The sequence below is a fragment of the Gaetbulibacter sp. NE genome, assembly GCF_025548475.1.
Lineage (GTDB): Bacteria > Bacteroidota > Bacteroidia > Flavobacteriales > Flavobacteriaceae > Gaetbulibacter_B > Gaetbulibacter_B jejuensis.
This window is the reverse complement of sequence record NZ_JAOQHY010000009.1, coordinates 57,672-115,342: the sequence shown is the minus strand read 5'-3', so window position 1 is coordinate 115,342 and position 57,671 is coordinate 57,672. Positions and strand designations below refer to the sequence as shown.

Below are 57,671 nucleotides of genomic sequence, written 5' to 3'. Positions count from 1 at the left end.
ACCAAATTTCAATTCATAATGCAGTTACAGTCCGTTCATCATATTGCCATAATCTGTTCAAATTACGAAATGTCAAAAGCATTTTATACAGACATTCTTGGTTTTAGCATAAAAAATGAAGTTTATCGTAAAGACCGAGATTCTTACAAGTTAGATTTAGCATTAAATAATCAATATATAATAGAGTTGTTTTCGTTTCCTAATCCGCCAAAACGCGTATCGCAACCAGAAGCGGCAGGTTTACGACATATTGCTTTTAGTGTAAATAATTTAGAAGAAAGTTTACAATACTTAGATTCAAAAAAAATTACGCATGAAGGTGTTAGAATAGATCCATTTACCAATAAGAAATTTACATTTTTTAATGATCCAGACAATCTACCTATTGAATTATATGAGTTGTAAATTTTATATTGATAGTAGTTCTTAAAATAATGAGAAATAAAAAAAAGCCTTACAGAAATGTAAGGCTTTTATTTTTAAAGACATTAAAAGAATTAGTGTCCTTTAACTGCTTCTTTTGCTTTGTCTGCTGCATCGTTTACAGCGTCTTTAGCACCTTCTTTAACTGAATCAGCTGCTTCTTCTACTGCGTCAACAGCATCATCAATAGCTTCTTCTGTTGCATCAGCTGCATCGTCCATAGCTTCTCCAGCCTCTTCAACAGCTTCTTCAACTGCGTCACCTGTAGCTTCAGCTGCGTTTTCTATTGCATCTCCAGCTTCATCTGCTTTCTCTTTTGTTTCTCTACATGCTGTGAATGACAATCCAAGTGCCAAAACAAGTAATAATAATTTTTTCATTGTTTAAAATAGTTTTAAGTGTTAAATATGTTACACGAAATTAATAACTTATAATGAATAATCAATGAAAAATTTTAACAAATATTAACATTTTTATTAAGATTATTCAAAATATTAGTCTATTTACGTATGTAATTGATTATTTGGATTACAGCACCTTTATTTTTTTTAATAAAGTTGAAATTTAGTGTGCCTTGTTGTAGTCTTTTGTCTTTATTTTCTATTAGCAACTGTAATTTATCTTCTAATTCATTGAAATTTTTGATAGAAATCAACCCTCCATTGTCAATCATTTCATATGCTTCTGGGAAATTTTTATAGTTACTTCCAATGATTATTGGGACACCAAAAACCGCAGGTTCTAAAATGTTATGAAGGCCAGTGTTGCCCATTGCACCTCCAACATAAGCAATATTAGCATAAGCATAAATTTTACTTAATAGTCCGATAGTGTCTATCACAAATACTGAATAGTTAGAAAGTAATTTGCCCTCTTTTTGTGAGAATAAAACGGTTTCAACATTTAGTTTTTTAGTAATACTTTGAATTTGAGCAGCTTTGATATTATGAGGTGCAATAATATATTTAACATCGAGGTTTTGATTGTTATTTATGAACTTAATGAGTAACTCTTCATCTTCTGGCCATGAGCTGCCAATAACTACGCAGAGTTTGTCTTGTTTAAAGTTTGATATAAAGTCTAAAGTGTTATCTTGATTAAGTTGATTGCTAACACGATCAAAGCGAGTATCACCTGCAACGGTTACATTTTTTAAACCAAGAGTGTTTGCTAGAGTTTTTGAACTTTTATTTTGAACAAAAATGTGTTCAAATGTATGTAAAGCCTTTTTAGTTTTTGAACCATAAAACTTAAAGTAAGATTGGTTTTTTCTAAATGTAGCCGAAATTAAAATAGCTCTTAATTTACGTTTGTTTAGAGCATTCAACATATTCGGCCAAATGTCGTATTTTACAAAAATGGTCAGTTCAGGTTTTATTAAATTTATAAACCGTTTTGCATTACTTTTTGTGTCTAAAGGTAAGTACACAACAAGATCAGCAACGTCGGTGTTTTTTCTTATTTCATAACCTGAAGGAGAAAAAAAAGATAATACGATTTTATGGTTGGGGTAAAGTGTTCTTAGTTCTTTAAAAACTGGTAAGCCTTGTTCAAATTCACCTAACGAAGCACAATGAAACCAAAGTGTATTGTCTTCTTTTTTAAGGTGTTGGTTTAGTTTTTTAAATGTTTCATTTCGACCTTTAACACCTAGCCTTATTTTTTCATTAAATAAAGCTACAATTTGTAATATAAAACCTAAAAAATAAATACCAAGATTGTATAATATTCCCACGTAAATTATGTTTTTGCTAAAATACATTACTTTACACTAAATTCATTGGCTGTCGTTATTGAATTTTGTAAATTCGCTACTCGTCAAATGTTTTTTTGACACTTTCTACAACTCATTACAAATTTCGAATGAAAAAAATACAAATGGTTGACCTTAAGGGTCAATATGAAAAAATTAAAACTACAGTAGATCAATCTATATTAGAAGTTTTAGATTCTACAGCATATATTAATGGGCCAAAGGTTCATGAGTTTCAAAGTAATTTAGAAAATTATTTAGGCGTAAAACATGTAATTCCTTGTGCTAATGGAACAGATGCTTTGCAAATTGCAATGATGGGATTAGGATTACAACCAGGAGATGAGGTTATAACAGCTGATTTTACATTTGCGGCAACAGTTGAGGTTATTGCGTTATTGCAGTTGACACCTGTTTTGGTAGATGTTGATGAGAAAAATTTTAATATCGATATTGAAGCTATTAAAAAAGCGATTACTCCTAAAACCAAAGCTATTGTTCCTGTGCATTTGTTTGGACAATGTGCAAATATGGAAGCGATTATGGAAATTGCTCAAGAACATAACCTTTATGTAATAGAAGATAATGCTCAAGCTATTGGTGCAACTTATACTTACAGTAATGGTAAAAAAGCCAAGGTTGGTACAATAGGTCATGTGGCTTCAACTTCATTTTTTCCATCTAAAAATTTAGGGTGTTATGGAGATGGAGGTGCAATTTTCACTAATGATGATGATTTAGCGCATACTATTAGAGGAATTGTAAATCATGGTATGTATGAGCGTTACCATCATGATGTTGTAGGTGTTAACTCGCGTTTAGACTCTGTTCAAGCTGCAGTTTTAAATGCTAAACTACCAAACTTAGATACATATAATTCTGCAAGAATAAAGGCAGCTAATGCTTATGACAAAGCATTTGAAGGTCAAGAAAAAATTGTTACTCCTCATAGAGATGGAGCAGAAGATAATCACGTGTTTCATCAATATACATTGAGAGTTTTAGATACTGATAGAGACGCTTTGGTTAAACATTTGAATGAAAACGGAATTCCATGTGGTGTGTATTATCCAATTCCGTTGCATTTACAAAAAGCGTATAAGGATTCTAGATATAATGAAGCCGATTTTAAAGTTACCAATCAATTGGTGAAAGAAGTGATTTCGTTACCAATGCACACCGAGCTTGATGATGAACAAATAAGCTTTATTACAAATACAGTTATAAATTTCATAAACAACAATTAATGAAAGTATTAGTTACAGGAGGACTAGGATTTATAGGCTCACATACTGTCGTTGAATTACAAAACAAAGGTTTTGAAGTCGTAATAATTGATGATCTTTCAAATTCCTCAATAGATGTGCTTGAAGGCATTACAGCAATTACAGGTAAAACACCAATCTTTGAAAAACTAGATTTAAAAGATAAATTAAAAGTTGAAACATTTTTTAATGCTCACAAAGATATTGTAGGTGTAATTCATTTTGCAGCAAGTAAAGCGGTAGGCGAAAGTGTTGAGAAACCTCTGTTGTATTATGAAAACAACTTAAATACGCTTATTTACATGCTTAAGTCGGTTTTAGGTTTACAAGCATCTAACTTTATTTTTAGTTCTTCATGTACAGTATACGGACAAGCTGATACTATGCCAATACTTGAAAATGCACCAGTAAAACCAGCTGAATCTCCTTACGGAAACACAAAGCAAATAGGAGAGGAGATTATTAAAGATACCTGTAAGGTTAATGATGGTCTTAATGCAATTTCCTTGCGATATTTTAATCCAGTTGGAGCGCACGAGAGTGCTAAAATAGGAGAATTACCTCTTGGTGTTCCTCAAAATTTAGTGCCTTTTATTACTCAAACAGCTGCTGGACTTAGAGAGCAACTTTCGGTATTTGGAGATGACTATCCAACGCCTGATGGTACCTGTATACGAGACTATATTCATGTGGTTGATTTGGCAAAAGCTCATGTTATTGCGTTGCAACGCTTAATTGATAAAACCAATGCTTCTAACTACGAAGTCTTTAACATAGGAACAGGTAAAGGCAGTTCAGTGCTAGAAGTTATTAAGTCTTTTGAAAAGGTGTCTGGAGAAAAGCTTAATTACAAGATTGCTCCAAGGCGTGCAGGTGATATTACAAAAGCTTATGCTGACACGTCAAAGTCTAATAATGAATTGGGTTGGAAAGCTGAACTAACTTTAGACGATGCTATGCGTTCTGCATGGAATTGGGAAAAAAAGATAAGAAACCTGTAATACGTGTGTTGTTATTGCTGTAAGATTTAACAGTAACTAAGTCAGTGTATTAACAATTTTTTAAGAGCATTTCATTATTAAATTGAATAACTTTAAAAAGGCTAATTCAATCTAATGAAATTTCATTTAAAAATAAAAAGGTTGCTTTTATCTATTGGTTTTACTTTGTTTATAACCAATTGTTTTTCAATGACTGCTATTGATGTTGCACAATTAAGTGACTCCTATAATTTAAAGTATGGAGTTTTAGACTTTTTATATTTCTACGTTGCACTTATTGGTTTTTATGTTGCCATAATCCTCAATTTTACAAAGAATACTGATAGAGTTAGTACAAGTTTAATGAGTGGTTTTATTCTTGTACATGCTTTTTTTATATTGGATTTTGTGCTTTATAATACCAATTATCAGCTTAAATATGCACATACTTATTTAATGTCTGCTTCTGTAGCTTTACTTTATGGTCCATTATTGTACTTTTACTTTAAAAGAATTAATAATCAACATAAGTTTAAAGCATTAGATGCTTTACACCTCTTACCTACAGTGGTATTACTTTTCTTCTTATTCCCATTGTATAGTTTGCCTTTAGAAGAAAAAATGAAAATACAATTAGGGACAAGTAGTGTTTACACTGAAAGTTCGTTTTTTTATATAGTTTTTATCCCAAAGTTAGTGTCGTTAATTATCTACGGATTTTTGATAAGTAAAAATCATTTAAAGAGTACAAAGTCTAAACTATACAAGAATTTAGAAGCAATCGTTTTTTGGAAGAAGGGAGTGTATAGAATGCATGTACTTTTTGTAGTGTCTTATTTTATATATGGTATATCAATTAGTGGCCTGTTTTTTAATGCATATAGTTTTATTTATCAAATTGTAGTGGTAGCTATGGCTTTAATGGTGCTTTATATTTCCTATATGGCTCAAGTGCAACCTAAAGTATTTAGTAAAGAAATAATTTTAAAGAATACTGAGTTTTTTTCAAAGTATCAAAAATCAGGATTAACAAAATCGTTGTCCAATGAATTGAAGCAAAATTTGATTACGCTTATGGTAGATCATAAAATATTTATGGATAACAGTCTAAACCTAGAAAGCCTTTCTGAGAAACTCGAAACATCTCGCCATAATACATCTCAGATTATAAATGAGCATTTTAATATGAACTTTTTTGAGCTAGTTAATAAATTTAGAGTTGAAGAAGCTATCCAAATGCTTAAGCTAAGCGATAAGAATACTCAAATTATTGATGTTGCTTATGCTGTTGGTTATAATAATAAGGTTACATTTAATAAAGCATTCAAGAAAGAAACTTCTCTAACACCTTCACAGTTTTTGAAATCAGTAAATGAAAAATGAGTAAACTATTATAGGCTTTACCTTTTTTTAACGACAAAATAGCTTCATTTATGATGCAATTGCAAAGGTAGTTTGTCTGCATCAAACTAAAACTAAATCCTATAGTTTCATTAAGCTTTGTATTCATATTGTGAAAAAAATAGATTTGAATTAGCCTTTAAAAATATTTATCACCTACCTTTTTGCAGTTGTATTTTTAATTATTTCAATAGTAATATAGTTATCAACGTCTCAAGGAAAAAGTATCAACTTAACCCTGACTTCTGTTAGTTAGGAATGAGTTAAGTTCTTTTATTGAGCATGTCTAACTCAATACAAGTTTTAGGTAAAATCTGAAAGATTAAGTAATTTCCTTGAGGCTTTTTATGAAAGACCAGTATTTTTTGAATTTTCAATAGATGCTGGTTTTTCCTACAAATATCATAACGATATACGCATTAAATTATCATATTCGTATTTAATAAATTGATTAACAATGATTTAACCTCAATTATTTTGAATTGGGATATAAGATGCCTTTCTTTGCCTTGAATGATAAATGAATAAAATGAAATTGATAAGTATAAAAAGACAGACAAAACCCGAAGCACGATTCACTCCAAAAATGGGTTTATTACAAACAAATGTAACGTATATTAAAAAGCAATTTTTAAGTATTCCGTTTAAAACCCTTCACAAATATAGAGAGACATACTATGGTGAAGTAAAAGATTGCGAAGACTGTATTTTAGCTAAATAAAAAAAAGCCTCTTAATAGAGGCTTTTACTTTTTTATTCTACTGTTGTTTTTTTCTTAGTAAAAAAACTTCCCAAAAGTAATAATATCATCCCAGATGTAACTGATACATCGGCAAGATTGAAGATTCCGGTTCTAAATACTCCACCAAAATCTAAATGAAGAAAATCTATTACTTTACCATAAGCAATACGGTCAAAAATATTAGCAATTCCACCTCCAGCAATACAACTTAGACCAATAATTGCTAATTTATCTAAATGTTTGTTTTTGAAAATATAAAAAACAAGATAGCTTAATACTAAAACGGGTAATAGTATTAAAAGTATAATACGTAATGTGTCGTTTAGTTCGCTACCCATTCCTAAAAAGGCGCCTGAGTTTTTTACATATTGAAGAATAAAAGTGTTACCAAAAACTTCAATGGTTTCACCTAAATTCATTTTACTATCAACTATCAATTTAGATATTTGATCTACAGCAATGTTTACTACAATAAGTAGTATTATAGCTAAATTTCTAGATAGTTTCATAAGTTATGAGTTAGTCTCAAAAGTTGCTGAAACCGTTTCAGCTTCTCTATTTATTTTTTTAACTAAACCTTGTAATACTTTTCCAGGTCCAACTTCAGTAAATAAGGTTGCACCATCAGTAATCATTTGTTGTACCGATTGTGTCCATCTTACAGGAGCTGTTAATTGAGAGATTAAATTGGTTTTAATGGCAGCTTCATCAATTACTGCACTTGCTGTAACGTTTTGGTATATTGGGCAGTTTGGTTTTCCAAACATTGTATTTTCAATAGCAGCAGCAAGTTCTTCTCTTGCTGGTTCCATTAAAGGTGAGTGAAATGCTCCACCTACAGGCAGTACTAATGCACGACGAGCTCCTTCTTCTTTTAAAGTTTCACAAGCTTTGTTAATAGCCTCAACTTCTCCAGAGATTACTAATTGTCCTGGACAGTTATAATTAGCAGCAACTACAACACCTTCGGTCATTGCACATACTTTTTCAACTACATCATCATCCAATCCTAATACTGCAGCCATTGTGCTTGGTTGTAATTCGCAAGCTTTTTGCATTGCCAAAGCACGTTGCGATACCAGTTTTAAACCATCTTTAAAAGTTAAAGTGCCATTTGCTACCAAGGCCGAAAACTCTCCTAAAGAGTGTCCTGCAACCATATCAGGTTTAAAACTATCACCTAAGGTTTTAGCTAAAATTACTGAGTGTAAAAATATTGCAGGTTGAGTAACTTTTGTTTCTTTAAGGTCTTCTGCAGAACCTTCAAACATTATATCAGTTATAGAGAATCCTAGAATATCATTGGCTTGTTCAAAAAGTTCTTGAGCAAGAGGTGAATTTTCATATAAGTCTAATCCCATTCCAGTAAATTGGGCACCTTGACCAGGAAAAATGTATGCTTTCATGTATTAAAGTTTTATGTTGCAAAAATAGGAATAATATCTTTAAAAGATATTAGCATTAATTTTTGAGATAGGTATACTTTTTTACTGTCTTACATAGGTTATAAAAGAAAACGCATGATTGTGCTTTTCATCTTTTTCATGGCGTTCTCTATCTATTTCTTTCCAAGTGGTAGTATCTATTTCTGGAAAAAATGTATCAGCACTTTCAAAAGTCTCATGTACTCTTGTAAGTTCAATTTTATCAACAAGATTAATGGATTGTTTGTAAATTTCTCCGCCACCAATTATAAACGGTTGTGTGTCACTTTTAGCAGCATCAATAGCGTCTTCTAAAGAATTAACTACAATTACTCCGTCTGGCACTTTGTAGTTGTCTTGTCTTGTAATTACAATATGTGTTCTGTTAGGAAGCGGTTTAGGAAAACTTTCAAAAGTCTTACGACCCATTATAATATGATGACCAGAGGTTAAACTTTTAAAACGTTTAAGGTCGTTGCTTAAATGCCAAATAAGGTCATTGTCTTTACCAATAGCATTATCTTCACCTGCAGCAACAATTATGGTAAGTTGACTAGCCTTGTTGCTTTTTTTAAGTTTTTGAACTTCATTATATGCTTGGGTTTTTGCCATATGTGTTTCTTCTTTCAAAAAACCTTGTTTTAGTTGTTCAATACGCTCTTGTTGTTTAGCAACCAGTTTGTCCAATTGCTGTTGTTCCCAAGCTGTTCCCATAAATTTTTGGGTTACAAACACATTAAAAAGATGATATATAAAAAGAAACAACCAAATAAGTATTGCGTATACAAACCAGTCTATACCAAAAAAGGTAGTGTCTTTTCCAATACCTAAAACAGTATTTGCAACAATTAAAAACACAGCTCCAATTAAAAACACAACAAAGTGAGCATATAAGCGCTTTTTTTGTTTAATGCGTTTTTGAGCGTTTTGTATAAGCTCCAATTGTTCTTTATCTATTTGAGGTTTTTGTTTTTTCTTTCCGAACATAATCATGAAATAATTGAAAGGTAAATTTACGTCTTTTTTATAATATAGTTTTTAAGATTTTATAGGTCTGTTTTTTTAAAATAATAGAGTTTAATTGATGTAAAAAGTCACGAAATCGTTGTAACATAAGTGCAGGTGATTGAGTTATTTGAAAGTGCAAACGTTGTAGTGGTAAACACTCTGAAAATCAATCGATAGCAATGTTGAGTATCTGCCAAAAAAGAGCATGTTTTTTTTCTTACTTTAAATTAAAATGAACTCATTTTTAACGAAATGATAAATCGTGTCTCAAATGCAAAGAATTGTTTGTAGCTAGGATTTTCTTTTATAGCTTTGAAATAGAATTAAATACATTTAATTATGGCTATTAAAAAACAATACTTAAAAAGCAAACCAGTATGTAAAGTCACTTTTTCTGTACCTGCTGAAGAAGCTAAAAAAGTAACAGTAGTAGGAACCTTTAACGAGTGGAAAGAGAAAAAAGATTTTCAGCTTAAAAAGTTAAAGAACGGGACTTTTAAAGGTACTGTAGATTTAGAAAAAGACAACTCTTATGAATTTAGATATATTGTAGATGGTACATATACCAACGACGAAGCTGCAGATGCCTATGCATGGAATGACTATGCAGGAGCTGAAAACAGCGTTTTAAATTTATAATTTTGAAAAAACAGATTAGAAGAAAAGCTTTCAAAAATTGAAAGCTTTTTTTGTTTTGTATAGTTTTATCTATTACTAAGATAAACAGGTATTGAATAAGGAATAATAACAGGTTTCCCTTTAATTTTACCAGGAGTCATTTTTGGTAAACCATTAATAACCCTTACAGCCTCTTTTTCAAGTTTTGGGTGAGGACCTCTTGCTTTAGCTTCTATAATTTCCCCTTCTTTATTTAATTTGAAAATAATATAAACGGTATAATCACTTGCTGGCAGGTCAAGGCTTTTAAATACATCAAGATTGTAGTTTTTAGTGATGAATTTTGAAATTTTATCTGACATGCATTTTTTTAGTTTTTTATTACTTCGTTTTCGCTCACAACCAGGATAAATAGGAATTTCATCAAGCACTATAATTTCAGATTCGTTTTCGCTCTCAGGTTTAGTGATTGAATCTTGAGCATTGCTTAGACTAGTAAGAAATAAAAAGCAAGTAAAAAAGACTAGTGTTTTAAGCATGTTTATACAGCAACAGCACCTTTAATATGTGGGTGTGGATTATAATCCACTAAAGTGAAATCGTCAAAAGTAAAGCTAAAAATATCCTTTACTTCAGGATTCAAAATCATTTTTGGTAATGGTCTTGGGTCTCTAGAAAGTTGCAATTCTAGTTGCTCGTAGTGGTTGCTGTAAATATGAGCATCACCAAAAGTGTGTATAAATTCTCCAGCTTCATAACCACACACTTGAGCCATCATCATGGTAAACAATGCATAAGACGCAATATTGAAAGGAACGCCTAAAAATATGTCAGCACTACGTTGATAAAGTTGACAAGATAGCTTTCCGTTTGCTACGTAAAATTGAAAAAACGCATGGCAAGGAGGTAATGCAGCTTTACCGTTTGCAACATTTTCACTAAAGCTTTTAGAAGTGTCAGGTAGCACTGAAGGATTCCAAGCTGAAACTAACATTCTTCGGCTATTTGGGTTGGTTTTAAGTGTTTCAACCACTTCCTTTATTTGGTCAATTTCGTCACTATTCCAATTGCGCCATTGATGACCGTAAACAGGTCCTAAGTCTCCATTTTCGTCAGCCCATTCGTTCCAAATACGAACGCCATTTTCGGTTAAATAGTTAATGTTTGTATCACCTTTTAAAAACCACAGTAACTCATGAATTATTGACTTAAGATGTAGTTTTTTTGTTGTTACCATTGGGAAACCTTCACTTAAATCAAAACGCATTTGATAACCAAAAACACTTTTTGTTCCTGTTCCTGTTCTATCTCCTTTTTCGTTTCCGTGTTCTAAAACGTGTTTTACTAAATCTAAATACTGCTTCATAATCTATTCCTGCGAAAGCAGGAATCTGTTTTTTAAGTTAGACATTTGCTGAAGAAATTTCAGTGCATACGAAATTAATAAAAAAGAAATGCTGTTTTTATATTTGATAAACGATAGATATGAAAAAGTTATTAACGAAGATAAAGCACTTGTTTGTACACTTCGATTCGATGCTTATTAAAAGATTTCTGCTTTTGCAGAAATTGTTTAACCTATAATCATACCAGCAATAGTTGCTGAAATCAATGATGCAATTGTACCTCCAATTAAAGCTTTCATCCCAAATTTAGATAAGGTTTTACGCTGTCCTGGAGCTAAAGAACCAATACCTCCAATTTGAATACCAATAGATGCAAAATTAGCAAAACCACATAGCATGTAAGTTGCCATGATTATTGATTTTTCGTATGTTAAATGAATTGAGTTTCCTGCGTTTTTAAGGTCTGCTAATTGAATGTATCCAACAAATTCACTTGCAGCTAATTTAATACCTAGCAACTGTCCCATAAGTGCCATGTCTTCTTTGGCAACACCAATTAACCACATTAAAGGAGAGAAAATATAGCCCAAGATAAACTCTAATGATAAACTCTCATATCTAGTATTTTCAACAATCCAAGAGTTTAAACCAGTAAAATATCCTATTTTTCCAAATCCATAGTTAATCATAGCTATAAACGCTACAAACACCAAAAGCATAGCGCCAACATTAACGGCAAGTTTTAAACCTTCGGTAGTTCCATTAGCAATAGCGTCTAGTATATTTGAACCAATTTTATCTTGAGATACAGAAACATCTGTATTTACCTCTTCAGTTTGTGGGTAGAGTATTTTTGAAATAACAATAGCTCCTGGAGCAGCCATTACTGATGCCGCTAAAAGGTGTTTTGCGTAAAATAGTCTTAATTCAGGATCATCACCACCAAGAAAACCAATGTAAGCTGCAAGTACAGCTCCAGCAACGGTAGCCATACCACCAATCATGACAAGTAGCATTTCGGACTTGTTCATTTTTTCTAAGTAGGCTTTAATTAATAAAGGTGCTTCGGTTTGTCCTAAAAAGATATTTCCAGCAACACTTAAACTTTCAGCTCCTGAAATTCTTAAGGCTTTTGAAAGTAACCAAGCCATAGCCTTAACAACTTTTTGAATAATTCCTAAGTAAAATAAAACCGATGTAAGTGCCGAAAAGAAAATAATTGTTGGTAGTACTTGGAACGCAAAAATAAACCCAAAGGTATCCATATCAACCACTAAGCCTTCAAATAGAAACTTACTTCCTGCTCTTGTGAAATCTAATATTTGAACAAATATTTTTCCAATAAAGTCAAAAATAGTTTGGACAAATTCCACTTTTAATACTCCAACAGCAATTAGTAGTTGAAAAGCTAGACCAATACAAACGATTCTCCAGTTAATAGCTTTTTTATTACTACTGAATAAAAAAGCAATAAAAACCAAACTTATCATACCTAATACACCTCTCCAAAGACTAGTGAAAGAAAACCCTTGACTAGGAATAATTGTGCTTTCAGGTGTAGCGTCTTCAGTTGTAGTAACAGTATTTTCAGTATCTACTACTTCAGTAATTTCATTAATTGAATTTATAGAGTCTGTTACAATTTCTGTAACTTGTTCAATAGTATCTAATTGAGTAGTTGTTTCTGGATTTTGTGATACGGTTAGGGTTGTAAAAAGAAAAAATAGGGCAACAAAAAACAAAAACTGCTTTCTCATAATTTAAAATAGGTATTACTCTCGTTTTGAGATTTCGTCACGAATATTTGCTGCTTTTTCATAATCTTCATTATTTACAGCTTCGTCTAAAAGTGAATGTAATTCTTCAATAGATTTATCTTTGTAGCTTTCATGAACGCTAGCTTCAATTTCTTCAGCAACTAATTCATCCATTAAGATACTATCTTCTTCTTCGTCTTTTTTAGGATTTACTTTTAAGTAAATACCTGCTTTGTCTAAAATATTTTTGTAAGTAAAAATAGGAGCGTTAAAACGCAAAGCTAAAGCGATGGCATCACTGGTTCTTGCATCAATTATTTCCTCTATTTTATCACGTTCACAAATTAAACTTGAATAAAACACACCATCTACCAATTTGTGGATGATAACTTGTTTAACAACAATATCAAATCGGTCAGCAAAATTTTTAAAAAGGTCGTGTGTTAAGGGTCTAGGAGGTCGTATTTCTTTTTCTAAAGCAATGGCAATTGATTGTGCTTCAAAAGCACCAATAACTATTGGAAGTTTTCGGTCACCATCTACTTCGTTTAAAATCAAAGCGTAAGCGCCATTTTGAGTTTGGCTGTACGATATGCCCTTTATGTTAAGACGAACTAAGCTCATAAATTTAAAAACACAAAGAACTGTTTAAATTAGGACTTTACCAAACTGAAATTAACAGATTTGGAGATTTAGACCAAATTCAAACAGTCCTTTAACAATACAATTTATAAAAAATTATTTATTGCTGAGCTTTAAATTCCTTTAATTTCTCTATTAGTTTAGGTACAACTTCAAAGGCGTCACCCACAATTCCGTAATCAGCAGCTTTAAAGAAAGGTGCTTCAGGATCTGTGTTGATAACTACTTTTACTTTTGATGCGTTGATACCTGCTAAATGCTGAATAGCTCCAGAAATTCCAACTGCAATATATAAGTTTGATGCTACTGGTTTTCCTGTTTGTCCTACGTGCTCACTGTGTGGTCTCCAACCTAAATCACTTACAGGTTTAGAGCATGCTGTAGCAGCACCAAGAACATCTGCTAATTCTTCTATCATTCCCCAGTTTTCTGGACCTTTTAATCCACGTCCACCAGATACTACAACTTCAGCATCTGCAATAGTAACTTGACCTGTAACTTTATCTACAGCATCAACTTGTACTTTTATTTCTGGAATTGAAGCTGAAAAATCTTCAGCAGCTGCACTTGCAGTATTTTCTTTTAATCCGAAAGCATTTTTTGAAACTGCTACTAATTTAACATCAGAGTTAATTGTAGTCATGTTAAATGCTTTGTTTGTAAACGCAGTACGTTTTACTGTAAATGGCGACGTGCTAGAAGGTGCTTCAACCACGTTTGATGCAAAACCTGCATTTAAATCTACTGCTAAAAGAGGTGCTAAATACTTGCTGTCTGCACTTGAGCTTACAATAACAACTTTGGCATCTTCTTTTTCTGTAGCTTGTTTTATAATGCTTGCATAGGCATTGGCATTAAATTTATCTAAATTAGCATCGTTAACTTTTAATACTTTGTCAACACCATAGTTTCCTAAAGCTGATGTGTCATCGGCATTTATAGTAACTGCAGTTACTGTTGTTCCCATTTGGTCTGCAACAGCTTTTGCATAAGAAGCAACCTCAAACGCTACTTTTTTAAATTTTCCTTGTTCTGATTCTGTATATACTAAAACTGACATCTTTTCTTTTTTGTACGTTAATTAAATGACTTTTGCTTCGTTGTGAAGTAGGTTTACTAATTCACCAACATTATCTGCATCTACTAAAGTAACAGCACCTTTTGGAGCTGGTTTTTCAAACTTAACTGAAGCTGTTTCAGCTGATGCATCAACAGGTTCTACAACGTTAAGAGGTTTTTTACGAGCCATCATAATACCTCTCATATTAGGAATACGTAAGTCACTTTCTTCAACAAGTCCTTTTTGACCACCAATTACTAATGGTAAAGTTGTAGACACAGTTTCTTTTCCTCCATCAATTTCTCTTACTGCTTTTGCCGAAGTTCCATCAACCTCAAGGCTAATACAGTTGTTTACAAAATTTGCGCTAGTTAATCCAGCTAACATTCCTGGAACCATGCCTCCATTGTAATCAATAGATTCACGACCAGCAATTACTAAATCGTAACCACCATTTTTTACAACATTTGCCAATTGCTTTGCGACTGCAAAACCGTCTGTAGCTTCAGTGTTAACTCTTATAGCTGTATCTGCTCCAATAGCTAAAGCCTTACGAAGTGTAGGCTCAGTTTCAGGACCACCAACATTTACAACATCTACGCTAGCACCTTGTTTTTCTTTAAACCACATAGCACGAGTTAATCCAAATTCGTCATTAGGATTGATTACGAATTGTACACCATTTGTGTCAAATTTTGTGTCGCCATCCGTAAAATTAATTTTTGAAGTCGTATCAGGTACATGACTAATACATACTAATATTTTCATATCGTTATTATTATGTTTTACACTAAAAAATTTTTGAGGTTACGAAGTTAATTATTTTAATTTGAATATTTACTATGCATGCATAATATTTTTTTCTTTTTAAAGATAATTTCAAGATCGATTGATGAAATTTTGAAAAAAGATGTACAAATTTTAAGAATTCTTTAAAACAAAATACGATTTGAGTGTTTTAAAATAGCATCAATTTAAAAATGAAGACCCAATAAGAAACAATGTATTATTATAAGGTGTATTTTTTATGAAATATTCCTATTTTTGCTTTCCGATTTAAAGAGATAATACATGAAAACTATTCAATTTAGAGAAGCAGTTTGTGAAGCCATGAGCGAAGAAATGCGTCGTGATGAAAGCATTTACTTAATGGGTGAAGAAGTTGCTGAATATAATGGTGCATATAAAGCATCAAAAGGTATGTTGGACGAGTTTGGTCCTAAACGTGTTATTGACACACCAATTGCTGAGCTTGGTTTTGCAGGAATTGCAGTAGGCTCAACAATGACTGGTAATAGACCAATTGTAGAGTATATGACATTCAATTTCTCTTTAGTTGGTATTGACCAAATTATAAACAACGCAGCAAAAATCAGACAAATGTCAGGTGGACAATTTAAGTGTCCAATTGTATTTCGTGGACCTACAGCTTCTGCAGGACAGCTAGCTGCAACACACTCTCAAGCTTTTGAAAGCTGGTTTGCAAACACACCAGGTTTAAAAGTTGTTGTGCCTTCAAACCCTTATGATGCAAAAGGATTATTAAAATCTGCTATTCGCGATGACGATCCAGTAATTTTTATGGAAAGTGAGCAAATGTATGGTGATAAAGGCGAAGTTCCTGAAGGCGAATATTTAATTCCGTTAGGAGTTGCAGATATTAAACGCGAAGGAACTGATGTTACTATCGTTTCTTTCGGGAAAATCATCAAAGAAGCTTACAAAGCTGCTGATGAATTAGAAAAAGAAGGAATTTCTTGTGAAATTATCGATTTACGTACTGTACGTCCAATGGATAGAGCAGCAATTATAACTTCTGTAAAGAAAACAAACAGACTAGTAATTCTTGAAGAAGCATGGCCTTTTGGTAATGTGTCTACTGAAATTACATATTTAGTACAGTCTGAAGCGTTTGATTATTTAGATGCTCCAATTGTAAAAATTAACACAGCCGATACACCTGCTCCTTACTCTCCAGTACTTCTGGAAGAATGGTTACCTAACAGTAACGATGTAATAAAAGCAGTAAAAAAGGTAATGTATAAATAAATCGCATTTTTTTGCGTTATATAAACTTCATTGGCAGTATTGTTGATGAAGTTTTTTGCTTATGAAGATAAAATTAATAGCCCTATTTTTTTGCTTAGGAATTGCTAACGTATTGGCACAGACCAAAGTTAGCGGTCATGTAGTAGACGAAAACAACGATCCAGTTGCTTTCGCCAATGTGCTTTTTAAAGGATCTACCGAAGGTACAATCACTAACGAAAATGGTAAATTTTATCTTGAATCTGAAACTACTTGGGATGCTCTCATCGTTTCTTTTTTAGGTTACGAAACTTTAGAGTTGCCACTTGCCAAAAGAGTAAACTACGAGCTCAATTTGGTTTTAAAAGAAGAAGCCGATGCACTTGATGAGGTTGTAATTGTTACAGGAAAGCAATCTAAAAAAGCCGAAGAAAATCCTGCCATTGCCATTTTAAAGAAAATATGGGAACACAAACGTAAAAACGGACTCAATCAGTTTAAGCAATACGAGTACGATAAATACGAAAAGGTTGAGTTTGACTTAAACACTATTGATAGTGCACTTATAAAAAGCAAGCTGTTTAGAGGTATGGAGTTTGTTTTTGAAGAAGTAGATACCTCAAGAGTAACAGGAAAAACCTACTTGCCAATATTTATTAATGAAGCCGTAAGTAGAGTATATGGCGATAATGTGCTAGACAAGGAGAAAGAAGACTTAAAAGGAAATAAAAATTCTGGTTTTAGCAACAATCAGGTGATTATCGATTTTGTAGACGACCTGTATTCCGATTATAACATTTACGACAACTACCTTAAGTTTTTTGATAAAAGCTTTGTAAGCCCAATTTCTAAAACAGGAATAAATACCTACAACTACGTGCTTTCTGATAGTTCGTTTATTGATAACAAATGGTGTTACAACATTATTTACTATCCACGTAGAAAAAACGAACTTACTTTTAAAGGTGATTTTTGGGTTGCAGATACTACCTATGCTATCAAAGAAATTAATCTGCAAGCCTCTAAAAGTGCTAACATAAACTGGGTAAAAGAAATTTATATAGAACAAGAGTTTGAAGTCCTTAACGACTCGTTGTTTTTGATAAAGCGCGATTATTTTATGTCAGATTTTGCGCTGAACAAAAAAGAAAAATCTCGTGGAATTTACGGTAAGCGTACCACCTTGTATGATAATTACGAGTTTGATAAACCAAAAAACGAAAAGTTTTATAGCGAAGAGGTTTACAACTACAATGAAGACGTTTACAATCGTGATGATTCCTTTTGGGAAGAAAACCGACTAGAGTCGCTCAACAAAGACGAAAAAGGTGTTTACAAAATGTTAGACACTTTAAAAACCGTAAAAAAGTTTAAACGACTTTACAATATTGGTAGCGTGTTAGCTTCAGGTTACATTGAGTTTCCGAGTATTAATTTTGATTATGGACCTATCTTTTCAACGTTTGGATATAATGAAGTAGAAGGTGTAAGGGTAAGAACAGGAGGACGTACCTATTTTGGACCAAACGACCTTTGGAGGCTCGAAGGGTTTTTGGCTTACGGTTTTAGAGACGATAAGTTTAAATACGGTATCTCAGGAAAATGGTTGGTAGATAAAAAGAATCGTATTATTCTCTCTGGTGGAAACCGAAGAGATGTAGAGCAAATAGGAGCGAGTTTAACCAATTCAACCGATGTTTTAGGACGTAGTTTTGCCTCATCAGCTGTGGTTGGTACAAGTCCTAACGATAAACTTTCTAGTATTAATTTAACTACGCTTTCACTGGAAATTGAGCCAGTAAAAAACCTTGTGTTTAGGCTAGGAGCTAACTATAGAACTTTAGAGTCGGCTTCAGAAACTTTTAGTCTCGATTATTTTGATGAAGAATCTCCTACAGGAATTTCATCTGAAATAAGACAATACGAAAGCACGCTTTCGGTATCATATTTTCCAAAACGAAAAATGACAGGTTTTGGTGTAGAACGCAGAAATGCTAATGATAATTATGCAAGCTTGTTTGCTCAATTAAGCAAAGGAGATCGTACTGTTTTTGGTAGCGATTTTGACTATACCAAATTGCAGTTTTCATACATACAACCATGGCAAGTTGGTGGTTTTGGTCGCTTAACCACAACTATCGAAGCAGGTAAAACCTTTGGCGAAGTTCCGCTTGGGTTGTTAAGTGTAGTTCCTGGTAACCAATCGTATTTTTCTATTTACAACACCTTTTCGCAGTTAGATTTTTATGAGTTTGTAACTGATACCTATTCGTCATTGCATTTAGAGCATAATTTTAACGGTCGATTATTTTCGCGTATACCATTTCTTAAAAAGTATAACCTAAGAGCTATTGTTGGCATACGTGGAGTTTGGGGAGAAATTTCACAAGAAAACCGTAACCTTAATGCTTCAGGTTTAATCTACAACGCACCAAGTGATGAGGTGTATTACGAATACAGTGTTGGAGTAGGTAATATTTTTAAAATACTACGTATAGACTTCAATTTTAGAGGGAATTATCTCGATACACCTGACGCACGAAAGTTTGGTGTTACAGGAAGTTTTGGGTTTTATTTTTAGGAGGTTCGTTTAACGGTTTGGCTATGAGCAGGTGGGCTTTAAAAGCTACTTACCTGTCAGCCGAGACCATAGTTTTTTAAAAGTATTATCATTTCGTTTAGCACTGTTCGCCCGCTTGCTTATAGGCTTTGTTGTGCACTGGCTTTTTTCATTTTTTTCTTTTAGCATTCCATTCTCTTGGACTTCAAGATGTTTGTTGTTGTCGAGGAATTCTTGAAATGAACCGCCTTTTATTTCCTTCGTTACAAGGTCGAGTTCGAAGTCAGACCAAGGTTGGTTGGAATTTGTCGGGTCATAAGTTTGTCCACTTATTTTGTTGTCAACGAGTTTTAAGTCTTTGATACCGTCCCAAGAAATTCGGTCGCTTTTCCAAATTTCACCTGTTTGATTGTCGAGCACCAAAATGTGAATGTCGTCTGAACAAATCAGGCTTCCGTCTTCCTTTTGGATAACGTCTTTGATTGTCAGTCCGAAAGTTATTTTGGGTATCTGTTCGTCAGGACTCATAATGTATCCTTGTCCACCTGCGAATACGACAAAAATGTTATGTTCTGGAAAGTCGAAGATGTTGTAATAGTTAGTCCAACCTGGTCTGAAATTGGCGACCCATTCTTCTCCGTCTGACTTCTTGAATTTTACGACATATCCTTCCGAGTAAAATGGTTCTTCGTCAGCCGAAATTGGAATGTACATCGGTCCGTATGGTGGAAGTCCATTTAAAATCTCATATCGTTTTTCTGTCGTCATTTAGTTTCTTGGTGTCGTTCTTTTAGCTTGTGCACAATTATAAGATATGGATTAATCCAAATAATTCATATCCACTGTTAAATTACGGTTATTTTTTTGATAAAGTCAAGGGTAATTAATTGCCATAACTCAAACATTACATTATATTTGCAGCCCGAAAAACAAATATAAAATATGACAGCAGCAGGAAAATTGACCTTTGATGTACTAATAGAAATCCCTAAAGGAAGTAGAAATAAATACGAATACGATTTTGAACTAAAAAAAATTAGATTTGATCGTATGTTGTTTTCATCAATGATGTATCCTGGAGATTATGGGTTTATTCCTGAAACTTTAGCTTTAGATCAAGATCCTCTAGACGTTTTAGTATTAGGAACAGAGCCAACATTTCCAATGTGTGTTATGGAAGTAAAACCAATAGGTGTGTTTCACATGACAGATGAAAAAGGACCAGATGAAAAATTAATATGTGTGCCAATTTCTGACCCAATCTGGAATAAATACAACGATATTGAAGATTTAAACCCACATAGAATTAAAGAAATTGAACACTTTTTTCAGGTTTACAAAGACTTAGAAGAAAAGAAAGTTGACGTAGGTGGTTGGGGAAATGCTAAAGAAGCATACGAAATCCTTAACAAATGTGTGGAGCGCTACGAAAGCAGTGAGCACAAAGCAAACGGTAACTTTACAATATAAAATAGCTTGTAACATAGCAATTTAGAGCCCTTACACTGCAGAAGTGTAAGGGCTTTTTAATATTAATCCATTTTGTTACATTTGTTAAGATACAAACTAATCAAATTAATAAAATATGGAATCAAATATGATTTTTGTGCCAATGATATTGGCAATTGTAGGATTACTGTTCATGTTCGTAAAGATGTCTTGGGTTAAAAAACAAGCACCTGGAAACGAAAGAATGCAAGGCATTTCAAAATCAATTAAAGAAGGTGCACTAGCCTTTTTAAATGCCGAATACAGATTGTTAGCAATATTTGTTGTTATTGCATCTGTAGCTCTTGGAGCAATATCTTACTTTGTTGATACTACACATTGGATTATAATAGTAGCTTTTATTATAGGAGCTATTTTTTCAGCTCTTGCAGGAAACATTGGTATGCGAGTTGCAACCGAAGCCAACGCACGTACTGCCGAAGCTGCAAAAACAAGCTTACCACAAGCGCTTAAAGTGTCGTTTGGTGGTGGAACAGTAATGGGACTAGGTGTTGCTGGTTTAGCAGTACTAGGACTTAGTTTACTGTTTTTTGTTTTTATGAAAATGTTTATTGTTGGCGAAGCTTCTTTTTATGACGAAATGACTATTGCTCTAGAGGCATTAGCAGGTTTTTCATTAGGAGCCGAATCTATTGCACTATTTGCACGTGTAGGTGGTGGAATTTACACTAAAGCAGCTGATGTTGGTGCAGATTTAGTTGGTAAAGTTGAAGCTGGTATTCCTGAAGATGACCCTCGTAATCCTGCAACTATTGCAGATAACGTAGGAGATAACGTTGGTGATGTAGCTGGTATGGGAGCCGATTTGTTTGGTAGTTATGTAGCAACAGTATTAGCTGCTATGGTATTGGGTAATTACTTAATTAAAGACATGTCAGTAAATACACCTTTTACTGACGACTTTAATAATATGGGACCAATCTTGTTGCCAATTGTTATTGCAGGTGTAGGTATTTTAGCTTCAATTATAGGAACGTTTTTAGTGAAAATTTCTGGTAATAATGCTAAAGAAGCTCAAGTTCAAAAAGCATTAGACACAGGAAACTGGGTAGCTATCATTATAACTTTAGCAGCTAGTTTTGGTTTAATTAAATATATGTTACCTGAAACTATGAGCATGAAGTTCTTTGGTGAAGGTTATGTAGACGTATCATCAATGAATGTATTTTGGTCAGCATGTATAGGATTAGCTGTTGGAGCATTAATTTCGGTAGTTACAGCTTATTTTACATCATTAGGTAAAAAGCCAGTTTTAGATATAGTACAAAACAGTTCAACAGGAGCAGCAACAAACATTATTGCTGGTTTAGCTGTAGGGATGAAATCTACATTTGCATCAGTAATTTTATTTGCAGCTGCAATTTATGGATCGTATGAATTAGCAGGATTTTATGGTGTTGCTTTAGCAGCATCTGCTATGATGGCTACTACAGCTATGCAGTTAGCTATTGATGCTTTTGGACCAATTGCAGATAACGCAGGTGGTGTTGCTGAAATGAGCGAACTAGATCCTGAAGTGCGTGAGCGTACAGATATTTTAGACTCAGTAGGAAATACAACTGCAGCTGTTGGTAAAGGATTTGCTATTGCTTCTGCTGCATTAACTGCATTAGCATTATTTGCTGCGTATGTAACGTTTACAGGAATTGATGGAATAAACATCTTTAAAGCTGATGTATTGGCAATGTTATTTGTTGGAGGAATGATTCCTGTAATCTTCTCAGCTTTAGCAATGCAATCAGTAGGAAAAGCTGCAATGGAAATGGTGCATGAAGTGCGTCGTCAGTTTAAAGAAATTCCAGGAATTATGGAAGGAACAGGAACTCCTGAGTATGCAAAGTGTGTTGATATTTCTACACAAGCAGCATTAAAAGAAATGATTTTACCAGGTTTAATTACCATTATTACTCCTATACTAATTGGTTTAATTTTTGGAGCTGAACCATTAGGAGGTTATATGGCAGGAGTATGTGTAAGTGGTGTAATGTGGGCAATCTTCCAAAACAATGCTGGAGGAGCTTGGGATAACGCTAAAAAATCGTTTGAAGCTGGAGTTGAAATTAATGGTGAAATGACTTATAAAGGAAGTGATGCGCATAAAGCTGCTGTAACTGGTGATACTGTTGGAGATCCTTTTAAAGATACATCAGGACCATCAATGAATATTTTAATTAAGCTAACATGTTTAGTAGGATTGGTTATTGCTCCAATTTTAGGTGGTCATACTGCTGAAACTGGTTTAGCAGGTAACGATGATATTACTAAAGAAATTACCGTTGAAATTAATGATGAAGGAACCACAGGAACTGCTGTAGCTGTTTTAACTAAAACAACAACTGTTAATGGAGAAACCACTACTGAAGAAAAAATTATTGAAGGTACTCTTGAAGAAGTTGAAGCTAAAGTAGAAGCAATGAACAATGATAAGACTGTTGATGATGTTGAGGTTAAAATTAAGAAAACAGTTACTGAAGAAATTGAAAAACAAAGCTAGTTTTCAAAAGTTATACTACAAAAAAGCCACATCAATTTGATGTGGCTTTTTTGTTTGTCTTTTATTCTTTAAAATAAACCGTTTATTTCGGCATCTATTTTATTAATTATAAAACCAAGGTCTTCAGGGTTAGCAACAAAGTCTAGGTTATCTACATCAATGATAAGTAGTTTTCCTTTGTCGTAACCATGTATCCAAGCTTCGTAGCGCTCATTTAATCTACTTAAATAATCAATACTGATTGAGTTTTCATAATCGCGTCCACGTTTATGAATTTGTGATACTAAGTTTGGGATAGTGCTTCTAAGGTAAATTAACAAATCAGGACCTTGAACAAGAGATTCCATTAAATCAAAAAGTGAACGATAGTTCTCAAAATCTCTATTGGTCATCAATCCCATAGCATGAAGGTTAGGCGCAAAAATATGAGCATCTTCATAAATGGTTCTGTCCTGTATAATGTCTTTTCCGCTTTGGCGAATTTGTAATACTTGTCTAAATCTGGAATTTAAAAAATAAACCTGCAGGTTAAAACTCCAACGCTCCATCTGGTTGTAAAAATCATCTAAATACGGATTGTCTACTACGTCTTCTAATTGTGGTTCCCAGTTAAAATGTTTGGCTAATAATTTGGTGAGAGTTGTTTTACCTGCACCAATGTTTCCTGCTACTGCAACATGCATGTTTATTTAATTTTTAGTTGGAATTTACTTAGGATTTTGCTGTCGTAAATATACAAGGTTTCATTGGCCAATAAAAACTGATTTATTAACAATTTTGACCTTTGAATTGGTACAACATCTTGACTATTACTTGCTAAAAAGTAGAGTTGATTATCAGTTTTTAAAACCACATTTTCATTATTTAAAGCCATTTCAGTGAAGCCTTTATTTTCCATTTTAGAAATAAGACTTCCTAAATAATTGTACTTGTACAAGTACTTTTCGGTAAGCATCCAGCAATAGTTGTAGTTGCTTTTTAGATCGAGTACATTAGATTGTACAGGAAGCGATCTTACCTTAACCTTGTTCATTTTATAGTCATAAAGTTCAAGTTGTTGTAAATCTTGATTAAAAACCCAAAGCGAATTGTCAAAACCAGTAGTAATATGTGATACATTTTTATAAGGTTGCATCATATTAAAATCTATTTTGAAAATTTCGGCTAAACGATTATCAAGAATAACCACTGTATTGAAACTCTTGTAAAACAGATTAATTTTTAATGGATTAAAAGCATTAGCAGAAGTAATGTTTCCTAATTGAACATTGCTGTAGTTTATTGATTTATTATTTGAAGTTTTATAAAACGTATTGTTTTTAATATGGTAAAGCGTTTCAAAATCGTCAATACTAATAATCGTTTCCTTTTCAAGTTTTAAGCTATTTATAAGCTTTATCTGTATACTATCTTGAGCATAACCAGAATATATAAAAAATAAAAAAATGTAGCTAATCTGTTTCATTGTGAATTGAAAAGTACAAAAATCAAACCACTTTTAACAAATTAATTTATACCCAAAGCCTCTTACGTTTATGATTTGGATAGTGTCGTCTTTAGATAGTTTTTTTCGAAGTTTAGTGATAAAAACATCCATGCTTCTTGCAGAGAAAAAATCGTCATTTCCCCAAAGTTTATTCAAGATGATTGACCTGTCTAAAACCTGGTTTTTGTTTTTAATTAAATGAAATAGTAAATGCGCTTCTCTATGTGTGAGTTGTAATTTTTCTTCAGCGTTAAATTGAAGTGTTTGCTTTGGGAAATCAAACGTATAATCTCCAATTTTTAATACTTCTGAAGTTTTTTGAACTTGTGTTCTGTTAAGCAAATTGTTAATTCTTACAATAAGCTCTTCCATGCTAAACGGTTTTTTTAGGTAATCATTTCCGCCTATGGTAAAACCCTCAACAACATCTTGTGTTTGCGATTTGGCAGTTAAAAAAATAATAGGAATTGTATCATCAATTGCTCTAATGTCTTTAGCTAATGTAAATCCATCTTTTTTGGGCATCATAACGTCCAAGACTAAAATTTCTGGAGTTTCAGATTGGTATTTTTCAAATGCATTTTCGCCATTATCACACAAAATAACATTAAAGTCTCTGGTTTCAAGACTTTCCTTAATAATTTGACCAAGTGCTGGCTCATCTTCGGCTAATAAAATGGTGGTTTTAGGCATTTGGTAATGTTATTTTAAATGAGGTAATGTTATTTTTTAAATCAACAGTGATAGTTCCGTTGTGTTTTTCTGCAATTTTCTTGGTGTAATACAGTCCAATTCCAAAGCCTTTAACATCATGAGTGTTGCCTTTAGGAACTCGGTAAAATTTCTCAAAAATCTTGTCTTTATTAGCTTTAGTTAACGTGTTTCCATTGTCAGAAATAGTAATGGTAAACGCAAAATGATTTTGTTCGAGCGAAATTAAAATCGCATCTCCACCATATTTTATAGCATTGTCAATAATGTTATTGATGGCATTTTCAAAATGGAACACATCTACTTTTGCCGAAATGTTTTCAGGTATATTGAAAGTTATGGTTTTGTCACTGTTAAGTTGATGTTTTTCAATACTCGTGGTCAAAATTTCCGAGATGTTATAAGTGTCTTTGTTGAGCTCAAGATTTTCACTATCAAGTGTAGCGGTTTCTAGTAACTTTTCAACCATAGTGTTCAATTTTGAAAGCTGCGTGTTTGATAAATCTAAATACGTTTTTGTTTTAGCTTTATCTTCAATAACATTAAAGTTTTGAATGCTTTCAAGTGCAACACCAATGGTGGCAATAGGTGTTTTGAATTCGTGTGTAATGTTGCTAATGAGGTCATTTTTTACTTCAGCTAATTGTTTTTGGTGCTTGATTATTTTAAGTAAATAAAACAAGCAGCTTATCACTGCCAGAATTAACAATGTGGAAATTAAAATACCACTAAAAATGCGTTTTAAAATAAGCTTTGTTTGGTTTTCAAAACTTAAATTTAGAGAGCTTCCTTTAGGTAATAATGTAGATTTTGAATCAACGTTTAAAATGTTTTTTGAATCGGTTATTGTGTCTTTTGCCTTCTTTGTTTTGTCTCTATTAAAATCAAGTGTGTAATCAATAGCGATGTTTTTTTGAGATAAGTCAGTAGTTATTAAACTGTCAATTTTTTTAACATCAAGCGTGTCATTTGAAATTGAAATAACTACTTTAGACGTTAGTAATTCAAACCCTTTTACTTTTATAGAGTCTTTTTTTATGTCAATAGAGTTCAGTTTTTTGTGATCCCATTTTGCATTTAAAATCGAATCTACATTAGCACCTCTGTAGATAGAAATACCATCAGTAGTTTCAAGATTAAGGCTATCAAGGTTTTTAAACTTTTTTTGGGTAATATCAATTTGCTTTAAAATGGAGTCAAACTTATGGTCTTCGGCAAAAAAGTCGTCCTTGTCATTGCCTTCAAAAGCAAATCCAATGGTGGTTTGTTCAGCAAGGTTAACATAGTAATCATCAACAGCTTTATCTAAACTTACCTGAACATCTTTAATAAGCTGTTGCTTGTTGGCTAAATAGTTTTTATAATTCCAATACACTTGTATCGCAATAGTACTGAGTATTACGGTAACTATGAAGTATAATATTATTCGGTATCTAGAATTATTCATAGGTCAAAAGTAAATGTTAAAGTAGATAAAAACTAATCGGTTAACACACGTTAACACTGGTTAACTTAATACTCATTTGGGTTGGTTTAAGTTTGTAGAGTATTAATCAAAAAACGAACATAAATGAAAACACTAATTACCACGATTACTTTTTTAATTGCATTTACATCTTTTAGTCAAATAAAGGAACTACAAAATGCAGATGAAACTTTAGCAACAACAATTCAAAGTATTGAAGTGTCAATAACTATCGATTCTGTTAAAGAGTTGGAAAGCACATTTAATCTTAATGATATAAAAAGTATCGTTGACGACATGAGTCCTGATGAAAACATTTCATTTGAGATAAAATGTAAAGGTAAGCCAATGTCTAATGGAAAAGAAGCTTCTGCAACTTATAAAATCACTGGAAAAGCAGGAGAGAAAGAAGCATTTTATAACAACATCAATACTATAAAAAAAATAGTAACAGACTATTATAACAATCAATAAATAAGACCATGAAAGATATAGTAAAAGTTTTAATTGCAATAGTGCTTTTAGCGTCTATAAAAAGTCACGCTCAAGAGTTTACAGGAGTTGCAACCTACAAGTCAAAACGAAAAGTAGATATTAAGCTAGACAGTACTCAGGTAAACTCTGAAATGCATCAAAAAATGATGGATATGCTTAAAAAGCAGTTTGAAAAAACGTACATACTTACGTTTAATAAAGAGGAATCGGTTTATAAAGAAGAAGAATCGCTTGGAGCTCCTCAACCTGGTGGGATGGAAGTAGTAATGATAAACACAGGAGGAGCAGATGTGCTGTATAAAAACACAAAAGAAGAACGCTACACTAATCAAAATGATGTGTTTGGAAAAATTTTTTTGATAAAAGACGAGCTAAAAAAACTTGATTGGCAATTTGGCTCAGAGACTAAAAACATTGGCGAATACACTTGCTATAAAGCAACCATAACTCGCGAGCGACCAAAAATTGTTGGAGGTATTAGTGTTAATGGTGATAAAGATCTAGATGAAGAAAAAGAACCTGAAATGGAAACCATAACTATTACAGCATGGTATACGCCTCAAATTCCTGTAAACAATGGTCCTGGTAATTATTATGGACTTCCAGGTTTAATTCTTGAGGTAAACGATGGGTCAGAAACTGTTATTTGTAGTAAAATAGTGCTCAATCCAAAAAATGAAGTTGAAATCACTGAGCCTAAAAAAGGTAAAAAAGTGACTAAAGAAGAGTTTGATAAAATTATGGAAAAGAAAATGGAAGAAATGAAAGAACGTTACAGTCCAAGAAGAGGAAAAGGTGATGGACAAGAGATTGAGATAAGAATAGGAGGTTAATTTTTTATTGGATTTTAACATTTTACAATTAAACTTTCAATTGTTTTAGATGTCTAACAATAGTTAAAACTGTATTTTTAACACAAACTCTTTAGACTTAAAACAATGAAATCAATCTCAATTAAACTTTGTGTTGTATTAATTACACTATTCAGTAACACGCTTTTAGCACAAGAATTTCAAGGTAAAGCAATTTATCAATCCAAGACTACAGTCGACATGGATAATTTTGGAGGTCGACAAATGAGCGAAGAACAAAAAAAGATGATTACTGAGCGTATGAAAAGCATGCTCGAAAAAACCTTTATACTAACCTTTAATAGAACAGAGTCTACATATAAAGAAGAAGAAAAGCTAGAAACACCAGGTTCAGGAGGAGGTCCATGGAGAGGAATGATGAGTAGTTTTACAGGTGGTCCGCAATACAAAAATGTGAAGGAATCTAAGCTTTTACAAGAACAGGAGTTTTTTGGAAAACAGTTTTTAGTTGTTGATGAGCTTGAAACTCTAGAGTGGAAAATGGAGGGAGAAACCAAGCAAATTGGTCAATACACTTGTTATAAAGCTACAGCTGTAAAAAAAGTAGATGAGATGGATTTTATGAATATGCGAAGACGAAGAGATAGAGGCAATGACGAAAAGGAAAAGGCAGAAAAATCTAAAGATTCAGTAGATAGAGATGATCCAATGAGTGAGTTGGAAGTGCCAAAAGAAATAACCATTACAGCTTGGTATACACCACAAATCCCAGTGAACCAAGGTCCAGGAGAATATTGGGGATTACCAGGTTTAATTCTTGAGGTTAATGCTGGTAGAACAACAATATTGTGTTCAAAAATTGTAATGAATCCTGAAGAAAAAGAAGAGATTAAAATGCCTTCAAAAGGTAAAGAAGTAACAAGAGAAGAGTACAACCAAATCATGAAAGATAAAATTGAAGAAATGCGCGAAATGTATGGAGGCAGAGGAGGTCGTGGTAACAGACGTTTCTAATCAATTCACTTTTAAATAATCCCAACTAAAAAATCAAATGAAAAAAATCTTTATGTTCATGCTGCTCTTAGCAGCAAGCAATTCCTTTGCTCAAATAAAAGTAGAAGGTGTAGTAAAAGACAGTATAGGAACTCCGCTTGAACTTGCTAATGTTGTTGCAATCAATCAAGAAACAAAAATTTTGGAGTCTTATGCTGTAACTAATGATAAAGGACTTTTTAAACTTTCGTTAGATAAAAATTCAGCATACAAAATTCAGGTGAGTTACATTGGAATGAAAACTTACGAAGAGCTGTTGAACACTAAAGAAGCCGATTTAAAAAAAGACTTCACTTTAAAAGTTGATAATAGTTTAGATGCGGTTGAATTGGTTTACGAAATGCCAGTAACAGTCAAAGGAGATACGTTAGTTTATAATGCTGATTCCTTTAAAAATGGAACCGAACGGAAGCTAGAAGATGTCCTTAAAAAACTTCCTGGAGTTGAGGTTAATGACGACGGAACCATTGAGGTTGAAGGGAAGGAAGTGAGTAAATTAATGGTAAATGGAAAAGATTTTTTTGATGGTGACACAAAATTAGCGACCAAAAATATTCCTTCTAATGCAGTAGATAAAGTTCAAGTACTCCGTAACTATTCTGAAGTTGGTCAGCTTAGTGGTGTTCAAAACAATCAGGATAACGTTGCAATTAACATTAAGTTAAAAGAAGGAAAAGAGAATTTTTGGTTTGGTGATGTTACATTAGGAGCTGGTACTGCACCTTCACCTAATGATGAGTTGTATTTGGTGCAACCAAAACTATTTTATTACAGTCCAAAATACAGTGTCAACATCATTGGAGATATGAATAATGTTGGTGAAGTTGCTTTAACTAATAGAGATTTAAGAAACTTTGGAGGTGGTTTTCGAATGCCAAGTAGAACTAGTGGGACTAGTATTAATTTAGGAGATAATGGATTAGGAGGGTTAACAAATATCTCAAGAGCTCAAGAAGTTGTTACAAAACTTATTGCAACTAACTTTAGCTATTCGCCTAAAAAATCATTGGATTTTAGCGGTTTTCTTATTTACAATAGTTCTAGAATGCGAACTAGAGAAGAGAGTTTTATAGATTATATTGAGTTTGAAGACGACCCAAATACACCAATAGACGAGTCGGCAAATATTCCTCCAGATGAAGCTACTGTACAAACAGGAAGAGAGGCAACAAACCAGTTCTTGGCAAAGCTTAGCGCTAAATACCAACCAAACGTTAATAATCAATTAGATTATGACGTGTTGGCACGTTTTTCTGATGATGAAGAGCGCCAAAATTTATTTTCATCTGTAGTAGGAAATACTGATCAGGTTGACACAGCTTCGCCATTTAGTATTAATCAGAATTTTAACTACTACTACACGTTAAACGAGAATAATATTTTTGCTCTAGAAGCGCAACATTTAATAAAAGACGAAGATCCGTTTTACAATGCACTATTGGTTAACGACCCAACAAACAATGATGACGAAGAAAACCAAGATGCGTTTGATACTACAGCTTCAGGATTAGGGCTAGATTTAGACCAGTTTTCATATAATTTAAATCAAGACCGTCGTGTAAAATCCAACCAATTAGATGCTAAATTGGATTACTATAATATTTTAAATTCAAAAAGTAACATCAACTTTACCTTAGGGACGATTTTAAGTAATCAAAAGTTCAATTCTAATATCTTTCAGTTTTTAGATGATGGATCACAGTTAGACCCAACACCTCAGGTTACTGATGCAGAGGGTAATATGCTGACTGCAATAAATGATGTAGAGTATAATTTTTCTGATATTTATCTTGGTGTACATTATAGGTTAAAATCAGGGAAATTTACCTTTACTCCAGGATTGTCGTTACATGCATACAGTAATAAAAACACACAAGCTGGAGAAACCTTATTTGACGATAATTTCTTTATGGTTTTACCAGATTTTGAAACCAGAATTCAATTTAAAAAGAGTGAAAGCTTAACCTTTAATTACCGAATGAATACATCGTTTACTGATGTTACTAACATAGCTGAAGGGTTAGTGCTTAACAATTACAATAGTATTAATTATGGTAATGCAGAATTGCAAAATGCCCTTTCACACAATTTGAGTTTGTTTTATCATAGTTTCAATTTGTTTAATTATACCAATGTGTTTGCTGGAGCAAATTATAGTAAAAACATAGATCAAATACGTCCATTAACCAATTTTGAAAATGTAATTAGAACAAGTACTTATTTCAATTCTGGTTTTGCTGACGAAAGCGCATCCCTTTTTGGTAGAGTGCAACGTACCTTTGGTAAAGTAAGAGCAAGTTTAAGAGCAAATTTTAATTACAGTAAAAACAACCAATTTGTTCAAGGAACTCAATCTGTAAATGAGAGTTTTTCACAAAGCTATACTCCAGAAATTAGAACAAACTTTAGAGAAGCACCAAACGTATCGTTTAGGTATGCATATAGTGTGTCTAAAAATGACCAAGGAACAAATAGTGTAACTTACACCACAAATGCACCTTCAATCGAGTTTGATGCTTATATTTGGAATTCGGTATCGTTTTTAACAGACTTTACCTATAACGAACAAGATAATGGTGAAGGACAAAAAGATGTTTTTAGAACTTGGAATGCTTCATTACGCTATAGAAAAGACAGAGATGCTAAATGGGAATACTCACTAATAGCTTCAAACTTATTAGATATCGATTCTAATGTTAGCAATGGAGCAGGAAGTATTTCGGTATTCAGTTCTGAAACGTTTATTCAACCGCGTTTTATAACTTTTAGATTACAATATGAGTTGTAAAAAGTAATATTTTTTACAAATTGATAAATTATTGTTTGTTCAGAACAAAAACAATAATATATTTGCCAACGGTTTTGGGGAGATACTCAAGCGGCCAACGAGGACAGACTGTAAATCTGTTGTTTTTTAACTTCGCAGGTTCGAATCCTGCTCTCCCCACGAATAAATACAAAGAGCAAGCAAAACATAAAGCTTGCTTTTTTGTTTTGTGGGTCTTTGTGTTTTCAAAGCGTAGCTTTGCAGGATCAACGCAGTTAATCCTCAATAAAAAGAACAGACTCTCCTATGAATCTCATTAAATTATTTTAGCAAGCAAAACATAAAGCTTGTTTTTTTTGTTTTGTGGGTCTTTGTGTTTTCAAAGCTTAGCTTTGCAGTATCAACGCAGTTAATCTTCCATAAAAACTTACTAGTTTCTCTCCAGTCTTAACGTTTATTTAGAGGCTCAATTTTAAAAATAGTTTTAACTTACGTTTCTTAAAATTAATAGCAAATCCATAAATGTATGATTTCAAATAAAATAATTAGAAATACTTTTCTAGCCTTGTTTTTAATGACGTTTTCAGCGTATTCTCAAAATAAAGAGGAAAACAAAGTAGTTGAGGACATTATTAAAGAAGCAAATGAAAATTCACAATTAGAATCCTTAGCACACCATCTATTAGATGTAATTGGTCCAAGATTGGTTGGAACACCTCAAATGAAACAAGCCAATGATTGGGTGGTTGATACCTATGATGATTGGGGAATTTCTGCAGAAAACGAACAATGGGGAGAATGGAAAGCTTGGGAAAGAGGCATTACTCATGTGGATATGGTATCACCAAGAGTGCAGTCGTTAGAAGGAATGCAGTTAGCTTGGAGTCCAAGTACACCACAAGAAGGTATTACTGCTGAGGTAATTGCTATACCTAGAATTAAAGATTCTTTAGATTTTGTAAAATGGTTGCCAAATGTAAAAGGGAAGTTTGTACTAACTTCTATGAAACAAATTACAGGACGACCAGATGAAAATTGGGAAGAATTTGCAACCGAAACATCCTATGAACGCATGAAGCAGCAACGTGATTCATTGACTAAAGAATGGTTGCAAAATATAGCAAGAACAGGTTATGGTCGAAGAGGTATTATTAAAGCTTTTGAAGATGCAGGAGCAGCAGGAATATTGTCTTCATATTGGTCTAAAGGGTTTGGTGTGAATAGAATTTTTAGTTCGCGTACTGAGAATATCCCAACTTTAGATATTGAAATGGAAGATTACACAATGCTTTACAGACTTGCTGAGAGTGGTAATACGCCAACTTTAAAAGTTGTTGCACAATCCAAAGATTTAGGAGCAACACCAGTTTTTAATACTATAGGTAAAATAGAAGGAAAAGAATTGCCAAACGAATATGTTATTCTTTCAGCGCATTTAGATTCTTGGGATGGCGCAACAGGAGCAACCGATAATGGTACAGGTACTATTTTAATGATGGAAGTGATGCGAATCCTTAAAAAAGTATACCCTAATCCAAAACGCACTATTTTAGTTGGACATTGGGGAAGTGAAGAACAAGGTCTTAACGGATCAAGAGCGTTTGTTGAAGACCATCCTGAAATTGTAGAACATGTACAAGCTGTTTTTAATCAGGATAATGGTACAGGTCGCGTTATAGAAATTTCTGGTGCTGGATATTTAAATTCATACGACTATATTTCGAGATGGATGTATCCTGTTCCAAGGGAAATAAAAGGTCAAATAAAAGCCGATTTCCCTGGTTCGCCTAGTAGTGGAGGTTCAGATAATGCATCTTTTGTAGCAGCTGGTGTTCCTGCATTTTATTTGAGTGCTTTAGATTGGTCATACCGAAAATATACGTGGCATACCAACAGAGATACTTATGATAAAATCGTTTTTGATGATGTTAGAAGTAATGTTATTTTAACTGCAATTATGGCTTATATGGCATCAGAAGATCCTAACCTAGCTTCAAGAGAAAAAATTGTATTACCTATTGACCCAAGAACAGGAGAACAAAAAATATGGCCTGAGCAACGTTCACCAAAGCGAAGAGGAGGTTTAGATGATTAAATCTAAATTAAAAGTATATGTGTTAGTTGTTGCTTCTTTGTTGGTTTTGACCTGTAAGGAAAAAGAAGTAGCAGCACCTTTTCATGTAGCAAATCTTTTTGATAGTAACCAACCCAATACACTTGGGCTTACTGAGGCTAAAAACAAAGAAACAGTTACTATTTTTTCACCTACAGAGAACGACAATAAATACAATCATGGAGTGGTATTATTTCCTTTTAAGCACATGCTCTATGCACAATGGCAGAGTTCTTCAGTAGATGAAGATGGAGAAGATACTCAAGTGTTTTATTCTAGAAGTTATGACGGAAAAATTTGGAGCAAGCCTATTGCATTAACATCAACATCTAACTCAAAAATCACTACAAGTGGAGGTTGGTGGAGTAATGGAGAAACTCTTGTGGCTTACATTTGTGTATGGCCAAAAGACGAAGCTAATCCTAAACAAGGTTATACAGAGTACATGACTTCAAGTAATGGAGTAGATTGGTCAACTTCTCAAAAAGTTACAGACAAATTAGGGAATCCTATTTTAGGAATCATTGAGCAAGATGTACATGCAGTGCCTAATAGAAGAGTTGTAACTGCTTTTCATATGCAACCTGGTTTAAAAATCACACCTTTTTATACTGATGACCCTTTAGGAATATCTGGTTGGCAAGCAGGAAAGATGAAAAATTTGCCTTCTGATAAAAATATGAGTAGAGCAATTGAACCTAGTTGGTTTTACAGGAAAAAGGACAAAGCTATAGTTATGGTGTTTAGGGATCAAGAAAGTACGTTTAAAAAACTGGCATCAGTAAGTTATGATAATGGAGTAACATGGACGATGCCTCAATTGGTTGATACTCCTGACTCTAGAGCAAAACAGAGTGCAGGTAATTTACCAGATGGAACTGCGTTTATGGTGAATAATCCTTCAGGAAGCAAAACAAGAATTCCGTTGGTTGTAACACTTAGTGAAGACGGTTTTTTGTTTGATAAAGCCTTTTTGCTGCGTAGCGGAAACGAATCTGATTTACAACCTATGCGATTTGAAGGAAAATATAAACGAGTAGGTTATAGCTACCCTAAAAGTGTAATTTGGAATAATTACCTTTATGTGTCTTATGCTACAAATAAAGAAGATGTAGAATTAACCAGAGTTCCTATTGAGAGCTTGAAGTAGTTTTAGTGCTAGCCTAGTGATAGAAATTTAGTTTTGGTTTTTGTTGTGCTCTTTTATGGTTTCCCAACGTTTTGGGTCAACCATTTTCCAGTAAACTTCATAAAAATCTTCATTCTCTAAATCCTGATTTTTCAATAACTCAGCAAAAAGGTTGGTTAGCTTTTCTTTTTCAGGAGAATTTTCTGAAAGTAGGTCAACTTCATTGTTGTCAAAAACCATTATGGAGGCATAAATATGTTTCCAACTTTCAAGTCCATTGGTCATTATGGTGTATTCTTTTCCGTTGTTAAATAAATCAACATTTTTCCAAACTAAAATAGGGTGGTTTTTATTGCTAGGGTAAATAGGTTTGTCCCATTTTCCATACCTATCAAACATGACTTTGTGAGTGTATAAGGCAGAATAAACACATTCAAATCTTACTTCGTTATAGCTTATAGTCTCATTTTTATAAATAGTTTTGTATTTTTCATTAAGGATTTTTGTGAACTTGTTTTTATAAATTTTTGGACATTGTTCTTCTTTTTTTACTTTTTGAGAAGAACAACCTAAAAGGCAAATTGAAAATAAAAAAATGTAAATTTTCATAAGTTTGAAAAGCAATGAAAATGCTATAAATGGTTTGTTGTGCTAAGAAACGAAATTCGTCTTTTTTTATATAACAATCAAGCAACAAAAAACCTCATAATTAAATTATGAGGTTTTTTTGAGCTTCAATAATAGTTTATAAGCCAAAAGCAGTTTTAACTTTGTCTACATAATCAAGTTTTTCCCAAGTAAACAATTCAACATCAACTGTAATTGGTTCACCATTTGGTTGTTCAAAGGTTTTAGAAACAGTTTCAGGAGTTCGTCCCATGTGTCCATAAGCAGCTGTTTCACTATACATTGGTTGTCTAAGTTTTAATCGAGATTCAATAGCAGCAGGACGCATATCAAAAATTTCAGAAACCTTATTGGCAATTTCTCCGTCAGTCATATTAAACGGACAAGTACCGTAAGTGTCAATGAAAATTCCCATAGGTTCAACCACTCCAATAGCATAACTTACTTGCACTAAAACTTCATCGCAAACACCAGCTGCAACTAGGTTTTTGGCAATGTGTCTGGTTGCGTAAGCTGCACTTCTGTCTACTTTACTTGGGTCTTTTCCGCTAAAAGCACCACCACCATGGGCACCTTTTCCGCCATAAGTATCAACAATAATTTTTCGTCCTGTTAAACCAGTGTCACCATGTGGTCCACCAATAACAAATTTACCAGTTGGGTTAATGTGGTAAGTAATGTCATCATTAAACAAGGCTTGAATGTCTTCAGGTAATTTTGAAATAACTCTAGGAATCAGAATATCGATAATATCTTTCCTTATTTTTAAAAGCATTGCTTCATCATTATCAAAATCGTCATGCTGTGTAGAAATTACTATAGAGTCTATACGTTGAGGTATATTGTCATCACTATATTCAATGGTAACCTGACTTTTAGAGTCTGGTCTTAAATAGGTGATGTCTTTTTGTTCTCTTCTTAAATCAGCAAGTTCTTTTAGTATTCGGTGAGATAAATCTAAAGCAAGAGGCATAAAGTTTTCAGTTTCTCTTGTTGCGTAACCAAACATCATTCCTTGGTCACCAGCACCTTGTTCTTCTTTAGAAGCTCTGTCAACACCTCTGTTAATGTCATCTGATTGCTCATGAATAGCAGATAAAACACCACAAGAATTTCCGTCAAACATATATTCGCCTTTAGTGTAGCCAATAGCATTAATAGTATCTCTTGCTATTTTTTGAACATCTAAATAAATATTCGATTTTACTTCACCAGCAAGTACTACTTGTCCTGTAGTTACTAAGGTTTCGCAAGCTACTTTAGACTCAGGGTCAAAAGCTAAAAAGTTGTCTATTAGTGCGTCGCTAATTTGGTCTGCTACTTTATCTGGATGTCCTTCTGATACACTTTCAGATGTAAATAAATACGCCATAAATAATAAATGTAATATTACGAAGGGATTTGACGAAAGCGTCAAAGGAAGTTTACACTGTCCTTTAGCATTTTTTAATGAGGTTGCAATCAGTCAAATCTCTCCTCTAAATTTGGCTACAAATGTACAGATAAAATTATAATGGCAAAACGCTTTGAGTAAAAAAGAAACCTTTGGTTTTTATTCATTTAATTAAAAGGTGGACCATTATTGATGAATAATGGTTTTCAGAAAAATGGAATAGAATCTCGATTTTAAAAAATAATTTTCAGTTTAATAGCATTTAATTCATAATTCTGCAAAATTCAGAAAAGGCTCTTGTCTTTTGCTCTAGCTTGAGTATTTTTATAGTTACCATTTATAAGATTTAAAATTATGTCTACACCACCTAAATTAACCCGATTTAAGCAAAATGTACTCTCTAAGTATCAGATATACAATAGTATATTTATGACTTTGCCGTTTGATGCTATTTCAAAAACAGGTGTTTTGTTACCTCTGTTTCATGAAACCTGTAAAAAGGGCTTTGAAAATGGAGATAACCCAACAACCATTGTAGATACTTTTTTTAAAAAATATCAAGCGAGACGCTCACACGAAAGCCAAATAAACTTGCTTTTTAGGTTTATACAATACATTGAGAGGCAAGTGGTGCTTTTTGATGCTATAGAAGACGCAGCGTTTCCAATTGTGAATAATATGGATGGTATTGGTACGCTGAGAAGCTTGAAAGAGTCTGTAGTGTCAGAGCATAATGCTGAGATGCTTCAAAAATACCTCGAAGAATTTAAAGTGAGAATAGTGCTTACGGCGCATCCTACGCAGTTTTATCCAGGTTCGGTTTTAGGGATTATTACCGATTTGTCTGCTGCTATTAAAAACAACGATTTGTTGTTGATTAATGATTTGTTGGCGCAACTAGGTAAAACACCTTTCTTTAAACATAAAAAACCAACACCTTATGATGAGGCTGTAAGTTTAATATGGTATTTAGAAAACGTGTTCTATCATTCCTTTGGAACAATTTTCGATTATATTCAACAGAATATTTTTGATGATAAACCTGTTAAAAACGATATTATAAATATTGGCTTTTGGCCTGGTGGTGATAGGGATGGTAACCCATTTGTAACTCCAGAAATTACGAAACAAGTTGCAAAACGTTTAAAGCAAACAGTGCTTAAAAACTATTACAGAGATGTAAGAAAGTTGAGAAGAAAACTAACATTTAAGGATGTTGAAGATAAAATCACAAGTTTAGAACATAGACTGTATAACGCGTTTGTTGATGCCGATTCAAAGTCTATCATTCAGTTAGATGAGTTTGTGTCTGAACTTAAAGACATCAAAAATATTTTAAATAAAGAGCACCAGTCTCTATATGAAAAAGATGTAATTAGTCTTATCAATAAAACGCATCTTTTCGGTTTTCATTTTGCTAACTTGGATATAAGACAGGATAGTAGAGCGCATGATAAGGTGTTTACTGCAATGGTTGATAAACTTATTGAAAGCGGTAGTGCCATTTTTCCAAAAGATTATAATACGTTGTCTCCTGAAAAGCAAGTTGAAGTGCTTTCTAAAGTTGAAGGAAGTGTCGATTTAGGCTTGTTTGAAGATGAAGAAGTGCTAAAGACTTTAAATACCATCAAAGCAATAAAAGAAATTCAAGATAATAATGGTGAAAGTGCCGCAAACCGATACATTATAAGTAATAACCAAACGACTTTAAATGTAATGCAGCTATACGCTATGTTAAAATTGGTTGCGTTTCAAGATAAACTTACTGTAGATATTGGTCCTCTATTTGAAACCATAACAGATTTAGAAAATGCGCATTTGGTAATGGAAGAATTGTATACTAATCCAGCTTACAAGGCACATTTAAAATCTAGAGGTAATAAACAAACCATTATGTTAGGGTTTTCTGATGGAACTAAAGATGGTGGTTATCTTATGGCAAATTGGGCAATCTTTAAGGCAAAAGAGCGATTAACTAAGGTATCTAGAAAGTATGATGTTACGGTTATTTTCTTTGATGGTAGAGGAGGTCCACCTGCTAGAGGAGGAGGTAAAACACATCAGTTTTATGCATCTTTAGGTCCAACGATTGAAGATAAAGAAGTGCAGTTGACTATACAAGGGCAAACCATAAGTTCAAATTTTGGAACCTTAGATTCGTCACAATACAACTTAGAGCAATTGATAAGTTCTGGTATTTATAACAGAATGAACGAGAAGAACAATTTGTTGTCTGAAGCGAATACAGCAGTAATGGACGATTTGGCAAAAATCAGCCTAAAAACTTATATGGATTTTAAAGGTCATCCAATGTTTATTCCTTATTTGGAGCGTATGAGTACTTTAAAATATTACGCCAAAACCAATATTGGAAGTAGGCCTTCAAAAAGAGGAAAATCTGATGCTTTGGTGTTTTCAGACTTGAGAGCAATTCCGTTTGTGGGTTCTTGGAGTCAGTTAAAGCAAAATGTTCCTGGATTTTTTGGGGTTGGTACAGCTTTGAAGCACTATGAGGATAATGATGAGTTTGATAAAGTAAAGAAGCTGTACAATGAGTCTAGCTTTTTCAAAACTCTTATCGAAAATAGTATGATGTCATTATCTAAATCGTTTTTTGATTTAACAAAATATATGGCTGAAGACGAGGAGTTTGGAGAGTTCTGGAAAATTATTTATCAAGAATATGAAACCACTAAGAGGTTGTTGTTAAAGCTTACAGGATATAAAACTTTAATGGAAAATGAACCGTCTGGTAAGGCTTCAATTGAAGTTAGAGAGTCTATTGTGTTGCCTCTGTTGACTATTCAGCAGTATGCACTTAAAAAGTTGCAAGAACTTCAAAAAGAAAAAGTAAAAGATGAGGCTCAAATTAAAATTTTTGAAAAGATTGTTACGAGATCCTTATTTGGTAATATAAACGCTAGTAGAAATTCAGCTTAGTCTTTCTTTCTTCTTAATATATGATAGTAAAAAACCTCGAAGATATTCTTCGAGGTTTTTTGAGCAATTAATAATTAATAGTAATTAATTGTTGTAGGAATTTCATGTAGATTTCGATGTGTCTATTCATCGTATTCTCTCTGTCTTTTTCCTGGATAGGCAATTGAACCATGTTCAGAAATATCTAAACCTTGTATTTCTTCTTCTTCTGTTACACGTAACCCAAAAGTATACTTAAGAATACCAAATACAATTATAGATAAAACGATTGCCCAAACTGCGTAAGCTAATACTCCAATGGCTTGTGCGCCTAATTGCGCAAATCCACCTCCATTAAATAGTCCAATACCAGTATCACCATCAACACCCCAAAGACCAATAACTAAAGTTCCCCAAGCACCAGCTACACCATGCACTGATGCTGCGCCAATTGCATCATCAATTTTAAGTTTCTTTTCAATAAATTCAATAGAGAATACCACAATAACGCCTCCAATTAAACCAGCCAAAAGAGCTCCGCCTGCTGTCATGTTTCCGCAACCAGCAGTAATGCTTACTAAACCAGCCAAAGCACCATTTAAGGTTTGGGCTAAGTTTGGTTTTCCGTACCAAATCCATGTAGTGATAAGTGCTCCAAGACCACCTGCTGCAGCTGCAAGGTTAGTAATTAAAACAACTGTTGAAGCTGCTGAAGAGTCATCTCCTCCCCAAGCTAGTTGAGAACCTCCATTAAATCCAAACCATCCTAACCAAAGAATAAATACTCCTAAAGTAGCTAGTACTTGGTTGTGACCTGGAATAGGGATTACTTTTCCGTCTACAAACTTCCCGATTCTTGGACCAACCATAAAGGCAGCAACTAAAGCTGCCCATCCGCCAACTGAATGTACAATAGATGAACCTGCAAAGTCAATAAACTCAGCTGGCATAGATTCGCTGTTTAACCATCCTCCATTCCATTCCCAGCCACCTGCGATTGGATATATAACAGCTGTCATAACTATCGAGAAGATAGCATAAGTTGTGTATTTTGTTCGTCCTGCAATGGCTCCAGAAACTATTGTTGCTGCTGTTGCTGCGAACATGGTTTGGAAGAATAGGTCAGCACCTTCACCTTGCATTAATCCGCTCCAAAAAAACCATCCGTTTTCTGAATCTCCATACATTAATGAGTATCCAATAAACCAAAATGATATTGAACCTACACAGATGTCTAAGAGGTTTTTCATTGCTATGTTTACAGCGTTTTTAGATCTTGTCATTCCGGATTCTACAAGAGTGAATCCAGCTTGCATAAAGAATACTAAGATACCTGCAAGAAGCATCCATAGCATACTCATGTCTCCTTTTATTGCGCTTACAGCATCTTCCAGATTTTTTGTGGTAGCTGTAGCATCTTGCGCTAATAAAAAGTGTGTAATTGAAAATAAAGTTGTCATTATAAAAAAATTAAATATTATTTAGTTTAAGAGTAGTAGTTAAGTTCATGGTGGATTTAAAATGCGTAAATCGCAGCTAAAATAAATGAGCTAAGGCTTTTTGTTGGCATTAAATCGGTATCAACAAAAGCATCATCAGAAGCACTGTCGAGTCTTAACTCAGGTTTTATAGTTAGGTCTCCAACAACGTAGCTTCCTGTTAGTGTAGCGGCAATTACGCTAGAGTCTTCAACACCTGTTCCAATTGCTCCAAAATCGCCACTTTCAACAAAATATTCACCTCTTAGTCCAATTGTAAATTTGTCAGAAGTAGAGTATTGAGGGTAAATAGCTCCACCTGCAAAACCAACTCCGTCGTTGTCAAAGTAAGCACCATTGATTCCTAAGTAAAAATCATCAGACAGATCAAAACCACCTGTGAAGTCAATTTCAAATGCGCCATCGTCAGTAATGAAGTTTAAGTACTGTCCTTTGTATCCTACTTGAGCACCAAAAGCATATTTTCCATTTGGATTATATTCTGTGGCATCTGTTGGATTCATTACAGCTAGCATAAAGCTAAAGTCGTCTGAAATGGCAAAGTCAGCTTTAAGACCTGTATGGCTAAAAGGACCGTAAGAAAATAGGTAAGAAGTGCTATAGTTGAAATTTCCTGTTGGAGAAATAACTTCATAGCCTAAAAAAGTGTTGAAATTACCAAAAGTAAGAGTTACTGTTTCGCTTACATTCCAATAAGCATAGAGCTGATTTACAATATTGGAACTTCCTCCTGGTCTTAATAAAGGAGAATTGAAAATAGCGTCTTCACCTCTTGGTCCAAAGACTAAATCGGCAACAAAGCCTACCTTTGCGCCTTCGTATGAAGCTACAACATTAGCCATGCCTAAGGCAAAACCAGGTAAATTAGCAAAAGAGGAACCTGGATAAATGGCGTTTTCGTCGTTGGGTGCTCCAAAATTAACTCGATAGTATGCATCGATACTACCATTAAATGAGAATTTTTTCTTGTCCTCAGTTTCTTCTTCTTGAGCTTTCAAGTTAAAATTCACTACAGTCATTAATAGCAAAACGAGAGTAATTCTTTTTTTCATAATAAGTTAGTTTTGTTTAGAGAGGTAAAACTATGTAAAAACATTATTTACCCCTAAAAAAATAGGGTTATCAATTGTATTTTTATTATATAATTAAATTATACCCTAAAAAAATTAGGGTTAAATAATTTATATTGATTTTTTTAAGGATTTGAAAATGTGTTTTTTGATAAAAATTTAATTTTATTCAAAAAAAGATGAAAATATCGCATGTAAAATTTATTTTGATTGATTGATTTTCATTAAAATGATTTTTTTATTGAAAAATAACCATTGCGAATTTTGTATTTTAAGAGGTGGTTTTTTGAGAGATTCTAATTATAAAACCTTTAAAATAAGGATGTCGTAATAATAAAGAGAGTGTTATTATTTATGGTAAAATACCTTATATATTAGTAAGTCCTAAGTTTAAAATTAGCAAAAAGTAGTAGGTTATTATGGAAAAACAAGGACTATATTTACCAGAGTTTGAACACGATAATTGTGGAGCAGGATTTATTTGTAGTTTAACAGGAAATCGCTCTAATGATATTATTCACAAAGCATTAGAAATTCTTGTTAAACTTGAACATCGAGGAGCTGTAAATGCCGATGGTAAAACAGGAGATGGTGCAGGTATTTTAATTGATGTGCCTCATGTGTTTTTTAAGGAAAGCTGTGATTTTAATCTTCCGGAGTTAGGCAGTTATGCTGTTGGTAATATGTTTTTACCAAAAAAGGAAAACCAAATGCAATATTGTATTAATGTTTTCGAGGATGCTATAAATAATCAGGGGCTTAAAATTTTGGGCTGGAGAAATGTGCCTGTAGATAGTTCGGTTTTAGGGCAAGTTGCTGCAACTGCAGAGCCTTCTATAAAACAAGTATTTGTTGGTAAGGCAAGCGAGGAACAAACCGAGTTTGAGTTCAACTTAAAACTTTTCGCTGCGCGTAAAATTGCAGAGCATGATATTTATGGGTCAAAACTATCACAAGCGTCATATTTCTACTTTCCAAGCTTATCTACAAAAACGATTATATATAAAGGACTTCTAAAACCCGAAGACATCAGTTTGTATTATAAGGATTTAATGAATCCGTTATTAGATGCTAAACTGGCTTTGGTGCATCAACGATTTTCAACCAATACATTTCCTACTTGGGATTTAGCACAACCGTTCCGTTATATGTGTCACAATGGTGAAATCAACACACGTCGTGGTAATGTGTCTCGCATGTTTTCTCGTGAAGAACTTATGCAAAGCGATTGGTTTGGACCAGATATAAAAAAGATATTTCCAACGGTTTTAAATGGGAAGTCAGATTCTGCTCAAATGGATATGGTTGTAGAATTGTTATTAATGACTGGTCGTTCGCTTCCTGAAGTTATGATGATGTTGGTGCCAGAAGCTTGGGAAAAATACAAGGACATGTCTGACGAGAAAAAAGCCTTCTATGAATTCAACTCTTGCCTTATGGAGCCTTGGGATGGTCCTGCGTCTATTCCGTTTACGGATGGAAATTATATAGGTGCGGTTTTAGATAGAAACGGATTGCGACCATCGAGATATACGGTTACAAAATCAGGTTACGTGATTATGTCTTCTGAAACCGGAGTTATGGATATAAAGCCTGAAAATGTTGAATATCACGGACGTTTAGAACCAGGGAAAATGTTTTTGGTTGATATGAACGAAGGTCGTATTGTAAATGACGAAGAAATCAAAAATAAAATCGTTAGTAAGTATCCTTATCGTAAATGGTTGGATGAAAATTTAACCAGACTAAAAGATATAAAGTATAGTGATTACGAAATCACGCATAACGAGATTGAACTAAACACGCGCCAGCATATATTTGGATACACGCAAGAAGATGTAAATACCATTATTCTGCCAATGGCATCCAAAGCAAAAGAGCCAATTGGTTCAATGGGTTCTGATACGCCAGTTGCAGTGTTGTCAGAGCGTCCGCAGTTAATCTATAATTATTTTAAGCAGTTGTTTGCACAGGTTACCAATCCGCCTTTAGATGGTATTCGAGAAGAAATGATTACAGATATCAGTTTAACTCTGGGTAGCGATTACAATCTGTTTGATATTAACGAAAAGCACTGCCGAAAATTAAAAATTCAAAATCCGGTTATTTCAAAACAAGATTTAGATAAACTCATTAATTACAAAGGCAAAGAAGATTATAGTGTTGAGGTTATTTCAATGCTTTATGATGTGAATGAACGTGCAAATGGTCTAGAAAAATCACTTGAAAGGTTGGTGCAACAAGCATCAAAAGCTATAGATAATGGTGTGAGTATTATTGTGCTTTCTGATAGAAATGTCACTCAAGGAAAAGCGCCAATTCCAGCTTTATTGGCTTGTTCTTATGTAAACCATGGTTTGTATGGTTTGGGTAAACGCTCAAAAGTAAGTTTGATAATTGAGTCTGCCGAACCTCGCGAAGTGCATCATTTTGCACTATTGTTTGGGTTTGGAGCTAGCGCAATCAATCCGTATATGGTAAATGAAATTATCGAAAGTCATTTACCAGATTTAAATTTAGAGCTTGAAGAAGCAATTCAAAATTACAACAAAGCCGTTGGTCAAGGTATTTTAAAGGTGATGAACAAAATAGGGATTTCAACATTAAATTCTTATCGAGGTGCGCAACTGTTTGAATGTATCGGAATCAACTCAAATGTCGTAAATAAATATTTTCCTAATACACCAACACGAATTGAAGGCGTTGGACTTATGGAGCTTGAAAAGGAAATCTACAAGCGCTATCAAGTGGCTTTTGAAACGCAGGATATTGCTGGCGATTTAGACTTGCAAATTGGTGGCGAATACCGTTGGAGACGTAATGGCGAAAAGCACATGTTTAATCCGTTATCGGTTGCAAAATTACAACAAGCAGTTAGAGAAAATAATCCAACAACCTATAAAGAATATTCAGAGTTGGTAAACAATCAATCCAAAGCATTAATGACTATTCGTGGGTTATTTGAGTTTACAAATTACGATCCAATTCCTATTGAAGAAGTTGAGCCTTGGACAGAAATCGTGAAACGTTTTAAAACAGGAGCTATGTCTTATGGTTCTATTAGTAAAGAAGCTCATGAAAATTTAGCCATTGCAATGAATCGTATTGGTGGTAAAAGTAACTCTGGAGAAGGTGGCGAAGATGAAACACGCTTTTATAAAGATGCTGCTGGCGACTGGAAAAACAGTGCAATAAAGCAAGTGGCTTCAGGTCGTTTTGGCGTGACTTCTAACTATTTAACCAATGCCAACGAAATACAAATTAAAATAGCGCAAGGCGCAAAACCAGGTGAAGGCGGACAATTGCCAGGACCAAAAGTAAATCCGGCAATTGCCAAAACAAGAAATTCCACACCTTATGTAGGATTGATTTCACCACCACCACATCACGATATTTATTCTATTGAAGATTTATCGCAACTTATTTACGATTTGAAATCTGCTAATAGAGAAGCACGTGTTAATGTGAAATTAGTGTCAGAAGTTGGAGTAGGAACAGTTGCTGCTGGTGTTGTAAAGGCTAAAGCAGATGTTGTTTTAATTTCTGGTTTTGATGGCGGAACAGGAGCATCACCACTAACATCTTTAAAACATGCAGGTTTACCTTGGGAATTAGGAATTGCTGAAGCGCAACAAACGTTGGTAATGAACGATTTAAGAAATCGTGTGGTTTTAGAATGCGACGGACAATTAAAAACAGGACGAGATGTTGCCGTAGCGTGTTTGTTAGGAGCTGAAGAATTCGGTTTTGCAACAGCACCTTTGGTAGCTTCGGGTTGCATCATGATGCGAGTGTGTCATCTTAATACATGTCCTGTCGGAATAGCAACGCAAAATCCAGAGCTTCGTAAAAAGTTCAAAGGAAAACCAGAGCACGTTGTGAATTACATGTATTTCATTGCTGAAGAATTACGTCAAATCATGGCAAAACTTGGTTTTAGAACCGTTGATGAAATGGTTGGTCAAGTGCAAAAATTAAGTCGAACAAAAGCTATCGAGCATTACAAAGCTAAAGGTTTAGATTTAACACCAATTCTTCATCAAGTACCTGCAAAACCAGGAACAAAACTATATAATACAACAACGCAAGATCATGATTTAGAAAAGCATTTAGATTTTAAAATTATTGAGAAATCGCATCCAGCGTTATTCCGTAAGGAGAAAACATATTTAGATTTCAATATCCGAAATGTAAATCGTGCTGTTGGTGCAATAATAAGTAACGAAGTGTCCAAGATTTATGGTGCTCAAGGCTTGCCTGAAAATACGTTGAACCTAAATTTTACAGGTTCAGCAGGACAAAGTTTTGGAGCTTTTGCAACCAAAGGATTGACCATGATTGTCAATGGAAATACCAACGATTATATGGGTAAAGGATTGTCAGGGGCTAAATTGGTTGTTCGTGTTCCTGAAGACTCAACCATTGTTCCTGAGGATAACATTATTACAGGAAACGTAACCTTGTATGGTGCGACTTCTGGTGAGGTTTATATCAATGGAAAAGCAGGAGAGCGTTTCTGTGTTAGAAATTCTGGAGCGCAAGCGGTTGTTGAAGGTATTGGCGACCATGGTTGTGAGTATATGACAGGTGGAGTTGCTGTGATTTTAGGTGAAGTTGGAAGGAATTTTGGCGCTGGAATGAGTGGTGGAATCGCTTATATTTTAGACGAAAACAAAACTTTTGAAAGTAGATGTAATGACGAAGGATTAAATATCGATCCAGTTACAAATGCAGAAGACATCAAACAGTTAAAAGAATTGATTGAAAACCACTACAATGCATCGTTAAGTCCGTTAGCGCAACGCATTTTGGAACAATGGGAAAACTACTTGCCTAAATTCTTAAAAGTACTTCCAGAGGAATATCGTCAGGCATTAATCAAATTAGAACAAGAAAAATTAGTAACGCAATAAATCATGGGAAAAGTAACAGGATTTTTAGAGTATAAAAGAGAGGTTGAAGATTACAAACCTGTAGAAGAGCGTTTAAAAAATTATGAGGAGTTTGCTGTTAAAATGGCAAAAAGTCGAGTGGAAAATCAAGGCGCTCGCTGTATGGATTGTGGTATCCCTTTCTGTCATAGTGGTTGTCCTTTAGGGAATTTAATACCAGATTTTAACGATAAGGTTTATAACGGAAAATGGAAAGAAGCTGCCGAAATTTTACATGCAACCAATAACTTTCCGGAGTTTACAGGGCGTTTGTGTCCAGCACCTTGCGAAGAAGCTTGTGTGCTTGGAATTAACGAAGATCCAGTAGCTATTGAAAATATTGAAAAAAACATTGTTGAAGAAGCCTTTAAAAATGGATGGATTACAGCAAAACCACCAAAATCTAGAACAGGAAAAAAAGTTGCGGTTATCGGTTCAGGACCCGCAGGTTTAGCAGCAGCGCAACAGCTTAATCGTGCTGGTCATTCAGTAACGGTTTATGAGCGTGATGCAAAAGTGGGAGGCTTACTGCGCTATGGAATTCCAGATTTTAAATTGGAAAAAAATATTATTGACCGTCGTGTTGAGGTTATGAAAGAAGAAGGTATTCTTTTTGAAACCAATGCGCACGTTGGTGTAAATGTTGATGCAAGTGCATTAAAAAAAGAACATGATGCTGTCGTGCTATGTGGTGGCGCAACGGTTCGTCGTGGTTTGCCAATCGAAGGAGCTGATGCAAAAGGCGTTTATCAAGCCATGGAGTTTTTAAAACAGAATAACAAACGTGTTAGCGGTGAAAATTTTGATGAAACTGAAATTTCTGCAAAAGGAAAGCGCGTCATCGTTATTGGTGGTGGTGACACAGGAAGTGATTGTATAGGAACAAGTAATCGTCATGGCGCAGTTAGTGTAACTAATTTTGAAATATTAAGTAAGCCAACTATCGATCGTCCAGAAGCTCAACCTTGGCCTTTTTGGCCTATGCGTTTACGAACAAGTACCTCACATAAAGAAGGTGTTGAGCGCGTGTTTAGTATTTCAACAAAAGCATTTAAAAAAGATATCGATGGAAACTTAACAGGTTTGGTGACTTGTGAGGTAGAATGGGTGAAAACTCCAGGGCAAAGACCTCAATTACGAGAGGTTCCTAATAGTGAAAAACATTGGGATTGCGATATGGTACTTTTAGCGTTAGGTTTTACAGGTTCTGAAACAACTTTGGTAGAACAGTTTGGGCTAGAAACCGATATGCGAACTAATATAAAAGCACCAGAAACCAGCTATCAAACTAATGTGAATAATGTGTTTGTAGCTGGTGATATGCGTCGTGGTCAGTCGTTAATAGTTTGGGCGATTTCCGAAGGAAGACAAGCAGCGCATCATGTAGATAAATATCTTATGGGAAAATCAGATTTACCACTTAAAGGCGATGGTGATTTACCTAGAATTTAAGACAGAATTTGCTTTTTTAAAATAAACGTGTCATATTTGATAAGACAAAAATGAACAGACAAATTATTAATATCATTTCTATTATTATCGTTGTGATTATTTCACATCGATGAGGAATGGTATTGTTATAATGTTTTATAAAAAATGCCTTCCTCTTTTCGGAAGGCATTTTTTTATGCATCAAATTCAAATTTTGAACATCATAATCATTTTGATTTAAAATATTGATTTACAGTTTTTTAAATGACTGTTAAAAGTATTGAGTTTAGATGAGGATATTACAATGAAAAAAAAAGAACATTGCAAAAAATTACTTTAGAACAACCAAAAGGTTAGAAGATTAATAAATATAATGAGTAAACTAAATAAATACAGTAAAACCGTAACACAAGATCCAACATTACCTGCAGCACAAGCCATGTTGCATGCCATTGGTTTAAATGATGATGATTTACAAAAACCATTTGTAGGTATTGCAAGTACAGGTTATGAAGGTAATCCTTGTAACATGCATCTCAACAAATTGGCCACTTACGCAAAAAAAGGGACTGAAAAGGCTGATTTAGTAGGTTTGATTTTTAACACCATTGGTGTTAGCGATGGTATTTCAAATGGAACACCTGGAATGCGATTTTCATTACCATCAAGAGATCTTATCGCAGATTCTATGGAAACTGTTGTTGAAGCTATGAGCTACGACGGATTAGTAACTGTAGTTGGCTGTGATAAAAATATGCCAGGAGCACTTATGGCAATGTTGCGCTTAAACAGACCTTCTATTTTGGTTTATGGCGGAACCATTGCTTCAGGCTGTCATGAAGGAAAAAAACTAGATATCATTTCGGCTTTTGAGGCTTACGGACAAAAAGTTGCAGGAACAATAGATGAAACAGAATATAAAGAAGTAGTGCATAAAGCTTGTCCTGGCGCTGGTGCTTGTGGTGGTATGTACACAGCAAATACAATGGCTTCTGCTATTGAAGCTTTAGGGATGTCGTTGCCTTTTAATTCTTCAAACCCTGCAGTAAGTAGTGGTAATATTAAAGAAGAAGAAAGTGTTAAAGCAGGTGAAGCTATGCGATTGCTTTTAGAGAAAGATATTAAGCCTTCAGACATTGTTACCAAAGAATCTTTAGAAAATGCTTTCAGATTGGTGACTGTTTTAGGTGGATCAACAAATGCTGTTTTACACTTTTTGGCCATTGCAAAGGCTGCAAAAGTTGAATTTACTTTGAATGATTTTAAAAGAATAAGTGACACCACGCCATTATTAGCAGATTTAAAACCTAGTGGAAAATATGCTATGGAAGATTTACACAGCGTTGGTGGTATTCCTGGAGTTTTAAAGTACATGTTAGATAATAACATGCTTCATAAAGATTGCCTAACCGTTACAGGAAAAACAATCGCAGAAAATTTAGAAAACGTACCAAACCTTATTGAAGGACAAGACATCATAAAAACATTAGATAAGCCAATCAAAGATTCAGGGCACATTCGTATTCTTTTCGGAAATCTAGCTACAGAAGGTGCTGTTGCAAAAATAACAGGTAAAGAAGGCTTGTTTTTTAAAGGTGTTGCTAATGTTTTTAATAGCGAAAAAGAGGTTAACGAAGGAATAAAATCTGGAAAGGTTAAAAAAGGAGATGTGGTTATTATTCGTTACGAAGGTCCTAAAGGAGCACCTGGAATGCCAGAAATGCTCAAGCCAACATCGTCGATAATGGGAGCTGGTTTAGGAAAAGATATCGCATTAATAACTGATGGAAGATTTTCAGGTGGCTCTCATGGTTTTGTTGTTGGTCACGTTTCACCAGAAGCTCAAGTAGGTGGAAATATTGCTTTAGTAGAAAATGGAGACATCATTGCTATTGATGCTGTAAACAATTCGATAAACATTGAAATTTCTGAAGAAGAATTAGCAAAACGAAGAGAAAAATGGGTAGCACCAAAATTAAAGTTTGATAGAGGTGTACTTTACAAATATGCAAGAACAGTATCATCTGCTGCGCAAGGTTGCGTAACAGATGAGTTTTAAATACGTAGACTATGGAGAATACTCAAACAATCACAAAAGACGAAAAACAAGTGGTAACATCAACGCGCATTTCTGGAAGTGAAGCTGTGGTGCGTTGTTTATTAGCAGAAGGCGTCGAAACGGTCTACGGTTATCCAGGTGGCGCAATTATGCCAATTTATGACGAATTATATAAGTATCAAGATAAACTACATCATGTACTAACACGTCATGAGCAAGGAGCAACACATGCGGCTCAAGGTTTTGCACGCATTTCGGGAAAAGTTGGTGTAGCAATGGCTACGTCTGGTCCTGGAGCTACCAATCTAATTACAGGTATTGCTGATGCGCAAATAGATTCTACACCTATGGTTTGTATTACAGGTCAAGTCGCATCACATTTATTAGGTAGTGATGCGTTTCAGGAAACTGATATTATTGGCATTTCTACACCTGTAACCAAATGGAATCATCAAATCACAAAAGCATCTGAAATTCCAGAAGTATTAGCAAAAGCATTTTACATTGCTAAAAGTGGAAGACCTGGACCTGTGTTAATCGATATTACTAAAGATGCACAATTTGAAGAATTCGATTTTGAATATAAAACTTGCGAAGCAATTCGTAGTTATAAACCTGTTCCAGAAACACAACCAGAACAAGTAAAAGCTGCTGCTGACTTAATCAATAGTGCGAAAAAACCAATGATTGTTTGGGGACAAGGCGTTATTTTGGGTGAAGCTGAAGAAGAATTAAAAGCAGTGATTGAAAAAGCAGGAATCCCTTCGGCTTGGACTATTTTAGGTGCTTCCGCAATTGCAACATCACATCCTTTAAACATTGGCATGGTTGGTATGCATGGTAATTATGCGCCAAATAAATTAACCAACGAGTGCGATGTGCTTATCGCAATTGGCATGCGTTTCGATGATCGAGTTACAGGAAATTTAGCAACTTATGCAAAACAAGCTAAAGTCATTCATTTTGAAATTGATCCTGCTGAAGTTGACAAAAACGTAAAGACAGACATTGCTGTTTTAGGTGATGCCAAAACAAGTTTAGCGGCTTTGTTGCCACTTTTAGAAGCAAAATCACATGATAATTGGCACAATGAGTTCAAAAAGCTATATGATGTAGAATTTGAAAAAGTCATAAAAAACGATTTGCATCCAACCAAAGAAGGCTTAACAATGGGTGAAGTTTTAAAGCAAATCAATACCGAAACCAAAGGCGAAGCAGCTATTGTTAGCGACGTTGGTCAGCACCAAATGATTGCTTGTCGTTATGCTGATTTTAAAGTTTCTAAAAGCAACATTACATCTGGTGGCTTGGGCACAATGGGATTTGCATTACCAGCTGCAATTGGTGCTAAAATGGCTGCGCCAAATCGTGAAGTTGTGGCTATAATTGGAGATGGAGGCTACCAAATGACAATTCAAGAATTAGGCACTATTTTTCAAACGCGTGTTCCTGTGAAAATAGTGGTTTTAAATAACGATTTCTTGGGAATGGTTCGTCAATGGCAACAACTGTTTTTTGATAGGCGTTACGCATCAACCGAATTGGTTAATCCAGATTTTGTTCAGATTGCAAAAGGGTATCATATAGATTCTAAACGTGTCACAAAACGAGAAGAATTAGCTGATGCCGTTAAAGAAATGATAGCAAGTGATTCGGCTTACTTCCTAGAAGTTTGCGTAGAAAAAGAAGATAACGTATTTCCAATGATACCAACTGGAGCTTCGGTTTCAGATGTAAGATTAAGTTAATTATGAGTCAAGAAAACCAAATATATACTGTATCTATTTACACCGAAAATAATATTGGATTGTTAAATCGAATTTCGGCAATTTTTCAGCGTCGTCATATCAATATTGAAAGTATTGTGTCTTCTATTTCCGAAATAAAAGGCGTATCGCGTTGGACAATTGTTGTAAAAGTTACCGAAGAACAAATCAAGAAAATCATCGGTCAAATAGAAAAGCAAGTTGAAGTCATTAAAGCGTTTTATCATACAGATGATGAAACCATTCATCAAGAATCTTGCTTGTTCAAAATAAAATCAGATTTGTTGTTTGACGAACGTCAAATTCAAAATATCATTAAAGACAGTAACGCTAATATTGTTACTGTAAACAAGAAATTCTTTGTCCTTGAAAAATCAGGAAGGCGACAAGAGTTAGACGAATTACATCAAAAATTAAAGCCCTTTGGTATTATGCAATTTGTACGATCAGGACGTATTGCTGTGACCAAAGACGAAATGAAAATATCAGAAATGCTACTAGCATTCAAAAACTAAAACACACACCATGTCAAATTATTTTAACACATTATCATTAAGAGAACAGTTAGCACAATTAGGAAAATGTAGATTTATGGAAGCGTCAGAATTTGAAGATGGCGTTGAAGTTTTATTAGGAAAGAAAATCGTAATCGTTGGTTGCGGTGCACAAGGACTTAACCAAGGCTTAAATATGAGAGATTCCGGATTGGATATTTCTTATGCTTTAAGACCGCAAGCCATTGCCGAAAAGCGCCAATCGTATGTACAAGCAACCGATAATGGTTTCAACGTTGGAACATACGAAGAGTTAATTCCAACAGCCGATTTAGTACTTAACCTCACACCAGATAAACAACATACCAATGTGGTGAACGCTGTCATGCCTTTAATGAAAAAAGGAGCGACCTTAAGCTACTCGCACGGATTTAATATTGTTGAAGAAGGTACGCAAGTTCGTGAAGATTTAACCGTAATTATGGTAGCGCCAAAATGCCCTGGAACCGAAGTTCGTGAGGAATATAAACGTGGTTTTGGTGTGCCAACGCTTATTGCAGTACATCCAGAAAATGATCCGCAAGGAAAAGGATTGGCACAAGCAAAAGCCTATGCAGTGGCAACAGGTGGCGATCGTGCAGGTGTTTTAGAGTCTTCTTTTGTTGCTGAAGTAAAGTCTGATCTTATGGGTGAGCAAACCATCTTGTGTGGTGTGTTACAAACAGGTTCAATTTTGTGTTTCGATAAAATGGTTGAAGAAGGTATCGAGCCAGAATATGCGGCAAAATTGATTCAATATGGTTGGGAAACTATTACCGAAGCTTTAAAACATGGTGGTATTACCAATATGATGGATAGATTGTCTAACCCAGCAAAAATTGAAGCGTTTAAACTTTCGGAAGAATTGAAAGTGATAATGGCACCATTGTTCCAAAAGCATATGGACGACATCATTTCTGGTCATTTTTCTAAAACCATGATGGAAGATTGGGCAAATGATGATATTAACCTTTTAACGTGGCGTGAAGCTACAGGTGAAACAGCTTTTGAAAAAACACCTTTAACGTCTGAAACTATTTCAGAACAAGAGTATTTTGACCACGGAACATTATTGGTTGCGTTTGTAAAAGCAGGTGTTGAATTAGCTTACGAAACAATGGTAAGTGCTGGAATTATTGAAGATTCTGCGTATTACGAATCGCTTCATGAGTTACCATTAATCGCAAATACCATTGCTCGTAAAAAGTTATACGAAATGAATCGTGTGATTTCAGATACTGCCGAATATGGTTGCTATTTATTCGATCATGCAGCAAAACCATTGTTGGTAGATTTCATGAAAACCGTTTCAACCGATGTTGTCGGGAAACCATTTGCAACTAAAAATGATGTTGATAATATTGAATTGATAAAAGTAAATGAAGCTATAAGAAGTCACTCTATCGAAACTGTAGGTAAACGTTTACGTACAGCAATGACAGCCATGAAAGTGATAAAAACCGAAGATGTAAAAGCCGAAGCTGTTTTATCTTAATACAACAAATGAAAGATACACAAACCACATATTTTCCAACATTAGAAGCGGTAATTGCTGCTGCCGATAAATTGAAATCGGTAGTAAATCAAACACCATTAACCTCAAATTTATACTATTCAAAACTGTACGGTAGCAACATCTTGTTTAAGCGTGAAGATTTGCAAATGGTACGTTCGTATAAAATTCGTGGTGCTTACAATAAAATGGCTTCATTGTCTCAAAGTGAAGTGAAAAATGGTGTGGTTTGTGCCAGTGCAGGAAATCATGCGCAAGGTGTGGCTTTATCTTGCAAATTACTTAAAATTCACGGTACAATTTATATGCCTTCACCAACACCAAACCAAAAAATAGAACAGGTAAAAATGTTTGGCGAAGACTATATTAATGTCGTTTTAGAAGGTGATACGTTTGATGATTCTTACTATGCTGCTATGTGCGAGCAACAAGAAACAGGCAAGGCTTTTATTCATCCATTTAACGATGAAAAAGTTATTGAAGGACAAGCAACCGTAGGTTGGGAATTGTTTAACCAAGCACCAAAACCTATAGATTATGTTTTTGTACCAGTTGGTGGTGGTGGATTAGCCTCTGGTTTGTCAACTATTTTTAAGCAATTGTCCCCAAACACAAAGATTATAGGTGTTGAACCAACTGGCGCACCATCAATGTCAACATCAATTAAAAACGATGAGAATACAGAACTCGAACACATTGAAAACTTTGTAGATGGCGCTGCAGTAAAAAAGGTAGGTGATAAAACTTTTGACATTTGCAAGCAGAATTTAGACGATATGATTACCATTCCTGAAGGGAAAATTTGTCAGACTATTTTAGAGCTTTACAATAAAGAGGCTATTGTAGTTGAGCCTGCTGGCGCGTTGAGTATTGCAGCTTTAGATGTGTTTGCTGAAGATATCAAAGGAAAAAATGTTGTTTGTGTAATAAGTGGTAGCAATAATGATATAACACGTACTGCCGAAATAAAAGAGCGTGCATTGTTGTATTCAAATTTGAAGCACTATTTTATTGTGAAATTCCCACAACGTGCTGGAGCTTTAAAAGAATTTGTGGTAGATATTTTAGGCCCAAACGATGATATTGCGCATTTTGAGTACACAAAAAAATCCAATCGCGATACTGGTTCAGCAGTTGTTGGTATTGAGCTAAAATCTCAAGAAGATTTAGAACCATTAATCACTAAAATGAAAAACAGAAATTTTTATGGTGACTATCTCAATAATAAACCTGATTTATTTCAGTTTTTAGTCTAATTTTTTAAACTTTAAGCAGTTATAAGTGCTTATTTTGACAAAATCATAAAATTTGATTAAAATCAACAATTTTTAAACCGTCGTATTTAATTTATTTATAGTTTAGCACTATGAATTTAACAAAAAATAGAAATAGGGAAATCCAACCCACACGCTCTACACTTCGCGAGCGACGTCGCTAATGCTCAAAATCAAGCAAATTAGTTACACATTTTTATTTTTTTACCACATTGAACAACCCTTTACAGATATCATTTTTAAAACATCAAGTTATTACTCTTAATAACCATGTTTTAGTACGCCGACGTTTTCCACGTCGCCCGTAAGGGTATGTCTAATTTTTCGGAACTTTAGGTGTGTCCAGTTCCTCTTTCAAAAAAATAATTCCTGATAAAAGGAATCTCAAAAAAACAAAAAACTAGAATTATTAATAAATATAACCGTAATCACGGTCTGTATTATGGAAATTGTTATTGCTAACAAATCGCATAGCGTTTATGCCGAAATTATTTGCGAAACCATTGCCGAAGCTGCAAAAGTAAGAGGTACAGGTATTGCAAAACGAAAGCCAGAATATATCATTACCAAAATGGAAAATGGTAATGCTGTTATCGCATTAGATGGCGATAAATTTGCTGGTTTTTGCTACATAGAACAATGGAGTCACGGAAAATTTGTAGCAAATTCTGGACTAATTGTTCATCCAGATTTCAGAAATATAGGTTTGGCTAAACAAATCAAAAAGAAAATTTTTGAGCATTCGCGTACCAAATTCCCAAACGCAAAAGTGTTTAGTATCACAACAGGTTTAGCTGTTATGAAAATGAATAGCGAATTAGGTTATAAACCTGTAACGTTTTCGGAATTAACGGACGATCAAACCTTTTGGAATGGCTGTCAAACCTGTAAAAATTATGATGTTTTACAACGTACAGAACAAAAAATGTGTTTGTGCACAGGTATGTTATACGATCCTTTAAAAGAGGAAAAAACAAGCAATCATAAATTCGACAAAAAAGTCTGGACGCGATTAAAAAGCATTAAACAAACCAGATTTCTAAAAAAAGAAAAGCAAAATGAGTAAAAAATTAGTCATCGCATATAGTGGCGGATTAGATACATCGTATTGCGCAGTTAGCCTATCAAAAGCGGGTTACGATGTGCATGCGGTAAGTGTAAATACAGGCGGATTTACAAAAGAAGAAATTAACAAAATAGAAGCAAACGCCTATAAAATGGGTGTAGCTACTTACAAAAATATAGATGCTATTGCGTCTTACTATAATAAAGTAATTAAGTATTTAATTTTTGGCAACGTTCTTAAAAATAATACGTATCCATTATCGGTAAGTGCAGAGCGTATTATCCAAGCAATCGAAATTATTAAATATGCTAAAAGTATAGATGCTAAATATATTGCGCATGGTAGTACTGGCGCAGGAAATGATCAAGTGCGTTTTGATATGATTTTTCAAACTTTAGCACCAGAAATTGAAATTATTACACCAATTAGAGATCAAAAATTAACCAGACAAGAAGAAATCGATTATCTAAAAGAAAATGGTATTGACATGTCTTGGGAAAAAGCTAAATACTCAATAAATAAAGGACTTTGGGGAACAAGTGTTGGCGG

47 protein-coding genes and 1 tRNA gene (2 of these 48 cut by a window edge) are annotated in these 57,671 nt (G+C 34.0%); 28 read left to right on the top strand and 20 right to left on the bottom strand.

The window, feature by feature from the left end; genetic code table 11:
- Both OD803_RS11555 and gloA2 read left to right on the top strand, forming a co-directional pair.
- On the top strand, window positions 1–19 hold the 3' end of the coding sequence (locus OD803_RS11555) for a TIGR03571 family LLM class oxidoreductase (protein WP_131508869.1). It extends 947 nt beyond the left edge of the window; the window shows 19 of its 966 coding nt (coding positions 948–966); its start codon lies off the left edge, out of view; its stop codon occupies window positions 17–19.
- A complete protein-coding gene (gloA2, locus tag OD803_RS11550) occupies window positions 19–405 on the top strand; it encodes an SMU1112c/YaeR family gloxylase I-like metalloprotein (RefSeq protein ID WP_131508870.1) in 387 nt (128 codons plus the stop codon). Before OD803_RS11555 ends, gloA2 begins: the two co-directional genes overlap by 1 nt.
- 92 nt (window positions 406–497) lie before the next feature.
- Here gloA2 and OD803_RS11545 read toward each other — a convergent pair whose 3' ends face one another.
- Window positions 498–803, bottom strand: a complete 306-nt coding sequence (locus OD803_RS11545; RefSeq protein ID WP_129761150.1) for a hypothetical protein — start codon at window positions 801–803, stop codon at window positions 498–500.
- 119 nt (window positions 804–922) lie between these two features.
- On the bottom strand, window positions 923–2,158 hold the full coding sequence (locus OD803_RS11540; RefSeq protein ID WP_262733518.1) for a 3-deoxy-D-manno-octulosonic acid transferase: 1,236 nt from the start codon (window positions 2,156–2,158) through the stop codon (window positions 923–925).
- A gap of 128 nt (window positions 2,159–2,286) precedes the next feature.
- Here OD803_RS11540 and OD803_RS11535 point away from each other — a divergent pair, with 128 nt between their 5' ends.
- The 4 genes from OD803_RS11535 (at window position 2,287) to OD803_RS11520 (ending at window position 6,543) form a co-directional block, all read left to right on the top strand.
- Window positions 2,287–3,423: a DegT/DnrJ/EryC1/StrS family aminotransferase gene (locus tag OD803_RS11535; RefSeq protein ID WP_134200795.1), complete on the top strand. Its 1,137-nt coding sequence runs from the start codon at window positions 2,287–2,289 to the stop codon at window positions 3,421–3,423.
- A complete protein-coding gene (gene galE / locus OD803_RS11530; protein ID WP_262733517.1) occupies window positions 3,423–4,442 on the top strand; it encodes a UDP-glucose 4-epimerase GalE in 1,020 nt (339 codons plus the stop codon). Before OD803_RS11535 ends, galE begins: the two co-directional genes overlap by 1 nt.
- A 114-nt stretch (window positions 4,443–4,556) precedes the next feature.
- A complete protein-coding gene (locus tag OD803_RS11525; RefSeq protein WP_262733516.1) occupies window positions 4,557–5,804 on the top strand; it encodes a helix-turn-helix domain-containing protein in 1,248 nt (415 codons plus the stop codon).
- 547 nt (window positions 5,805–6,351) lie between these two features.
- Complete coding sequence (locus OD803_RS11520; RefSeq protein WP_129761145.1) at window positions 6,352–6,543, top strand: hypothetical protein; 192 nt, start codon at window positions 6,352–6,354, stop codon at window positions 6,541–6,543.
- A 32-nt stretch (window positions 6,544–6,575) separates the two neighbouring features.
- Here the strand turns inward: OD803_RS11520 and lspA are convergent, their stop codons facing one another.
- From lspA to OD803_RS11505, 3 genes are all read right to left on the bottom strand, one after another.
- The gene (lspA, locus tag OD803_RS11515) at window positions 6,576–7,073 is read right to left on the bottom strand and encodes a signal peptidase II (RefSeq protein ID WP_129761144.1); all 498 of its coding nucleotides are present in this window, start codon (window positions 7,071–7,073) and stop codon (window positions 6,576–6,578) included.
- Window positions 7,074–7,076: 3 nt separating this feature from the next.
- Window positions 7,077–7,970, bottom strand: a complete 894-nt coding sequence (gene fabD / locus OD803_RS11510; RefSeq protein WP_129761143.1) for an ACP S-malonyltransferase — start codon at window positions 7,968–7,970, stop codon at window positions 7,077–7,079.
- 81 nt (window positions 7,971–8,051) lie between these two features.
- On the bottom strand, window positions 8,052–8,975 hold the full coding sequence (locus tag OD803_RS11505; protein ID WP_129761142.1) for a dihydrofolate reductase: 924 nt from the start codon (window positions 8,973–8,975) through the stop codon (window positions 8,052–8,054).
- 360 nt (window positions 8,976–9,335) lie between these two features.
- On the opposite strand from OD803_RS11505, the gene OD803_RS11500 reads away from it, so the two are divergent.
- Window positions 9,336–9,635 carry an isoamylase early set domain-containing protein gene (locus tag OD803_RS11500; RefSeq protein ID WP_129761141.1) on the top strand — a complete coding sequence of 100 codons (300 nt, stop codon included), beginning with the start codon at window positions 9,336–9,338 and terminating at the stop codon, window positions 9,633–9,635.
- 65 nt (window positions 9,636–9,700) lie between these two features.
- On the opposite strand, the gene OD803_RS11495 is transcribed toward OD803_RS11500, so the two are convergent.
- From OD803_RS11495 to OD803_RS11470, 6 genes are all read right to left on the bottom strand, one after another.
- A complete protein-coding gene (locus OD803_RS11495; RefSeq protein ID WP_262733515.1) occupies window positions 9,701–10,153 on the bottom strand; it encodes an energy transducer TonB in 453 nt (150 codons plus the stop codon).
- A 2-nt stretch (window positions 10,154–10,155) separates the two neighbouring features.
- A complete protein-coding gene (locus OD803_RS11490; protein WP_129761139.1) occupies window positions 10,156–10,980 on the bottom strand; it encodes a thymidylate synthase in 825 nt (274 codons plus the stop codon).
- Between the two features lie 207 nt (window positions 10,981–11,187).
- On the bottom strand, window positions 11,188–12,717 hold the full coding sequence (locus tag OD803_RS11485) for a NupC/NupG family nucleoside CNT transporter (protein ID WP_262733514.1): 1,530 nt from the start codon (window positions 12,715–12,717) through the stop codon (window positions 11,188–11,190).
- 15 nt (window positions 12,718–12,732) lie between these two features.
- Complete coding sequence (locus tag OD803_RS11480) at window positions 12,733–13,341, bottom strand: bifunctional nuclease family protein (RefSeq protein ID WP_129761138.1); 609 nt, start codon at window positions 13,339–13,341, stop codon at window positions 12,733–12,735.
- Window positions 13,342–13,459: 118 nt separating this feature from the next.
- Window positions 13,460–14,419, bottom strand: a complete 960-nt coding sequence (locus OD803_RS11475; protein WP_262733513.1) for an electron transfer flavoprotein subunit alpha/FixB family protein — start codon at window positions 14,417–14,419, stop codon at window positions 13,460–13,462.
- 21 nt (window positions 14,420–14,440) lie between these two features.
- On the bottom strand, window positions 14,441–15,187 hold the full coding sequence (locus OD803_RS11470; RefSeq protein WP_134200813.1) for an electron transfer flavoprotein subunit beta/FixA family protein: 747 nt from the start codon (window positions 15,185–15,187) through the stop codon (window positions 14,441–14,443).
- 303 nt (window positions 15,188–15,490) lie between these two features.
- Here OD803_RS11470 and OD803_RS11465 point away from each other — a divergent pair, with 303 nt between their 5' ends.
- Both OD803_RS11465 and OD803_RS11460 read left to right on the top strand, forming a co-directional pair.
- On the top strand, window positions 15,491–16,468 hold the full coding sequence (locus tag OD803_RS11465; protein WP_129761135.1) for a pyruvate dehydrogenase complex E1 component subunit beta: 978 nt from the start codon (window positions 15,491–15,493) through the stop codon (window positions 16,466–16,468).
- Window positions 16,469–16,529: 61 nt separating this feature from the next.
- Window positions 16,530–19,028 carry a DUF5686 and carboxypeptidase regulatory-like domain-containing protein gene (locus tag OD803_RS11460; RefSeq protein WP_262733512.1) on the top strand — a complete coding sequence of 833 codons (2,499 nt, stop codon included), beginning with the start codon at window positions 16,530–16,532 and terminating at the stop codon, window positions 19,026–19,028.
- Between the two features lie 45 nt (window positions 19,029–19,073).
- Here OD803_RS11460 and OD803_RS11455 read toward each other — a convergent pair whose 3' ends face one another.
- The gene (locus OD803_RS11455) at window positions 19,074–19,775 is read right to left on the bottom strand and encodes a hypothetical protein (RefSeq protein ID WP_262733511.1); all 702 of its coding nucleotides are present in this window, start codon (window positions 19,773–19,775) and stop codon (window positions 19,074–19,076) included.
- A 174-nt stretch (window positions 19,776–19,949) separates the two neighbouring features.
- Here OD803_RS11455 and OD803_RS11450 point away from each other — a divergent pair, with 174 nt between their 5' ends.
- Complete coding sequence (locus OD803_RS11450; RefSeq protein ID WP_129761132.1) at window positions 19,950–20,477, top strand: inorganic diphosphatase; 528 nt, start codon at window positions 19,950–19,952, stop codon at window positions 20,475–20,477.
- Between the two features lie 115 nt (window positions 20,478–20,592).
- Window positions 20,593–23,010 carry a sodium-translocating pyrophosphatase gene (locus OD803_RS11445; protein WP_262733510.1) on the top strand — a complete coding sequence of 806 codons (2,418 nt, stop codon included), beginning with the start codon at window positions 20,593–20,595 and terminating at the stop codon, window positions 23,008–23,010.
- A gap of 68 nt (window positions 23,011–23,078) precedes the next feature.
- Here the strand turns inward: OD803_RS11445 and OD803_RS11440 are convergent, their stop codons facing one another.
- The 4 genes from OD803_RS11440 to OD803_RS11425 are packed head-to-tail and all read right to left on the bottom strand — an operon-like array spanning window position 23,079 to window position 26,654.
- Window positions 23,079–23,693: a deoxynucleoside kinase gene (locus tag OD803_RS11440; RefSeq protein ID WP_129761130.1), complete on the bottom strand. Its 615-nt coding sequence runs from the start codon at window positions 23,691–23,693 to the stop codon at window positions 23,079–23,081.
- A gap of 2 nt (window positions 23,694–23,695) precedes the next feature.
- Window positions 23,696–24,475, bottom strand: coding sequence for a hypothetical protein (locus OD803_RS11435; RefSeq protein WP_262733509.1), 780 nt, complete (start codon window positions 24,473–24,475; stop codon window positions 23,696–23,698).
- 33 nt (window positions 24,476–24,508) lie between these two features.
- Entirely contained in the window at window positions 24,509–25,189 is a 681-nt protein-coding gene (locus tag OD803_RS11430; protein WP_262733508.1) for a response regulator transcription factor, read from the bottom strand.
- Complete coding sequence (locus tag OD803_RS11425; protein ID WP_262733507.1) at window positions 25,182–26,654, bottom strand: sensor histidine kinase; 1,473 nt, start codon at window positions 26,652–26,654, stop codon at window positions 25,182–25,184. Before OD803_RS11425 ends, OD803_RS11430 begins: the two co-directional genes overlap by 8 nt.
- A 123-nt stretch (window positions 26,655–26,777) precedes the next feature.
- On the opposite strand from OD803_RS11425, the gene OD803_RS11420 reads away from it, so the two are divergent.
- From OD803_RS11420 to OD803_RS11390, 7 genes are all read left to right on the top strand, one after another.
- On the top strand, window positions 26,778–27,146 hold the full coding sequence (locus tag OD803_RS11420; protein WP_262733506.1) for a hypothetical protein: 369 nt from the start codon (window positions 26,778–26,780) through the stop codon (window positions 27,144–27,146).
- Between the two features lie 8 nt (window positions 27,147–27,154).
- On the top strand, window positions 27,155–28,000 hold the full coding sequence (locus OD803_RS11415) for a GLPGLI family protein (protein WP_262733505.1): 846 nt from the start codon (window positions 27,155–27,157) through the stop codon (window positions 27,998–28,000).
- A 105-nt stretch (window positions 28,001–28,105) separates the two neighbouring features.
- Complete coding sequence (locus OD803_RS11410) at window positions 28,106–28,993, top strand: GLPGLI family protein (RefSeq protein ID WP_131508893.1); 888 nt, start codon at window positions 28,106–28,108, stop codon at window positions 28,991–28,993.
- A 37-nt stretch (window positions 28,994–29,030) separates the two neighbouring features.
- Window positions 29,031–31,820 carry a TonB-dependent receptor gene (locus OD803_RS11405; RefSeq protein WP_262733504.1) on the top strand — a complete coding sequence of 930 codons (2,790 nt, stop codon included), beginning with the start codon at window positions 29,031–29,033 and terminating at the stop codon, window positions 31,818–31,820.
- A gap of 76 nt (window positions 31,821–31,896) precedes the next feature.
- Window positions 31,897–31,979: transfer RNA gene (locus OD803_RS11400), tRNA-Tyr, on the top strand.
- Between the two features lie 346 nt (window positions 31,980–32,325).
- On the top strand, window positions 32,326–33,894 hold the full coding sequence (locus tag OD803_RS11395) for a M20/M25/M40 family metallo-hydrolase (RefSeq protein ID WP_262733503.1): 1,569 nt from the start codon (window positions 32,326–32,328) through the stop codon (window positions 33,892–33,894).
- Window positions 33,887–35,062 carry an exo-alpha-sialidase gene (locus tag OD803_RS11390; RefSeq protein WP_262733502.1) on the top strand — a complete coding sequence of 392 codons (1,176 nt, stop codon included), beginning with the start codon at window positions 33,887–33,889 and terminating at the stop codon, window positions 35,060–35,062. Before OD803_RS11395 ends, OD803_RS11390 begins: the two co-directional genes overlap by 8 nt.
- A 27-nt stretch (window positions 35,063–35,089) precedes the next feature.
- Here the strand turns inward: OD803_RS11390 and OD803_RS11385 are convergent, their stop codons facing one another.
- Both OD803_RS11385 and metK read right to left on the bottom strand, forming a co-directional pair.
- Window positions 35,090–35,650: a hypothetical protein gene (locus OD803_RS11385; protein ID WP_262733501.1), complete on the bottom strand. Its 561-nt coding sequence runs from the start codon at window positions 35,648–35,650 to the stop codon at window positions 35,090–35,092.
- A gap of 136 nt (window positions 35,651–35,786) precedes the next feature.
- Window positions 35,787–37,040 carry a methionine adenosyltransferase gene (gene metK, locus OD803_RS11380; RefSeq protein WP_262733500.1) on the bottom strand — a complete coding sequence of 418 codons (1,254 nt, stop codon included), beginning with the start codon at window positions 37,038–37,040 and terminating at the stop codon, window positions 35,787–35,789.
- Window positions 37,041–37,415: 375 nt separating this feature from the next.
- Here metK and OD803_RS11375 point away from each other — a divergent pair, with 375 nt between their 5' ends.
- Window positions 37,416–40,001 carry a phosphoenolpyruvate carboxylase gene (locus OD803_RS11375; RefSeq protein WP_262733499.1) on the top strand — a complete coding sequence of 862 codons (2,586 nt, stop codon included), beginning with the start codon at window positions 37,416–37,418 and terminating at the stop codon, window positions 39,999–40,001.
- 122 nt (window positions 40,002–40,123) lie between these two features.
- Here OD803_RS11375 and OD803_RS11370 read toward each other — a convergent pair whose 3' ends face one another.
- Together OD803_RS11370 and OD803_RS11365 are read right to left on the bottom strand one after the other, a co-directional pair.
- Window positions 40,124–41,440: an ammonium transporter gene (locus tag OD803_RS11370; RefSeq protein ID WP_262733498.1), complete on the bottom strand. Its 1,317-nt coding sequence runs from the start codon at window positions 41,438–41,440 to the stop codon at window positions 40,124–40,126.
- Window positions 41,441–41,496: 56 nt separating this feature from the next.
- Window positions 41,497–42,531: a porin gene (locus OD803_RS11365; protein WP_262733497.1), complete on the bottom strand. Its 1,035-nt coding sequence runs from the start codon at window positions 42,529–42,531 to the stop codon at window positions 41,497–41,499.
- A 437-nt stretch (window positions 42,532–42,968) separates the two neighbouring features.
- Here OD803_RS11365 and gltB point away from each other — a divergent pair, with 437 nt between their 5' ends.
- From gltB to OD803_RS11320, 9 genes are all read left to right on the top strand, one after another.
- Complete coding sequence (gltB, locus tag OD803_RS11360) at window positions 42,969–47,462, top strand: glutamate synthase large subunit (protein ID WP_262733496.1); 4,494 nt, start codon at window positions 42,969–42,971, stop codon at window positions 47,460–47,462.
- 3 nt (window positions 47,463–47,465) lie between these two features.
- Window positions 47,466–48,932, top strand: a complete 1,467-nt coding sequence (locus OD803_RS11355) for a glutamate synthase subunit beta (protein WP_262733495.1) — start codon at window positions 47,466–47,468, stop codon at window positions 48,930–48,932.
- A 352-nt stretch (window positions 48,933–49,284) separates the two neighbouring features.
- On the top strand, window positions 49,285–50,970 hold the full coding sequence (ilvD, locus tag OD803_RS11350; RefSeq protein ID WP_262733494.1) for a dihydroxy-acid dehydratase: 1,686 nt from the start codon (window positions 49,285–49,287) through the stop codon (window positions 50,968–50,970).
- Between the two features lie 11 nt (window positions 50,971–50,981).
- Window positions 50,982–52,718, top strand: coding sequence for a biosynthetic-type acetolactate synthase large subunit (gene ilvB, locus OD803_RS11345; RefSeq protein WP_262733493.1), 1,737 nt, complete (start codon window positions 50,982–50,984; stop codon window positions 52,716–52,718).
- A gap of 2 nt (window positions 52,719–52,720) precedes the next feature.
- The gene (ilvN, locus tag OD803_RS11340) at window positions 52,721–53,251 is read left to right on the top strand and encodes an acetolactate synthase small subunit (protein ID WP_262733492.1); all 531 of its coding nucleotides are present in this window, start codon (window positions 52,721–52,723) and stop codon (window positions 53,249–53,251) included.
- A gap of 10 nt (window positions 53,252–53,261) precedes the next feature.
- Window positions 53,262–54,764 carry a ketol-acid reductoisomerase gene (gene ilvC / locus OD803_RS11335; RefSeq protein ID WP_262733491.1) on the top strand — a complete coding sequence of 501 codons (1,503 nt, stop codon included), beginning with the start codon at window positions 53,262–53,264 and terminating at the stop codon, window positions 54,762–54,764.
- 8 nt (window positions 54,765–54,772) lie between these two features.
- A complete protein-coding gene (gene ilvA, locus OD803_RS11330; protein ID WP_262733490.1) occupies window positions 54,773–56,038 on the top strand; it encodes a threonine ammonia-lyase IlvA in 1,266 nt (421 codons plus the stop codon).
- Window positions 56,039–56,498: 460 nt separating this feature from the next.
- Window positions 56,499–57,122, top strand: a complete 624-nt coding sequence (locus OD803_RS11325; RefSeq protein ID WP_262733489.1) for a GNAT family N-acetyltransferase — start codon at window positions 56,499–56,501, stop codon at window positions 57,120–57,122.
- Window positions 57,115–57,671 carry the 5' end (the start) of an argininosuccinate synthase gene (locus OD803_RS11320; RefSeq protein WP_262733488.1) on the top strand. The gene runs 631 nt beyond the window's last position, so only the first 557 of its 1,188 coding nucleotides appear in the window; its start codon is at window positions 57,115–57,117; its stop codon lies beyond the right edge, outside the window. Before OD803_RS11325 ends, OD803_RS11320 begins: the two co-directional genes overlap by 8 nt.

What these genes read in the sequence shown, in the direction of transcription:
- OD803_RS11495 (WP_262733515.1), bottom strand. Translation starts at nt 10,153, where the DNA reads ATGCTTAAAACACTAGTCTTTTTTACTTGCTTTTTATTTCTTACTAGT.
- OD803_RS11470 (WP_134200813.1), bottom strand. Translation starts at nt 15,187, where the DNA reads ATGAAAATATTAGTATGTATTAGTCATGTACCTGATACGACTTCAAAA.
- OD803_RS11420 (WP_262733506.1), top strand. Translation starts at nt 26,778, where the DNA reads ATGAAAACACTAATTACCACGATTACTTTTTTAATTGCATTTACATCT.
- OD803_RS11505 (WP_129761142.1), bottom strand. Translation starts at nt 8,975, where the DNA reads ATGTTCGGAAAGAAAAAACAAAAACCTCAAATAGATAAAGAACAATTG.
- OD803_RS11370 (WP_262733498.1), bottom strand. Translation starts at nt 41,440, where the DNA reads ATGACAACTTTATTTTCAATTACACACTTTTTATTAGCGCAAGATGCT.
- gloA2 (WP_131508870.1), top strand. Translation starts at nt 19, where the DNA reads ATGCAGTTACAGTCCGTTCATCATATTGCCATAATCTGTTCAAATTAC.
- OD803_RS11435 (WP_262733509.1), bottom strand. Translation starts at nt 24,475, where the DNA reads ATGAAACAGATTAGCTACATTTTTTTATTTTTTATATATTCTGGTTAT.
- OD803_RS11450 (WP_129761132.1), top strand. Translation starts at nt 19,950, where the DNA reads ATGACAGCAGCAGGAAAATTGACCTTTGATGTACTAATAGAAATCCCT.
- OD803_RS11425 (WP_262733507.1), bottom strand. Translation starts at nt 26,654, where the DNA reads ATGAATAATTCTAGATACCGAATAATATTATACTTCATAGTTACCGTA.
- metK (WP_262733500.1), bottom strand. Translation starts at nt 37,040, where the DNA reads ATGGCGTATTTATTTACATCTGAAAGTGTATCAGAAGGACATCCAGAT.
- OD803_RS11395 (WP_262733503.1), top strand. Translation starts at nt 32,326, where the DNA reads ATGATTTCAAATAAAATAATTAGAAATACTTTTCTAGCCTTGTTTTTA.
- ilvN (WP_262733492.1), top strand. Translation starts at nt 52,721, where the DNA reads ATGAGTCAAGAAAACCAAATATATACTGTATCTATTTACACCGAAAAT.
- OD803_RS11455 (WP_262733511.1), bottom strand. Translation starts at nt 19,775, where the DNA reads ATGACGACAGAAAAACGATATGAGATTTTAAATGGACTTCCACCATAC.
- ilvA (WP_262733490.1), top strand. Translation starts at nt 54,773, where the DNA reads ATGAAAGATACACAAACCACATATTTTCCAACATTAGAAGCGGTAATT.
- OD803_RS11405 (WP_262733504.1), top strand. Translation starts at nt 29,031, where the DNA reads ATGAAAAAAATCTTTATGTTCATGCTGCTCTTAGCAGCAAGCAATTCC.
- ilvC (WP_262733491.1), top strand. Translation starts at nt 53,262, where the DNA reads ATGTCAAATTATTTTAACACATTATCATTAAGAGAACAGTTAGCACAA.
- OD803_RS11485 (WP_262733514.1), bottom strand. Translation starts at nt 12,717, where the DNA reads ATGAGAAAGCAGTTTTTGTTTTTTGTTGCCCTATTTTTTCTTTTTACA.
- fabD (WP_129761143.1), bottom strand. Translation starts at nt 7,970, where the DNA reads ATGAAAGCATACATTTTTCCTGGTCAAGGTGCCCAATTTACTGGAATG.
- OD803_RS11475 (WP_262733513.1), bottom strand. Translation starts at nt 14,419, where the DNA reads ATGTCAGTTTTAGTATATACAGAATCAGAACAAGGAAAATTTAAAAAA.
- OD803_RS11375 (WP_262733499.1), top strand. Translation starts at nt 37,416, where the DNA reads ATGTCTACACCACCTAAATTAACCCGATTTAAGCAAAATGTACTCTCT.
- OD803_RS11410 (WP_131508893.1), top strand. Translation starts at nt 28,106, where the DNA reads ATGAAATCAATCTCAATTAAACTTTGTGTTGTATTAATTACACTATTC.
- OD803_RS11490 (WP_129761139.1), bottom strand. Translation starts at nt 10,980, where the DNA reads ATGAAGCAGTATTTAGATTTAGTAAAACACGTTTTAGAACACGGAAAC.
- OD803_RS11355 (WP_262733495.1), top strand. Translation starts at nt 47,466, where the DNA reads ATGGGAAAAGTAACAGGATTTTTAGAGTATAAAAGAGAGGTTGAAGAT.
- OD803_RS11415 (WP_262733505.1), top strand. Translation starts at nt 27,155, where the DNA reads ATGAAAGATATAGTAAAAGTTTTAATTGCAATAGTGCTTTTAGCGTCT.
- lspA (WP_129761144.1), bottom strand. Translation starts at nt 7,073, where the DNA reads ATGAAACTATCTAGAAATTTAGCTATAATACTACTTATTGTAGTAAAC.
- OD803_RS11440 (WP_129761130.1), bottom strand. Translation starts at nt 23,693, where the DNA reads ATGCATGTTGCAGTAGCAGGAAACATTGGTGCAGGTAAAACAACTCTC.
- OD803_RS11430 (WP_262733508.1), bottom strand. Translation starts at nt 25,189, where the DNA reads ATGCCTAAAACCACCATTTTATTAGCCGAAGATGAGCCAGCACTTGGT.
- ilvB (WP_262733493.1), top strand. Translation starts at nt 50,982, where the DNA reads ATGGAGAATACTCAAACAATCACAAAAGACGAAAAACAAGTGGTAACA.
- OD803_RS11545 (WP_129761150.1), bottom strand. Translation starts at nt 803, where the DNA reads ATGAAAAAATTATTATTACTTGTTTTGGCACTTGGATTGTCATTCACA.
- OD803_RS11385 (WP_262733501.1), bottom strand. Translation starts at nt 35,650, where the DNA reads ATGAAAATTTACATTTTTTTATTTTCAATTTGCCTTTTAGGTTGTTCT.
- OD803_RS11500 (WP_129761141.1), top strand. Translation starts at nt 9,336, where the DNA reads ATGGCTATTAAAAAACAATACTTAAAAAGCAAACCAGTATGTAAAGTC.
- OD803_RS11465 (WP_129761135.1), top strand. Translation starts at nt 15,491, where the DNA reads ATGAAAACTATTCAATTTAGAGAAGCAGTTTGTGAAGCCATGAGCGAA.
- OD803_RS11445 (WP_262733510.1), top strand. Translation starts at nt 20,593, where the DNA reads ATGGAATCAAATATGATTTTTGTGCCAATGATATTGGCAATTGTAGGA.
- OD803_RS11390 (WP_262733502.1), top strand. Translation starts at nt 33,887, where the DNA reads ATGATTAAATCTAAATTAAAAGTATATGTGTTAGTTGTTGCTTCTTTG.
- galE (WP_262733517.1), top strand. Translation starts at nt 3,423, where the DNA reads ATGAAAGTATTAGTTACAGGAGGACTAGGATTTATAGGCTCACATACT.
- OD803_RS11525 (WP_262733516.1), top strand. Translation starts at nt 4,557, where the DNA reads ATGAAATTTCATTTAAAAATAAAAAGGTTGCTTTTATCTATTGGTTTT.
- ilvD (WP_262733494.1), top strand. Translation starts at nt 49,285, where the DNA reads ATGAGTAAACTAAATAAATACAGTAAAACCGTAACACAAGATCCAACA.
- OD803_RS11325 (WP_262733489.1), top strand. Translation starts at nt 56,499, where the DNA reads ATGGAAATTGTTATTGCTAACAAATCGCATAGCGTTTATGCCGAAATT.
- OD803_RS11480 (WP_129761138.1), bottom strand. Translation starts at nt 13,341, where the DNA reads ATGAGCTTAGTTCGTCTTAACATAAAGGGCATATCGTACAGCCAAACT.
- gltB (WP_262733496.1), top strand. Translation starts at nt 42,969, where the DNA reads ATGGAAAAACAAGGACTATATTTACCAGAGTTTGAACACGATAATTGT.
- OD803_RS11520 (WP_129761145.1), top strand. Translation starts at nt 6,352, where the DNA reads ATGAAATTGATAAGTATAAAAAGACAGACAAAACCCGAAGCACGATTC.
- OD803_RS11535 (WP_134200795.1), top strand. Translation starts at nt 2,287, where the DNA reads ATGAAAAAAATACAAATGGTTGACCTTAAGGGTCAATATGAAAAAATT.
- OD803_RS11365 (WP_262733497.1), bottom strand. Translation starts at nt 42,531, where the DNA reads ATGAAAAAAAGAATTACTCTCGTTTTGCTATTAATGACTGTAGTGAAT.
- OD803_RS11460 (WP_262733512.1), top strand. Translation starts at nt 16,530, where the DNA reads ATGAAGATAAAATTAATAGCCCTATTTTTTTGCTTAGGAATTGCTAAC.